This window comes from Flaviramulus sp., from assembly GCF_982512915.1.
The window spans coordinates 1-57,671 of record NZ_CEWOCJ010000006.1; the positions used below are offsets into that span (position 1 = coordinate 1).

Below are 57,671 nucleotides of genomic sequence, written 5' to 3' on the forward strand. Positions count from 1 at the left end.
ATGTTTATTTAAACTTAAAATAACTTTAAGTAAATATGATTTAATTTTAATAACGTAGCTTTGTGAAAAATAAATAGCAATTCTTCTCCTAAAAAAAATGCTATTTAATAACACAAATTTCCAGTATCTTAGGAAATAAATATGATTACAATTAATACATGACAAAAAAGAAAAAAGGAAACTCCAAAAATAAAGGAATTTCTAACCTAACAAATACCATCTTAAGTATTCTAAAAAAAGAAAGAAATCAAAGTTTTAACTACAAACAAATAGCTGCTAAACTTGGTGTTAATGATGCTAGTAGCAGAAATCAAATTATAAAAAAACTACGCGATTTACAAGGTAAGCAAGAAATTGAAGAAGTAGAACGTGGTAAATTTAAAGCTATCATTAATACAGAATATCACAAAGGTATTTTAGATTCCCAAGCTAGAGGTTCTGGTTATATCATTTGTGATGATTTTGAAGATGACATATACGTGGCATCCAATAATATAAATAAAGCTTTAAATGGAGATGAAGTAGAATTTTATGTTTACAAACGTAGGCATCGTGGTAAACTTGAAGGTGAAATAACTCAAGTTTTAAAAAGAGAAAAGAGTGAATATGTAGGCGTTATCCAAATACAAGAAAAAAAGAATTTTGCTTTTGTTGTTGTTGATAATACAAAAATGAATAAAGATATTTTTGTACCTATTAATAAAACTTTAAAAGCTGAAGATGGTGATAAAGTACTCGTAAAACTTGAAGATTGGCCAGAAAAAGCCGATTCTCCATATGGTAAAGTAATACAAGTTTTAGGGAAACCAGGCGATCATAATACGGAAATTCATTCCATATTAGCCGAATATGGTTTACCTAACGAATTTCCTGATGAAGTAGAAGATTTTGCTAATAAAATTGATACTGCTATTACTAATGAAGAAATAATTAAACGTCGTGATATGCGACAAACTTTAACTTTTACTATCGATCCAAAAGATGCTAAAGATTTTGATGATGCCTTATCTTTTAAAGTATTAGATAATGGTTTATTTGAAATAGGTATTCACATCGCAGATGTATCACATTATGTTCAAGAAGCGACTGTTTTAGATGATGAAGCTTATGAGCGTGCTACCTCAATTTATTTAGTAGATAGAGTAATACCAATGTTACCAGAAATATTATCAAACAATGCGTGTTCTTTAAGACCAAACGAAGAAAAATTAACTTTTTCTGCAGTGTTTGAAATAAATGAAAAAGCCGAGGTTAAAAATCAATGGTTTGGTAGAACAGTAACTTACAGTGATGCGCGTTTTGCTTATGAAGAAGCACAAACTATTATTGAGAGTAAAACGAATGTAATACCACAAGAGGTTTCTTTAACAGGCTTTGAGTATAAAACAGAACAAAATATTGCAGATGCTGTTTTAAAATTAGATGAATTAGCTAAAATAATGCGAAGAAGACGTATGAAAGAAGGTGCTATATCCTTTGATAAAGTTGAAGTTAAATTTAATTTAGATGAAGAAGCAAACCCAATAGGAGTGTATTTTAAAGTTAGTAAAGATGCCAATCATTTAATTGAAGAATTTATGCTACTAGCAAATAAAAAAGTAGCAGAATTTATTGGCAAACAAGCACCAAAAAAAACATTCATATATCGTATTCATGACGAGCCAGATGATAGTAAACTTGCAGCGTTACAAAATATTGTAGGCCGTTTTGGTTATAAACTAAACTTTAAAGACAGAAAAAGTACAACAGCTTCTTTAAATAATTTACTAAAAGAAGTTAATGGTAAAAAAGAGCAAAATTTAGTAGATACACTGGCTATTAGAAGTATGAGTAAAGCGGAGTACTCTACACAAAACATTGGACATTACGGTTTAGCATTCGATTATTATAGTCATTTTACATCACCAATACGTCGTTATCCAGATGTTATGGCACATCGTTTACTACAACATTACATAGACAATGGTAAATCAGTAAATGAAGAGTTTTACGAAGAAAAATGTAACCATTCAAGCAACATGGAAAACTTAGCAACAAAAGCTGAGAGAGATTCTATAAAATACATGCAAATCAAATTTATGGAAGATCATAAAGATGAAGCATTTGTTGGTGTAATATCTGGTGTAACTGATTGGGGAATTTATGTTGAAATAATTTCTAATAAATGTGAAGGAATGGTAAGTGTGAGAGATATGAAAGATGATCATTATGCTTTTGATCAAGATTTGTATGCTATGGTAGGGCGAAACTCAAAAATCATGTATCAACTTGGTGATGAGGTTATTGTAAAAGTTAAAAATACAGATTTAGTAAAAAAACACCTCGATTTTAATTTGATTGGAAAGCCAGAATAAAATTTTAAGGTTCGTATATCGTTTATGTACATTGAAAGTTGCGTGTTTGTGTGAGAGGATTTTTCTTCGGAAAATTAGAAGCTAGCAAACGAGCAACTAACTTTGGTTTAGTATAAAACTAACAATTTTCTATATAATGTGTTTTGTGTAGTTTTTTAACATCCAGGACAGCTTATTACTATTGGTTCAATTATTTCAATTAATTCAGATTTCTTTGGTTTTTTAGGTAATTTCCATCCATCTTTTTCTGACCAGTATTTTTTCCGTTTCTTAATGTTTTCAATTCTTTTTTTGCTTCGTGTTTCCAAAACGAATTAGGATATTCCTTAATCAAAAACTCATAATCTGATATTATCTGATTTGGTGAATTTGACAATTCTGATAGAACTATTTTTTCATAAACTTTAAAAGGTTTTATAAATTCAGAATTTACAGAGTCCAGACTATCCACTAATATTTTATTTTCGATATTAGTAATTCGGTTTTCTAATTCGCTCAATTTCTCAGTCTTGTTACAAGAAGTAACAAATAAGAAAATTAGAAATAATAAAATACTATTTTTCATTTATTGTTCATTTTTTTAAATTACACACATCAACTTTATATGAAATCGTTTTATCTACCGATGTTGAACTAAATTATGTTTTTTTCTGACTAAGTCAAGTTTATCTATTTTCATGTTTGTTTAATTAAGTGTAACTTTAAATTCATTTTAGATACCAATACTAAAAACTATATAATCATGATATTAACAACAACAAATTCAATTGAAGGCCATAAAATTGAAGCTTATTTAGGAATTGTAACAGGAGTTTCCAGTCTGTTAAAAACCTCTTTCTCTTTTAAAACGGAAAAAAATTTAAATATGATTTCTGGTATCATTAATAAAGCAAAAGAGGAAGCGTTTCAACTTTTAAAAATAAACGCTACTAAGTTAAATGCCAGTGCTGTTGTGGGTATTTCTTTAGATATGGAGACAGAAGGCGGAACTTATGTTTTTGTTTCTGTAACAGGTACAGCTGTAAAAATTAAATAAGAAAAACACAATAAATGATAATGTTTTACTAAAATTTTCAGCAATGGAATAATTCTTGATAATTTTACGTTAAACAATAAATAAATCAAACTCATGAAAACATTAGTTAAAATTCTTGTTCTATTTATCACCACAACAATAATCGCCCAAAATACCATAGAAAAAACTGTAGGTGAATTTACCGAGCTTAAAGTGTATGATTTAATCAATGTAGAATTAATAAAATCAAACGAAAATAAAGTTGTTATATCTGGAGAAAACAAAGAAGACGTTTTAATAAATAACAAAAACGGGACTTTAAAGATCAAAATGAAATTAGAAGAAGCTTTTGATGGAAGTAAAACAAAAGTGAAATTGTATTACACTACCGTTGATATTATTGATGTTAACGAAGGTGCTAAGGTAACCTCTGAAGACACTATTAAACAATTTGAAATTGACTTAAAAACCCAAGAAGGAGGTATTATAAAGGTGCCTGTAGATGTAAATTACACCAATATAAAAGCAGTAACTGGAGGTGTTATTGAAACATCTGGAACTTCAAAAACCCAAAATATATCTATATTAACAGGAGGTGTTTATAAAGGAGAATTATTAGACACTGAAAAAACAGAAGTTAACATTAAAGCAGCTGGAGAAGCTTATGTAAAAGCGTCAAAATTAGTTGATATTAAAATTAGAGTAGGAGGGGACGTTTTTGTTTACGGAAATCCAGAAACAGTTAACGAAAGTAAAGTTTTAGGAGGTCGTGTAAAAAGAATCGATTAATAAGAAATTTAATAAAAAGAGACACAAGCCTGCGTTTTCGCAGGTTTTTTTATTTATAACATCTAATAAAAAGCAGTAAAATATTTCTTTACTTTGTGTAAAGCTTCTTTTTTGATTATGATTGATGATATTTTTAGAGCGATTCCCTTTGGTATTATATTAGCCTTTACAATTGGTCCTGTTTTTTTTGTTTTACTTGAAACCAGTGCTACTAAAGGTTTTAAAAGTGCTTTAATTTTTGATGGCGGAGTTATACTGGCAGATATTGTTTTTATTTTAGTAGCGTTTTTTAGCACAAATAAACTTTTAGAAAAAATAAAAGATGATCCTAATTTTTTAATTTTTGGAGGTGTTTTACTCGTTACTTATGGTATTATATCATTTATAAAAACCTCAAATTCTTTTAGAGAAATAGTTAAAGAATATCACAGAATAGAAATTAAAAAAGGCTACGGAAAGCTTTTTTTAAAAGGCTTTTTATTAAACTTTATCAATATAGGAGTTTTATTAGGTTGGGTTGCTTTTATTGTTCTAGCAACTTCATTTACAAGTTCTAAAAACGGTGTAATTGTATTTTTAAGTACTATTTTAATCGTATATTTTTTAGTAGATTTAGTAAAAATAGTGATTGCTAAAAAACTTAAAAATAAATTGACACCTAGACTGATCTTTAAAACAAAAAAAATAATTGCTTTAGTTATTTTAGGTTTTGGTATTCTACTATTAGTTCAGGCTTTTTTCCCTAAAGAAAAGGAATTAATAAAAGAAAGATTAGAACAAATGAGTCCTATAAAAGAAAAGCTTTCAGAAGAATAACTGAAAGCTTTTTTGTTTTGAGGCGTCAAGCGGATTCGAACCGCTGTGGAAGGTTTTGCAGACCTCTGCCTAGCCACTCGGCCATGACGCCAATTATGCTGCAAATGTAAAAAAAATAAACACTTTATAATACTTAAAACTATTTTTTACGCTTCTCAGACATTTTTATTGTTACTTTGGTAACATCTCCACCAATTGGCGGGTTTAATTTACTTACCCAAACAGTAGCTTTTTTTACTAATAGGTCTTCATTAAAAATTCTACCTAAAATACGTTTAGCAACAGTTTCTAGAAGATGTGAAGCTATAGCCATTTCTTCTTTTATTATTCGGTTTAAAAACACATAATCCACAGTATCAGATAATTGATCTGTTTTTGATGATGTTTGTAAATTGGCTTCCACTTCCAAATCAACCCTGTAATCACTACCAATTTTTGCTTCTTCTTTTAAACAACCATGGTATGCAAATATCCGAATGTTTTCAACTTTTATAATACCCATTAGTTTGTAAATAAATCAAAAATATTACTTATTGCGCTCGTTTTTGCTTTATAAAATTCGGTATAAGTACAGTTAGTACACGTAACAGAGCTAAATTTTTTATTCTGAACATCAAAAATTTTAGACCATATTCCGCCCGTAGCTCTCATTTCACTTAAATTGTATTCTAAATTACCACATTTCGGACATTGGTAGTTTGTGTTTTTCATTTTTAATTAGGATTTGATTATACTTAATAATTATAAGTAATCAATTAATAATATTTGTTACGCTTATTAAACTTATTAAGCTAAAATAGCTTGAATTTACGTAATTTTGAAGCTTATTTAGTTGAAATAAATAACAAGCATGTCTGAAGAAAGAAAATCACTCAATTTTATTGAGCAAATAATAGAAGAAGATTTAGCAAACGGAATGTCTAAAAACGATTTGCGTTTTCGTTTTCCGCCTGAGCCTAATGGCTATTTACATATTGGCCACACCAAAGCTATTGGTATTAGTTTTGGTTTGGGCGAGTATTATAATGCACCAGTAAACCTTAGGTTTGATGATACTAATCCAGCAAAAGAAGAGCAGGAATATGTAGATGCTATTAAAGCAGATGTTGCTTGGTTGGGTTATAAATGGGATAAAGAATTATTTTCTTCAGATTATTTTCAACAACTTTATGATTGGGCTGTTATGCTCATTAAACAAGGTAAAGCCTACGTAGATTCCCAATCAAGTGAAGCTATGGCTGAACAAAAAGGCACACCAACACAACCAGGTATTGATGGACCTTTTAGAAATAGAACGATAGAAGAAAACTTGGATTTGTTCAACCGCATGAAAAACGGAGAATTTGATGAAGGTGAACATATTTTAAGAGCAAAAATAGATATGCAGCATCCTAATATGCTGATGCGGGATCCTATCATGTATCGTATTTTAAAAAAATACCATCACAGAACAGGAAATGATTGGTGTATATACCCAATGTATGATTGGACACATGGCGAAAGTGATTACTTAGAACAAATTTCACACTCCTTATGCTCTTTAGAGTTTAAGCCCCACAGAGAGCTTTATGATTGGTTTTTAGACCAACTCATAGATTCTGATAAATTACGTCCTAAGCAACGAGAATTTGCTCGTTTAAACTTAAGTTACACTATTATGAGTAAACGAAAGTTACTTAAATTAGTAGAAGATGGTATTGTAACTGGTTGGGACGATCCGCGGATGCCAACTATTTCTGGCTTACGCCGAAGAGGATATACCCCAAATTCACTTAGAAAATTTGTAGAAACGGTTGGTGTTGCCAAACGCGATAACGTAATTGATGTGTCGCTTTTAGAGTTTTGTATTCGTGAAGATTTAAACAGAACAGCGCCTCGTGTTATGGCTGTTTTAGATCCTGTAAAGGTAGTAATCATTAATTATCCTGAAGCAAAAGAAGCATGGCTAGAAGCAGAGAATAATCAAGAAGATGAAAATGCTGGATTTAGAAAAGTACCATTCTCACGAGAAATTTACATTGAAAAAGATGACTTTAAGGAGGAAGCGGGTAATAACTTTTTTAGATTAAAATTAGGCGGTGAGGTTAGACTCAAAAACGCTTACATTATAAAAGCTGAAAGTGTTGTTAAAGATGAGGTTGGAAATATTACAGAAATACATTGTACCTATTCTGACGATACAGAACGTAAAATCAAAGGAACGCTTCATTGGGTTTCTGTTAAACACGCTATAAAAGCAGAAGTTAGAGAATACGATCGTTTGTTTATGGATGAAGCTCCAGATAGCCATCAAGGCAAAGATTTTATGGAGTTTTTAAATCCAGATTCTCTTAAAGTTATTAGTGCATTTGTAGAGCCGAGTTTAAGTGATGCTAAAATAGGAGACAGATTTCAATTTCAACGTTTGGGCTATTTTAATGTTGATAACGATTCTAATTCTGATAAATTAGTATTTAACAAAACAGTTGGTTTAAGAGATTCTTGGGCTAAACAACAACCTAAACCTCAAGCATCAACTAAACTACAAAATAATCAACAACAACAATCTCAACGAAAAGCCATTGATATAATTCAACAACTAGGAAAAAAATACACCAATTTACCAGAAGCAAAGCAATTAAAAGCAAAAGCTGAAATTAAAGAGCTTGCTAAAGCTGTAAGTTTTGATGAGTTGGAACCTTTATTTAATACTGCTGCTAAAAAAGCAGGTACCCGTATTGCAGTAGCTATAACTCTAGGTGTTTTGTTAAAAAACGGCTTAGAAAAAAACAATTCAATAGAAGATTTTTTAGAAAAAGCAATTATAGATGATAATGAATTATTAGTTCTAGAAGCAAAAAATACGTTATAGTTTTTAGCTTAATGTATTATAAATTAAATACAAACAATTTTTTGTTTATATTTAATTAACAACTAAAACTATTATTATGGAATTTAATTTTATTGCCATCACAGTGGCAGCATTCGTACCGTTAATCGTCGGCTTTTTTTGGTATAACCCAAAAGTTTTTGGAAACCCCTGGATGCAAGCAGCAGGCATTACTGATGAGCAAATAAAAGCAGGTAACATGGCTAAAATATTTGGTCTTGCTTTTGTGTTTGCTTTTTTGCTAGCATTTATGCTTCCAACTGTAGTAAATCATCAAATGGGAGCCATGAGTTTAATGGGAGGAGATGTTGAAAAAGCGCTACCTTCCTATCATGCGTTTATGGATGATTACGGAAATGCTTTTAGAACCTTTAAACATGGTGTTTTACATGGTGTTTTAGTGGGTATATTTTTTGTGTTACCAATTTTAGGAACCAATGCTCTTTTTGAGCGCAAAAGCGCAAAATATATTTTTATTAATGTTGGATTTTGGATTGTAAGTCTTGCAATAATGGGAGGTATTATCTGCGGATGGCAATAATATTTTTTAACGTTTTAACATTTATAAAGACTGAAAATTGTAATTTTCAGTCTTTTTTATTTTTCAATTGATAAACTATAAAGTCTATACATCTTTTAAAGAACTACCTGATTGTTGGGATGCTTTTGTATTTCATGATGTGTTTTTACAATCAAATTATATTCAAGCATTGCAACAAGCTTCACCTAATAACATCCAATGGTTTTATTTAGGTGTTTTTGATGCTGATGTTTTAGTTGGTATTGCTATAATACAGCGTGTACAGTTGTATTTAAAAGATATGTTTAGGCAAACTAAAGTGTCTTGTGTTGAATCATTTTTTCAAGATTTGGTTTCAAAAGTATTAAAAGGAAATGTTTTAGTAGTTGGAAACTTAACACACACAGGTCAGCATGGGTTGTTTTTTAATCAAGATAAAATTTCCCAACCTCAATTTTTAGAGGCTATTCTTTCCGCTTTAAGCGATATTGAAAAAATGATTAAAACCAATCAAAATAAAAAGATAAGAGTAATTATGTTTAAGGATTATTTTGAAAATGATTCGATACATCTTCAGCAAACTATCTTTGACTCTCTGAAACTTCACAAGGTAACCGCACAACCTAATATGATGCTTTTTATAAGGCCAGAATGGGTTAATATCGATAATTATATTGAAAATTTAAACAAAAAATATCGCGACAGATATAAACGTGCTCGAAAAAAACTATCTGCATTACATACAGTAGAATTAAACATGGAAACTATACAAGCAGAATCAAAAACCTTGTACATGTTTTACAGAAATGTATCAAACAACGCCAAGTTTAATACGTTTTTGTTGCCTGAAAACCATTTTTATAGTTTGAAGTACCACCTTAAAGAAAACTTTAAAGTTTATGGGTATTATTTGAATGATAAATTGATTGGTTTTTACTCTTTAATTCTTAATAATGAAAACCTGGAAACTTATTTTTTAGGTTATGATGAAGCATATCAATACACCAATCAATTGTATTTAAATATGCTTTATGACATGTTGATGTTTGGCATTTATAATAGGTTTAAAACCGTAGTTTATGCAAGAACAGCAATGGAAATTAAAAGCTCAATAGGAGCAGAGGCAAAACCTATGTTGGTTTACATGAAACACACAACCCCTTTTTTAAACAGCATTTTAAAGCAGCTTTTTAAATTGATGAATCCAACGCAAGATTGGGAAGAGCGGCATCCATTTAAATAAAAAAACCTCTAAAATTAATTTAAAGGTTTTATGTTTTTGATCTGTTTAATTACTCTTTTTTCTTTTTTGCGTTTTTCATTGCCTCTCCAATTTGGTTACTTGCGGTAAAACTAGCCACCATATCGTTTAGCATATTGCTTCCTGCTTGAGGCGAATTAGGTAATAAAATTAAATTACTATTTGTTTCGCTACCAATAGCTTGTAACGTGTCGTAATGTTGGGTTACTACAATTAATGCCGATGCTTCTTGAGAGTTAATTCCAACACGGTTTAACACATCAACAGACTCTTCTAAGCCACGAGCAATTTCGCGTCTTTGGTCTGCAATACCTTGCCCTTGTAAACGTTTGCTTTCAGCTTCTGCTTTTGCTTTTTCAACAATTAAAATACGTGCGGCATCTCCTTCATATTGTGCAGCCGTTTTTTCTCTATCTGCAGCATTAATCCTGTTCATGGCTATTTTTACTTGAGGATCTGGGTCAATATCGGTAACTAGGGTTCTAATAATATCATAACCATATTCCATCATCGCATCGTTTAGTTCCGTTTTAACGGCAATGGCGATATCGTCTTTTTTCACAAATACGTCGTCTAGTTTCATTTTTGGTACTTCAGCACGAACCACATCAAAAACATAAGAAGTAATTTGCTCATGCGGATAATCTAGTTTGTAAAAAGCTTCATATACTTTTTCAGGGAGTACTTTATATTGTACAGATACTTTAAGTTTCACAAAAACATCGTCTAATGTTTTAGTTTCAATGATGACATCTAATTGTTGAATTTTTAAACTTAATCTTCCGGCAACTCTATCAATTAAAGGGATTTTTAATTGAAGTCCAGATTTTCGAATACTAATAAATTTACCAAAACGCTCAATGATGGCCGCAGTTTGTTGCTTAACCGTAAAAAAAGAAGAAATAAAAATAATTACTCCTAAAAAAATGATAACAGGAAAAAAGAAATTCATAATGTTTTATTTAAAATGGTTAAAAACTTAAGATACTAAATTTATGTTATATTTGGAAACTTACATCTATAAACAATGAAATTTAAGCAATCCTTTTTATTAGTAGCTATAAGCACATGTTTTGTTACAAAAAGCTTCTCTCAAAAAGGGAATTTTAGGATACAAAATGGTATTGGAATTACAGGTGCTATTACAAAATTTAATATTGCAACAAATAATTTCAATACTGTTGAAGGTGATGGTTTTTTAGGAGGTTTGTCTGCCATTGTTGACATCCCTTTAAGATGGTATAATGTGAGTTTTGGTATGCAGTTATCTGAAAATAATATTGACATTTCTGGACGTCCAACCGCAGTTAGCACCAATGAAACTTATATTAATTACAAAATGTTTGCTGCACAAGTAGCCATGTTAATGCATATTAAAGTAATTCCAGATTATTTTACTATTGATGTTGGACCCATGTTGCAATACAATGGCAAGTTAGAGCTTAAAGACAGAACCCAAGAAGGGTATTACGTAAATAATTATAGCAATTTAACCACACAGGATATTACTAACATTTCTCAGTTTAATTTAAATGGCGCTGTTGGTGCCTCCGTTGGGGTTAGAAATTTTAAGCTAAAAGCACAATATATTTATGGGTTTACCAACATCTTAAAAAAGTTAGAAAATCAAAATTTAGATACCTCTGGAGGTGATTCGCGTTTTAAAGGCAATCAAAATATGTTGGTTTTAGGAGCGATTGTTTCTTTTTAATGGTTGAAATTTATTTTGATGAAATTTAAGTTTTCTCTTATTATGGATTACAGTAGATACAATACATGGGGTCTTCTGTTGTTTTTTTATGTGGATACATTTCTTCCTTATTGAAATCGCATTTCGTGCAGTTATAAATATAACTTAAAGTAGAGTTGGAAGGTGAACCACATAAACTACATTTTAATCCTATTTTTATATCTTTAACTCCAAAATCCGGAATATTACATTGAGGGCAACATGAGTTTATTTTTTTAACAAGTTTTTTGGTTGCATTTTCTATTACTAACATTCTACTAGGGTTGTACATTGCTCTCATATCGGTTTCAACATAAACGTTATTGAATTTTTTATATAATAAATAAAACGCTTCTTTTAGTTGTTCCCAGTTTGTAATGTTTTTGATTTTCGAAGAATTAGTCCGTGGGTAGGGAAACACACTAAATTAGCAAAATCAATAAGGTCTTTTTCGTTTTCGATTTCTTTCCAATTGAAATTAGTTTCAATACTTAGTTCTCTAGCAATAATTTCAAGATTATTCTTTTTATCAATAAATATTAAAAACTCATCATCTGCATTTGCAAAAAATATTGATGGATGCGGACTGAAAGAACCTTCACTTGCCAAACCTAAATCGCAGTTATTTAACTTCATTGCCAAAAGGCATTTTTTCATAACGGTTGCTAAAGAATCAAGTTTCCTTTCAATTTCTCCAGAAAAGGTTCCTAATATATCTGTATCAAAAGTTTTATCTTTAAAACAGGTTACTCCCAAGCTTTTTTCAAGAATTGGCGCAATTACAATTTCTTTTTTGTGCTTAGTAGCTATGATTAATTTTCGACGGTTAAACATAAATTGACCATTTCTTTATTTTGTTTTATGCTTTTATAGCTATTTCCATGCCTTTAACCGTTTCGTTAAACCGGCCATTATCGAAAACTAAATTTCCATTTACAAAAGTTTGTTTGATTTCTGTCTGAAACGAAGTTCCTTCTAGTGGCGACCACTTACATTTGTATAAAAGATTGTCTTTAGCAACTGTCCACTTACTGTTTAAATCAACCAAAGTCAAGTCCGCATAATAACCTTCTCTGATGAATCCTCTATTTCTCATATTGTATAATACAGCTGGATTATGGCACATTTTCTCAACTATTTTCTCTAGCGTTATTAGACCTTGTTTGTAAAACTCTAACATACAATTCAGAGCGTGCTGAACCATTGGTGCGCCTGACATTGATTGAAAATAGGGTTTCTCCTTTTCTTCTAAAGTGTGTGGTGCATGGTCTGTAGTTATAATGTCTATCCTATCGTCAAGTAGAGCTTGTAATAAACCCTGTTTGTCTTGTTCTGTTTTTATGGCTGGATTCCACTTTATAAGCATGCCAAGTTGGTCATAATCTTTATCTGAAAACCATAAATGTTGTACAGAAACTTCGGTTGTTATTTTTTTCTCTTGTAAAGGAATGTCATTCTGAAATAGGTGAGTTTCCGCTTCGGTTGTTAAATGTAAAATATGAAGCCTTGCGTTGTGTTTTTGTGCTAAAGTAATAGCGCGTTTAGTCGCCTCATAACAACCTTCAGCACTTCTAATAATTGGATGAAATTTGGCAGGAATATTTTCTCCATACTTTTCTTTAAAATCATTTTCATTTGCTTCTATAATTTCTTCTTTCTCAGAATGAATAGCAATAATCGATTTGCAGTTAGCAAATAGTTTTTCCATTTTTTCTGGACTGTCAGCTAATAGATTTCCTTTTTTTGTAAAATATAAGCCGTCATCAGAAACTCCAATAAATTGACTAGTATCCAATTTTATTACGTCATCAATATTATCTCCATTAACACCGAGAAAAAAGGAGTAGTTTGCTAAAGATTTTTGTGAAGCAATTTCATTTTTTTCTCTTAAACTTTCAACGGTTAAAATATTTGGTACTGTATTTGGCATATCAATAAAAGAAGTCACACCACCTGATACAGCCGCTTTGCTTTCTGTATATAAATCTCCTTTATGGGTAAGTCCAGGATCTCTAAAATGTACCTGTCCATCTATAATTCCTGGAAATAGGTGTTTACCTGCTCCGTTAATTACTATGTAATGCGGTTTACTATCAATATTTCCAATTTGGTTAATTAGTCCATCTATTAAAAGCACATCAGCTACAAATGATTTCCCTTCGTTAACAATTGTAGAACTTTTAATTAAAATACTTTGATTCATTACCTATTTTTTGAAACTATCGTTTTTATCACATTGTCAATTAAGAATACGTATAAAGAGGTTAATTTTTAATATCTATGTCAAACGAATTTAGCTGATAATTTTTACAAAGCCAAGTAGTGTTTTTAAATTTATACCAATGTTTTAATCAAATTGTTAATACGTTTTATGGTTTCGTTTTTTCCAATCATAAACATTATATCAAAAACATCGGGTCCTTGTAAAGCGCCAACAAGCGCTAAACGCAATGGCATCATTACAGCTCCAAAACCAATATTACTCTTAGTTATCCAGCCTTTAATAGCCGTTTGTAGATTTTCTATGGTAACGTTTTCAATACTATCAATAATATTATTTACATCAGTTAAAACAGCTTTAGTGTTTTCTTTAAATGCTTTTTTGCATGCTTTTTCATCGTATGATGAAGGTGCCATAAAAAAGAAATGACTGAGGCCCCAAAAGTCTGAAACAAAAGTGGCACGTTCTTTAATCATTCCAATCACCATCGAGATATAGTTTACATCGATATCTAAAAGTTTAGGTTCCATATTTTTATAAGCTTCAGCTAATGCATCATCATTTTGTTCTTGCATATAATGGTGATTAAACCATTTAATTTTATCAGGATCAAAACGTGCTCCCGATTTATTAACACGCTCTAGCTCAAAACTATTTATAAGTGCATCTAGATTAAAAATTTCTTGTTCTGTGCCAGGGTTCCACCCTAAAAAAGCTAAAAAGTTAACCATAGCTTCTGGGAAATAACCAGCTTCTTTATAACCGCTTGATACCTCACCATCTGGTGCAAGCCATTCTAGAGGAAATACAGGAAATCCTAATTTATCACCATCACGTTTACTTAATTTTCCTTTACCTGTGGGTTTTAGTATAAGTGGTAAATGCGCAAATTCTGGAGTTTCCCAATCAAATGCTTTGTATAATTGATAGTGGAGGGCTAATGATGGCAACCATTCTTCACCACGAATTACATGCGTAATTTCCATCAAATGATCATCTACAATATTTGCTAAATGGTAAGTAGGCATACCATCACTTTTAAATAATACTTTATCATCTAAAATATTGGTATCTATTTTAATATCTCCACGAATGATATCTTTTAAATGTAACGTTTCGTCTTGTGGGCTTTTAAAACGGATTACATAATCTTCTCCAGCATCAATTTTTGTTTTCACTTCTTCTGCGCTAAGCGATAAAGAATTACTTAATTTTAAACGGTTATGCCAGTTATAGATAAATGTTTTTCCCTTTTCTTCGTGGTCTGTTCTATGAAAATCTAAAGCTTCAGCTGTATCAAAAGCATAGTAAGCATTTCCAGAAGCAATTAAATCATCAGCATATTTTTTATACAAATGCTTGCGCTCGCTTTGTCTGTAAGGGCCAAATTTTTCATTTTTTTCTGGGCCCTCATCAAAAGGAATTCCACTCCAATTCAAGGCATCAATAATATATTTTTCTGCACCTTCAACGTAACGGTTTTGGTCGGTATCTTCTATACGTAAAATAAAAGTACCTCGATGTTTTTTTGCAAATAAATAGTTAAATAACGCTGTACGCACACCACCTATATGTAAAGGACCTGTAGGACTAGGTGCAAAACGCACACGAATATTTTTTGTCATGTTTTTAGATTTGTGGCAAAGATAAATATTAAGATAGAAGACAGAAGCTTGTATGAAAAACTTTTTGTTTTTAAATATTCATATCTTTTGGAATCCTTTTATTCATTATTTTAAACCATAAAGGCGGAAAAAGCGATAATACCATTGAAGTGGGATACCCATAAGGCATTTGAGGACTCGTTTCATGGCAATTTAAAATCTGATACTTTTTATTTGTTTTATAATGATGATCACTATGGCGTGTTAATTCATATAAAATAATCCTGCCGATTACATGGTTTGAATTCCATGAGTGAATCTCTTTAACGCGCTCGTATCTCCCAGAGGTAGTTTTTAACCGAAGTAAGCCATAGTGCTCTATGTAATTTACAGTTTCAAGAAGGATAAACCCTGATATTGCAGAAAACATAGAAAAAACAAGTCCAGTTTTCCCAAAAAAAATGGTAACAAGTGTTAAGAATAGAATCTGTAAAAAAACATACCATAGCATATCATTTTTAAAAGAGGTTGTACTTAATTTATTTTGTAATAAAAGTGTTTTTTGAATTGTCCAAGCGCTTTTATATTGTCTGAAAACTGACGTAACCCAAAACGAATAGACACTTTGGTTGTATCTAGCAGTTGCAGGATCTTCTTTTGTTGCGGCATGTAAATGATGTCCGTAATTATGTTCAATATAAAAATGCATATATAGCGAAGGTAGCAATAAGGCTTTCCCTAAAAAACGCTCATTTGTAGTTTGTCGGTGACCCAACTCATGTGCAACATTAATACCGTTTACACCCAAAACAATCCCCATAGAAATGATTAGTCCAATAAACTCATACGTTTCTAATGCTTTTGTTGATGACGTTATTAAAGCCAAAAGAAGTAACCCATATACAATTGGAAAATTTAAATATAATAACCAATCAAACAGCTTTTTAAGCTTTAAAGACTCAGCCTTAGTTTCTGAAATATTATGGTTATCAATTGGTAGAATAATTTCTAATAAAGGAATTATAACAAATGCATAAAATGGTGTTAAAAATGAAAATATGTCTTGATATTGTAAACCGATAAAACACATTAAAGGAATGGAAAAAGAAGCTAAATATTTTAAATCTTTCATAACTAGCAACAATTTTATCGTCTAAGTGTCATATTAACTAAGTTTTGGTAAAGTTAGTAAATTGAAGTATAAAATAAAATTGTAGTTTAGTAAGTTAAATAACCTAAGTTGAGTAATTTCCAAAACATACAAAATAAATTAGAAGCGTTTATTAGAAGATTTTACACTAATGAATTACTTAAAGGCACCATTTTGTTTTTTTCTATTGGGCTACTTTATTTCTTATTTACTTTATTCGTTGAGCATATTTTATGGCTAAACACAACCGCTAGAAGTATTTTATTTTGGCTTTTTATTGCAGTAGAAATTAGCTTGTTGGTTAAGTTTATTATGTTCCCACTTGCTAAATTGTTTAAACTTCAAAAAGGGTTGAATTTTGAAGAGGCTTCAAAAATTATTGGAAATTATTTTCCTGAGGTAAATGATAAGTTATTGAATGTTCTTCAACTTAATAAAAATAAGTCTAAATCAGAATTATTACTTGCAAGTATTGATCAAAAATCAATTGAGCTCAAACCAATTCCCTTTAAATTAGTTATTAATTTTAAAAAGAACATTAGGTATTTAAAATACGCTGCTATACCTGTTTCAATTCTTTTTATCACTTTTTTAACAGGCAATTCTAATTGGTTTAGTAATAGTTACGAAAGGTTTGTTCATTACAAAACAGCTTATGAGCCACCAGCTCCTTTTGAGTTTTTTGTTGTTAATGATAATTTGAACGCCATTGAAAACAAAGATTTTAAATTGATTGTTAAAACAGCAGGAGAGTTGTTGCCTGAAAGCGCTCAAATAACTTATAATAATGAAACCTATTTTCTGCAACAAACAGCCATTGGCACATTTGAATATGTCTTTTCAAGACCTAAACAGCCTATAGTATTTAGGCTAAGCGCTAATGAAGTTAACTCTAAACCTTATACCATTAATGTTGTTGAAACCCCATTAATTCTTGGCTTTGATATGGTTTTAGAATATCCTAAACATACCAATAAAACTAATGAAGTTTTAAAAAGTACAGGGAATGCTTTAGTGCCAGAAGGTACCCGAGTTAAATGGCAAATTCAAACAAAATCTACCGACAATGTTTTTATATTTTCCGCAGATACATTGAGTTTTAATTCGAATAAACAAGATATTTTTGAAGCTTCAAAACAGTTTTTTAGTAATTATAATTATATACTTAGCTCGAGTAATAAACAGCTTAATAATTACGAAAATTTAGAATTTGCTATTGATGTGATAAAAGATCAATATCCAGAAATAGATTTAAAAGTAGAACAAGATAGTTTAGATTTACAAACGCTTTATTTTTATGGGCAATTAACAGATGATTATGGTTTTACTAAGCTTCAATTGGTTTATTATCCAGTTGATAATATTCAAAATAAATTGTTTAAAATCTTACCAATTTCCAAGTCTAATATCTCTGATTTTACTACAGTTTTTCCTAATAATTTAAATATACAACCAGGTATTCCTTACGAATTATATTTTCAAGTATTTGATAATGATTTTTTTCACAATTTCAAGAGCGTTAAAAGTAACATTTTTACTTACAGAAAGAGAACCAAAGATGAGGAGATTAAAAAGCAGCTTGCAGATCAAAATGAAACGATTAAAGATTTAAATAAATCTTTAGAAAAGTTTAATGAACAAGAAAAGAGTTTAGACGAAATAACTAAGACTCAGAAAGAAAAATCTACTTTAAACTTTAATGATAAAAAAAAGCTAGAGTCATTCCTTAACCGCCAAAAGCAACAAGATGAAATGATGAAGAATTTCAACAAAAAACTGAAAGATAATCTAGAGGATTTCCAAAAAGAATCAATTAAAGAAGATATTTTTAAAGAAGACTTAAAAGAACGATTAAAAGAAAACGAAGAAAAGCTTAAGCAAGACGAGAAGCTCTTAGAAGAACTAGAAAAGTTACAAGATAAAATTAATAATGAGGAACTAACCGAAAAGCTAGAAGATCTTGCTAAACAAAACAAGAACAAAAAAAGAAGTTTACAACAGTTATTAGAGCTTACAAAACGCTTTTACGTTGAAAAGAAACTAGATAAGTTGAAAGAGGATTTAATTAAGCTTTCAAATGACCAAGAAAAACTTTCAAATAAATCTGAAGAAGAGAATACTAAAGATAAGCAAGAAGCATTAAACAATGCTTTCGAAAATTTTAAAAAGGACATCGAACAATTAGAAAAAGATAGTAAAGAATTAAAAAAGCCTATTGATATTCCTAGAGATAAGTTAGATGAAAAAGAAGTAGTAACCGAACAAAAACAAGCTACCGATGCGCTTAATAAAAAGGAACAGGAAAAAGCTTTAGATAAAGAAAAAATTGAACCATCAGATTCTGATAATCAAAATTCAAAAAATGCTAAAAAGAGTCAAAAGAAAGCTGCTCAAAAAATGAGGCAAATGAGTCAGAAAATGCAAGGTGCTATGCAGTCTGCAAGTGGAGATCAAATGCAAGAAGATGTTGAAATGCTTAGACAAGTTTTAGACAACCTAGTTTTATTTTCGTTCGATCAAGAAATTTTAATGAATCAGTTTAAAAGTATTGAAGATGATAATAGCAAGTTTGCAAACTATTTAAACAAGCAAAACAATCTTCGAGAACATTTTGAACATGTTGACGATAGTCTTTTTGCTTTATCACTTCGAAATCCTAAACTCTCAGAAAAAGTAAATAAAGAAATAACAGATGTTTATTATAATATTGAAAAATCACTTACTTTATTATCTGATAATCAAGTCTATCAAGGTGTCTCTAGTCAACAATTTACTATAACTTCAGCTAATAATTTAGCCGATTTTCTTAGTGATGTACTAGATAACATGCAAGAAAATATGAGTATGTCAGCCGGCAAAGGCGGAGAAGGTGATATGCAAATGCCAGACATTATAATGAGTCAAGATGAACTTAATAAAATGATGGAAGAAGGCGTGAGGAAAAATCAACAAGGAAAACCTAAAGACGGTGAAGGAAAAGATGAGGGAGAAGGTGACAAAGAAGGTGATAATGGAAATAATGATAAGCAAGGTAAAAAAGGAGAAAAAAATAGAAGAAATGAGACCGATTCAGATGTTGAAGGTTACGGGATTAAGGAAGAATTAGACGGACTGCTTTATGAAATTTATCAGCAACAACAACAACTTCGTAATGCTTTACAAGAAAAACTATCTAAAGATGGCAAAACAAGTAATGGTGATGTTATGCTTAGACAAATGGAAGAGATTGAAATGGACTTATTAAATGAGGGCTTTACCAATCAAACACTTCAAAAAATGATTCAACTTAAGCATCAATTATTAAAGTTAGAAAATGCATCTTTTCAACAAGGAGAAGAAGATAAAAGAGAATCTGTAACTAATAATAATAGATTCTTTAATACTAATTTGTACCAAATACCTACTAACAAACAATATTTTAATACAACTGAAATTTTGAACAAACAAGCATTACCTTTGCAACAAGTTTATAAAAAGAAAGTTCAAGAATATTTTAAAAAGCAGAATGATTAGTTATAATTATGAAATTGACTTTTCTATTGACAACGAAGCTAGTTTAACTCAATGGATTGCTAATACTTTAGAATCAGAAAACTTTATTTTAGGCGATATCAATTATGTGTTCTGTGATGATGAATTTTTATTGAAATTAAACATCGAATATCTCAATCATGATACGTTAACCGATATTATTAGCTTTGATTATTCTATAGGAAAAATTGTACATGGAGAGATTTTTATTTCAGTTGAAAGGGTAAAAGATAATGCCATAGATTATGGTGTTTCTTTTGAAGAAGAATTAAACCGAGTTATTATTCATGGCATTTTACACTACTGTGGTTACAAAGATAAAACAGCCACTGAATCTGAGTTAATGAGGTCTACAGAAAATCACTATTTAAGTCAGTTATTTTAAAATCTAATAAATCAATTATATATTTGCACACCAGTTTTCTCTAAGTGTTCCACGTGGAACACGTTTAATGTTACAAAGTATAAGTTATGTTTAATGAAGTTTATGATGTCATTGTTGTAGGAGCTGGTCACGCTGGTAGTGAGGCTGCTGCTGCTGCTGCTAATATGGGTAGCAAAACTTTACTTGTAACCATGAATCTTCAAAACATTGCTCAAATGTCTTGTAATCCCGCTATGGGCGGTATTGCTAAAGGTCAAATTGTAAGAGAGATCGATGCTCTTGGTGGTTATTCAGGTATTGTTTCTGATACGTCTGCTATTCAGTTTAAAATGTTGAACAAGTCCAAGGGTCCAGCTATGTGGAGTCCTAGGGTTCAAAGTGATCGTATGCGTTTTGCTGAAGATTGGAGGTTGCTTTTAGAAAATACTCCTAATTTAGATTTCTATCAGGACATGGTTTCTGGTCTTTTGATTAAACAAAATAGAGTAATTGGTGTTAAAACATCTCTTGGAACTGATATTAAAGGAAAATCTGTTGTGTTAACTAATGGAACCTTTTTAAACGGGTTAATACATATTGGAGATAAAAATTTTGGTGGGGGAAGGGCAGGTGAAAGAGCTGCTACTGGAATTACTGAACAACTTGTCGGCATAGGTTTTGACTCAGGTAGGATGAAAACTGGAACTCCTCCTAGAGTTGATGGCAGAAGTTTAGATTATTCTAAAATGATTGAACAGCCCGGTGATGATAACCCTGAAAAATTCTCGTATTTAGATGTTACAAAACCTTTAGAATTACAAAGGTCTTGTTATATGACTTATACGAGTGAATTAGTTCATGATTTATTAAGAGAGGGTTTTGATAGGTCTCCTATGTTTAATGGCCGAATTAAAAGTTTAGGTCCTCGTTATTGCCCTTCTATTGAAGATAAAATAAATCGTTTTTCGGATAAAGATAAACACCAATTGTTTATTGAGCCTGAAGGCTGGAAAACTTGTGAGGTTTATGTAAATGGTTTTTCAACGTCTTTACCTGAAGATGTTCAGTTTAAAGCTCTCAGATCTGTAGTTGGTTTTGAAGATGTTAAATTTTTCAGACCTGGCTATGCGATAGAATATGATTATTTTCCACCAACACAGTTAAAGCATACCTTAGAAACTAAACTAGTAGATGGTTTATATTTTGCCGGTCAAATAAACGGTACTACTGGCTATGAAGAAGCTGCATCTCAGGGTTTAATGGCTGGTATTAATGCTAGTTTAAAAGTACAAGAAAAAGATCCCTTTATATTAAAAAGAGATGAAGCTTACATAGGAGTTTTAGTCGATGATTTAATCACAAAAGGTACTGATGAGCCATACAGAATGTTTACTTCAAGAGCAGAATATAGAACTTTGTTACGTCAAGATAATGCTGATTTAAGATTAACCCCAAAAGGTTTTGAGCTAGGTTTAGCCTCAGAAAAACGTCTTAAACGTATGGAGGAAAAGCACAATGCAGCTGAAAAGTTTGTAGAGTTCTTTGGAAGCACAAGTGTTAAACCAGAAGAAATTAACCCTATTTTAGAAGAAAAAGAATCTGCACTTGTCACTCAATCTGGTAAGCTTTTTAAGGTTTTTTCTAGGCCTAACATTGTTATGGATGATATTAGAAAAATTGAATCTGTTGAGAATTACATTCAGCAAAATGATTTAGATAGAGAGGTTATTGAACAAGCTGAAATTCAAGTTAAATATTCTGGATATATTAGCAAAGAAAAAAATAATGCTGATAAATTGACGCGTTTAGAGTACGTAAAGATTCCTTTAGACTTTGACTATTCTCAAATTAAATCCATGAGTTTTGAAGCGCGTGAAAAACTCAAGAAAATCCAACCAACAACAGTCTCTCAGGCATCTCGAATTAGTGGTGTCTCTCCAAATGATATTTCTGTTTTATTGGTTTATATGGGTAGATAATTTTAAACGTTCCACGTGGAACATCAAAATTTTTGAAAAATATTTGTGAATTCGTGGTAAAAGAGAACTCAAAATCACTTTACATTAAGGTTAAAGATTATTCCGTTTCGGGTGAATATTTTGAATTAATTACTAATTTAAAATATGGATTTTTAGAAACTACACCGCAACCTATTTTAGAAAAACTATCCGATTATTATCAAAGTGAAGATTACATTTCTCATACAGATTCAAAACGAAATCTTTTTGAAAAAGCTTATCATTTAGTTAGAAAAATTTCTTTAAAAAAGAAGTTGAATTTAATTAATAAGTATTCAAAAGATAGTAAAAATTTATTAGATATTGGATCTGGAACGGGAGATTTTTTACAAACAGCACAGCAGAACAATTGGAATGTTTCAGGAATTGAACCAAACGAACAAGCTAGAAATATTGCTAACATAAAAACAAATAATTCTGTTTTTAAAACAGAACAACTTACAAAACTTGAAGCATTTAGTTTTGACGTCATTACTCTTTGGCATGTTTTAGAGCATTTGCCAAATTTGCAACAACAGATAAAAGAAATAAAAAACAAATTGAAACCAAATGGTGTTTTAGTTGTTGCTGTACCAAATCATATGAGCTATGATGCAAAATATTATAAAAATTATTGGGCGGCTTATGATGCCCCAAGGCATCTTTGGCACTTTAATAAAGATTCAATAGCTAGGTTGTTTTTAAATGAATCGATGAAAGTTGTAAAAATTAAGCCTATGCTTTTTGATGCTTTTTATGTTAGTATGCTTTCAGAAAAATATAAGTCCGGTAAAATGAAATTTATTAAAGGTTTTTTGATTGGTTTGATTTCAAATTCAAAGGCAATGATATCTAAAGAACATTCTTCTCTAATTTATATCATCAAAAACAATTAATAATTGATTTAAAGCGCGTGTTTTGAAGATTTCAACATCGAATAGATAAATATTAGGTTTATTATTTAAAAGCTTTTAAATCGTTTCTAAACGCTTTGTTTTTAATAGTTAAAAATTATTGTTTTCGTTTTTTCTATAATATTTTACTATATGTTAATTTCAAAATAATTTCACTTTAAATTAGGTCTTACTTTATTACATTTGTTCCGCTTAAAAAACAAAATCAAACTAATAAACAAAAACAGATGAAAAGTATATTTTACGTAGCTTTAGTTATGTGCATTTTAACTTCTTGCGAAAAACCAAAAAAAATTGGTTTTGTTAATAACAGTACAGTTATTAATGATTATCAAGAGAAAAAAGATTTAGAGACTAAATATCAAGTAAAAGAGGAATCTTTTAGAAAAAGAGCTGATAGTATTGGTAGAGCATTTCAAATAGAAGTGCAATCTACTCAAAGCATTGCTCAAAAATCTTCTCAACAAAAAGCTCAAGAATTAATGGGTGGTTTGCAACAAAAACAACAATTATTACAACAACAAATGCAATTTGAACAACAAGAGTTAACTCAAGATTTTCAAAATGATATTGATTCCGTTATTGTTAAAGTTAAAGATTTTGTTAAAGACTATGGTATAACAAATGGCTATACTTATATTTTGGGAACAAGTGATGCAGCTTCAACGGTTATGTATGGTACCGATGAAAACGATTTAACTAAAACTATTTTAGATGCTCTAAATGCTAATTACAAAAAAGATTAATTAGAATTAAATAATATTAAAAAGCTGGCTTTATGCCAGCTTTTTTTATTCGATTTAAAGTTAAATAAACATTATTTTTGGTAGGTAGATTATTTTATGGAAACAAAAACTTTACAACGAATAGCTTTAAGCACTTACTTTTTTTTGTCTGGATTGTGCTTTGCTTCATGGGCATCAAGAATACCAACTATAAAAGATTTATTTACCTTAAATGATGCCCAATTAGGTTCTATTTTGCTCATTATGCCACTTAGTGCTTTATTCGGAACAGTTGCTTCAGGGTGGCTGGTTTCAAAGTTTGATAACAGAGATCCTTTAGTAATTTCATTTATATTTTTTGGATTATCATTACTTGGTATTTCATTTGTTGACACCACATTTTTATTGTTGATTTTATTAGCTATTTTTTCTATAAGCATGCGTGTTCTTAATATTGCGATGAACGCACAATCTATAACGCTTCAAAAGGGATTTAAAAACAATATTATAGGATCCTTTCATGGTATTTGGAGTATGGGAGGCGTTGTTGGAGTGTTGTTTTCTACTATTATGGTAAAAGCAGACATGACCATGAAAACGCACCTATTTATTATATCTGTTTTAACTATTTTAGGTTCAATCTTAGCTTATAAATATTCATTAACAAACGATAAGTCTCCAACAGGAAATAAATTGATTTTAGGAAAACCAGACACCTTTATTTTATATTTAGGACTTCTCATATTTTTTGCTGCAATTTGTGAAGGAGGTATGTTTGATTGGAGTGGTATTTATTTTAAAGAAGTCGTTAAAGAAGATGTGTTTACATATGGGTATTTGTTGTTTATGGTTTGTATGGCTATTTCTAGATTTTTTATAGATAAATTAATTGACAGAATAGGAATGCCAATTATGTATATTGTGAGTGGGATATTAATTTCTATAGGTTTATTATTAGCAGTTTTATTACCAGAATTTTGGACAGCTTTAATAGGTTTTTGTTTAATAGGTATTGGTGTATCTCCTATTTTTCCAATTACCTATATGTTGGCAGGAAAATCAGAAAAATACTCTCCAGGAATGGCAATTTCAATAATTGGAACGTATGCTATTGTGGGAATGTTTATTGGTCCACCGTTAATTGGTTATTTATCATATACCTTTGGTTTGCAAAAAGCATTTTTTATAATAATGTTTTGTGGTATTATGTTTATACCTATTTCTAAGTTATTTTTTAGAAGATTAAATAAGTGATTATAACGATTTTGATGTGTAAAAAGCCAAGGCTTTTGGCAGCAAAGTTATCTTAAAATCACCTGAACCAACGAGTTCACCATCAGCCTGTATTAATGGTAAATTATCAATATCAAACTCTATTTTTATACCCCTAGTTTTAAAACATTTAACTTTTTCAATTCTGTCAATTTTACCATTAAAAAGTGATATTATGTTTTTTATAATATCAATTGAATGAAAATTATTACCCATACTTATATCAAATAAACCATCAAAGGGACTCGGGTTGTTTGTAAGTTGCATGCCTCCACCGGAATATTTGCATAAACCAATAGTAATCATTAAAGTTTTTACCGAAAACTCATTTGTATTAATAGTTGCATTAAAGTTTTTAAAAGAAAACATACAAGCAATGGCTCCTATCAAATAGGATAAAGCTCCTAAATATTTATATTTATTAACGTAGCTAACAACATAGCCATCAAAACCAACACCCGCAGAATTGTTGAAAAAAACAGGAGAACCATTATAGTTTTGAAATTCAATTTTACCCAAATCCTGATTTGCTATAAAACCCTTTTTAATAATTTTTATTGAAGATTCTATGTGTTTTGGAATGTTGTGCGTTTTAATCCAATCATTTCCGGTACCTATTGGAATTATGCCAATCGTTATATCAGAAGGATTTGAAAAACTTTGATTAAAAATTCCATTAACAATATTGTGCAAAGTTCCATCTCCGCCAATACAAATAATATTTTTAAACCCATTTTTTATCGCCTTTTGAGCAAGTTCTTTACTATGTTTGTCGAACTCAGTGTAAGCAAACTCAAACTCAAAATTATATTGAGTTAATAAGGTTTTTATTTTAGGCCATTTTTTTTTAGCAGAACCATTTCCAGAAGTTGGATTAATAATTACATACCAATTTTGTATAGCGTTTTCCACTAATCAGGCTTTTTATGAAGAAGTCTTGTTAATTTTATTGATAAATCAGTCAAAATTATTTTAGCATTACCGTTACGCTCAATATGGTATATAGCGTCTTGAATATCATTGCTTATTTCCATGATGTTGTTTCCGTGCACATAAGGAGCAAAATTTTCTAGTTTAAACTTTTCTGTTTTAGGCTCAAAAAACACCAAATCTTTAGTGTTATAATTTAACAGTAAAGCCTGACGGAAAAAATCTAAACAAAAATTTAAAAATTGTTTTTGTGTCTCTCTTCCCGTTTTAGAAATATCATCACTCCATGAAATTAAATCATGAATAGCAGCTTTGTTTCCTTTTGCTTTGAAAGCGCTTCGTATCCAAAAAATAAACCACGTTTCAAACTGTATGTCTTCAGAATCCTGATAAACTAGATCGCAGGCTTTATTATAATTACCATTTGATTGATGAGCAATTTTTTTAGCAACAGCGGCTTCTAAATTATACTCATTAATTAAAGACGCTATTATAACTTGTTCTGCTAAAGGAGGAAAATGTAAAACTTGGCATCGAGAACGAATTGTATTTATAATCTGTTCTTCATCTTCAGCTATTAATATAAAAACAGTTTTATTAGGTGGTTCTTCAATAAGTTTAAGAAGTTTATTTGCAGCAGCAGTATTCATCTTTTCAGCCATCCAAATAAGCATCACTTTAAAACCACCTTCATAAGCTTTTAAAGAGAGTGATTTTACAATATCTTGAGCTTCATCTACACCAATTTGCCCCTGTTTATTATCAACATCAAGTATTTTGTACCAATCAAATAAATTTCCATAGGGCTGATCTTTTATAAGTTGGCGCCATTCTTCTAAATAATGACTTGAAACAGGATGACTTTTAGCTTTATCACTTGTTGTTACAGGAAAAGCAAAATGTAAATCAGGGTGCGAAAAGCTCTTAAACTTTAGGTTACAAGCTTCATTACCGTTAATATTTTCACCATTAGAGTTACTACATAAAATATATTGTGCATACGCAATAGCCATTGGCAAAGTGCCACTACCTTCAGGACCTACAAATAATTGAGCATGCGGAATCCTACCATTATCAACACTTTGTGTTAAATGATTTTTTATATGATTTTGACCTAAAATATTTTCAAAAAGCATATGACAAACCTACATAAATTTTTTGGTTTTGCTAAAAAGGAAGATTTAACTTCAATAAAAATTATTAAGTTGCGTCAAGAGTGTTCTTTAAAACTAAAATATATAAATAATTATAGTTTTTTTATAATTCTTTATAAGCTATATCGTTTTCGTTTAAAAACACGTTTTAAATAGCTTTTTAATTAGTTACATTTGTGTAACTAATAGTAAAATTATTACAATGAAGACTTTAAATGATTTTAATTTTGAAAATAAAAAAGCGATTATTCGAGTAGATTTTAACGTGCCTTTAAACGACGCTTTTGAAGTAACTGATGCAACAAGAATAGTATCAGCTAAACCAACTATCATAAAAATTTTAGAAGATGGTGGTAGTTGTATTTTAATGTCGCATTTAGGACGGCCAAAAGGTGTTCAAGATGAGTTTTCGTTAAAACATATTGTTAAAAAAGTTGAAGATGTTTTAGGCGTTGAAGTTAAATTTGTAGAAGCATGTGTTGGAGAAAAAGCAGAAGCTGCAGCTGCAAATTTACAACCAGGGCAAATTTTATTGTTAGAAAATTTACGTTTTCATAAAGAAGAAGAAGCTGGTGATGAGGCTTTTTCTAAACAACTTTCAAACCTAGGAGATATTTATGTAAATGATGCTTTTGGAACAGCTCATAGAGCACATGCCTCAACAACTATTGTTGCTCAATTTTTTGAGGGTAAAAAATGTTTTGGATATTTATTAGAGCAAGAAATACAGAGTATAGATAAAGTTATGAAAACTGGAGAAAAACCAGTTTTAGCGATTCTTGGAGGCGCTAAAGTGTCTTCAAAAATCACCATCATCGAAAATATTTTAGATGCCGTAGATCATTTAATTATAGGTGGTGGTATGGCATTTACATTTGTAAAAGCGCATGGAGGAAAAATAGGAAATTCTATTTGTGAGGATGATAAAATGCCGTTAGCCTTGGATATTTTAAAACAAGCTAAAGAAAAAGGTGTTCAAGTTCATATTCCTGTTGATACCATTGCTGCCGATGCTTTTAGTAATGATGCAAATACACAAATAGTTGATATTGATGCAATTCCAGATGGATGGGAAGGTGTAGATGCAGGGCCAAAATCTAGAGCTCAATTTCACGATGTAGTGATGCAATGCAAAACCATACTTTGGAATGGGCCACTCGGTGTTTTTGAAATGGAGAAGTTTGCTGGAGGAACCATAGAATTAGGAAACTCTATTGCTGAAGCTACAAAAAATGGAGCATTTTCTTTAGTTGGAGGAGGCGATTCTGTTGCTGCTGTGAAACAGTTTGGTTTTGAAGATAAAGTGAGTTATGTAAGTACCGGTGGTGGCGCTATGTTAGAAAGCTTAGAAGGCAAAATACTACCTGGAATTGCTGCTATTTTAGATTAGTTATAAAAAGTTTTTAAATTAAATTAAAAAATACGAATTTAGCCATAACATCGTTCAATACTAAATGAATGGATTTTATGGCTTTTCGATTTTTTGTGTTAGTATTATTTTTAAGTTTTGGAATTTCTTTTTCTCAAAACAAAGATTCTTTAACATCTCAAAGACTCTATAATAAAGACACTTTGATTGATGGAAAACTCCAAAGTATTAAAATTATTGAAGCTCAACTAGATAGCACTTCAATAAAAAATTTAGAAGACCACGAATTAGCTTCTAAATTAGACGAGAAATGGCTTGAAGAGCTTTATAATAGCACCCTATTTGATACTATTCATAAAAGTGTAACCGAGTTAAACTTTGATGAGGTTGATTATCCTGAGTTATCAACAGACACCCTGAAGGAAAGATTAAAAAGATTAGATGCAAAAACACCATTTAATGTAGCTTATAATCCTTCTCTTGAAAACGTTATTAAATCCTATTTAAAAAATCGTAGAAATACCCTTCAAAATTTAATGAGTTTAAGTGGGTTTTATTTCCCAATGTTTGAGAGAGAATTAGATAATCAAGACATACCTTTAGAAATAAAATATTTAGCTATTGTAGAGTCAGCTTTAAAACCTAGAGCTAAATCTAGAGTAGGCGCAACAGGTTTGTGGCAATTTATGTTTAGTACTGGTAAAATGTACGGATTAGATGTAAGCAGCTATGTTGATGAACGTAGCGATCCTATAAAATCTACGGTTGCTGCATCAAAATATCTGGCAAAACTTTATGAAATTTTTGGCGATTGGGATTTAGCTTTAGCTGCCTACAACTCTGGCCCTGGCAACGTTACAAAAGCCATTCGACGTTCTGGAGGTTACCAAAATTATTGGAATATTAGACATAATTTACCTAGAGAGACTGCGGGTTATTTGCCAGCATTTTTAGCTACTATGTATATTTTTGAGTATGCTGAAGAACATGGTTTTAAAAAAATAAAACCAGAATTTGCACTTTTTGAAACAGATACGATACGCGTTAAGCAAATGATAACTCTTGATCAAGTTTCCGAGGTAACAGGGACTTCAATTGAAGAACTTCAGTTTTTAAATCCTTCTTATAAATTAGATATTATTCCTTTTATCCAAGGGGAGAATTATGCGTTAAGACTTCCTAAAAGCGCTATTGGTAATTTTGTAAATAATGAAGATAAAATTTATGCTTTTGCTAAAGAAGAATTTGATAAACGAGAAAAACCGCTACCACAATTTTTCAATGCTAATGATAAAATAACTTATAGAGTAAAATCTGGAGATTATTTAGGTAGAATTTCCAGATTTTATGCGGTAAGGGTAAGCGATATTAAAAGATGGAATGGTTTACGCAGTAACGAGTTAAAAATAGGACAACGTTTAACAATTTATCCTAAAAACCCGAAAGCAGCAAATGTATCACAAGTTTCTATCGTTCAAACACAAACTAAGCCAATATCAGGAAACATAGAAACCTATATTGTTAAAAGCGGAGACTCTCTTTGGAGCATATCTCAAAAATTTCCCGGAGTTTCTGTTCAAAATATTAAAGATTGGAACGGTATTAGTGGTAGTAATTTGAAACCAGGAATGAAACTTAAAATATCAAAAGGTTAAATTCCATAAAACAATAAAAATAAACGTATGAAATATTTTATTCTTTCATTTTTATCATTAACACTTTTAACGGCTTGCGCAGACAAGAAAAAATCTAACGAGCGATACTTAGCTGATGCTTCAGGAGCCATAAATAATGTATCTGTAGTAGTTGATAATGAGTTATGGGACGGTAGTATTGGAGAGGCTATAAGAAACATTTTAGCTAAACCAATTTACGGTTTGCCTCAAGATGAACCTACATTTACGATTAGTCAAATTCCACCATCTGTTTTCTCTGGTTTTGTAACTAAAAACAGAACGGTTTTAAAAATAGAACCAAATAAAGAACCGGGTATTGAAATTTCTGAAAATGTTTACGCAAAACCTCAAAAAGTGATTGTAATTTCAGGTAAAACTAAAAATGAAATTATAGGTATTTTAGTTGAAAATGAATCAAAAATAATTGAAACATTTAGAAATCAAGAATTGGAAGAAAGGTTACGACAAATGTCTAAATCGCCTCACCAGTTTACTTCAATAAAAGAAAAACTGGGATTAACCATTCAATTTTCATCCATTTACAGAATCGCTAAAGAAGATGATAATTTTTTCTGGGTAAGAAAAGATATAACTACAGGAACAAATAATTTATTGATTTATGTATTACAGGGAAATGCGATAATAAGAAATGATAGCGTAATAAATCAAATAATAAAAATAAGAGACTCTATAGGCAAACAATATGTTGAAGGAGCTGTAGAGGGTTCATATATGGTAACTGAAAACGCTTATACACCTTTTCATGGAGAAAAGATTTTAGATAATAAATCTGCTCTAGAAACAAAAGGTATTTGGGATCTAAAAAATGGTTTTATGGGCGGGCCATTTATAAATTATGCTATTGAAGACAAAATAAACAATAGATGGGTTGTTATTGAAGGATTTGCATTTGCTCCTTCTGTTGAAAAAAGAAACTACATGTTAGAGCTTGAAGCTATTATTAAGTCTGTTAAAATTGATTAAAACATAGCATTACAAATAAAAAAAGACCAACGTTATTGTTGGTCTTTTTTTATTTGTAATGAAGCTAAAAGAATACTCTTATTTATCTTCTTTTTTATCTTCTTCTTTACTGGCATCTTTAAATTCTTTGATACCACTCCCAAGGCCACGCATTAATTCTGGTATTTTTTTACCTCCAAATAATAATAACACAACCACTACAATTAATGCTATTTGCCAAGGTCCAATTGCCAACGGTAATATATATAAACTCATAATATTAGTTTTAAAAAACAAAGTTAATAATTAAAGTTAAATAAAATCGTTTTATGCATAACTTTAGCAAAATGAGTTTAACTAGCGAATTATATATAATAAGTGCAGCAATATGTTTAATAAATTCTATTTATTTTTGTTTTAAATGAAAGATAAGAAGAATAAACCCAAAAAAATAAAAAAGAAATTACTTGATAAGTACCGTTTATTAATACTTAATGAACATACTTTTGAAGAACGCCTGTCATTTAAGCTTACTCGTTTAAATGTTTTTGTATTAGGCTCTTTATTAGCTATTTTTTTAATTTCATTAACTTATTTACTCATAGCGTTTACACCTCTTAGAGAGTATATTCCAGGATATTCTTCAACAGCTCTAAAAAAGCAGGCAATAGAGTTAAATTATAAAACAGATTCGTTACAAAAAGTTATTTCGATGAATGAGCTTTATTATGCGTCTATAAGAAAAGTATTAAAAGGCGATGTAAGTGCTGCTGATTTTAATAAAGATTCTATTATAGAAGCCGTTAAGTTAGAAGCCAACGAAGTAGATTTGAATCCAAGTGCTGAAGATTCATTATTAAGAGATAAGGTTGACAAAGAAGATAAATATAATTTGTTTGAGTCAGCTACATCTGCAACAAACTTTGTTTTATTTCCTCCTGTAAATGGCACAATTAGTGAAGATTATAATGCGAAAGAAAGGCACTATGCCGTAGATATTGTAGTGGCAAAAGATACACCAGTAAAATCAACAGCAGATGGTGTTGTAATTTTTTCTGAATGGACTGCAAATACAGGTTATGTAATTATTATAGAACATGGTTATGGGCTAATTTCAATTTACAAGCACAATGCATCTTTAACAAAAACACAAGGCGATTTAGTTAAAGCAGGAGAAGTTATTGCAACAGCTGGCAATACTGGCGAATTATCAACTGGACCCCATTTGCATTTTGAACTTTGGAACGATGGCTATCCAATTAATCCTAATAATTTTATAGATTTTAATAAATGATATCCCTTAAATCTGCTTTAGCAAAACCTTTTGCAAAATATATTTATAAAAAAATTCAAAAGTGGGCAAACAACCCTGTTGAAACTCAAGAAAAAGTTTTTCAAGATTTAATATCAAAAGCAACATCTACGGAGTTTGGCAAAGATCACGACTTTGTTAGTATAAACAATCATCAAGATTTTATAAAACGGGTTCCTGTAAAAGATTATGAAGCTTTAAAAACTTATGTTGATAAGGTAGTTGCAGGAGAAATGGATATACTTTGGAAAGGTAAACCTATTTATTTTGCAAAAACATCAGGAACTACCTCCGGATCAAAATATATTCCAATCACAAAAGAAAGTATGCCAAATCATGTTGAAGCCGCAAGAAATGCTATTTTATTGTACATCAACGAAACTGGTAAAAGTAAGTTTGTTGATGGTAAAATGATTTTTTTACAAGGAAGCCCAATTCTTAAAGAACAAAATGGAATTCAATTAGGTCGTTTATCGGGAATTGTGGCTCATTATGTTCCAAACTACTTACAAAAAAACAGATTACCTTCATGGGAAACCAATTGTATTGAAGATTGGGAAACTAAAGTTGATGCGATAGTTGAAGAAACACTTCCAGAAAATATGACGATTATTTCTGGGATACCTTCTTGGGTACAAATGTATTTTGAAAAAATACAACTAAAAACAGAAAAAAAGGTAGGCGATATTTTTAAAAATTTCAACCTTTTTATTTTTGGAGGTGTTAACTACGAGCCTTACCGAGCTAAATTCGAAAGTTTAATAGGAAGAAAAGTTGATAGTATAGAATTATATCCTGCAAGCGAAGGGTTTTTTGCTTTTCAAGACAAACAAAATGATAAGGGTATGTTACTTCAGTTAAACTCTGGGATATTTTATGAGTTTATTAAAGCAGATGATTTTTTTACTGAAAACCCAAAACGAATAACTATTAAAGATGTTGAGGTTGGCGTAAATTATGTAATGATTATTTCAACTAATGCAGGTTTATGGGCTTACAATATTGGAGATACTGTTGAGTTTACTTCAACAAAACCTTATAAACTTATAGTTTCTGGAAGGATTAAGCATTTTATTTCAGCTTTTGGAGAACATGTTATAGGAAAAGAAGTTGAACAAGCCATGCAAGAGGCTATTATAGATTCAGACGTTCGTGTTTCAGAGTTTACGGTGGCACCTCAAATAAACCCAAAAGAAGGGTTACCTTATCATGAATGGTTTATAGAGTTTGAAAATGAGCCAGAAGATATGTTCGCTTTAGCGAAAAAAATTGATGAATCACTTCAAAAACAGAATAGTTATTATTTTGATTTGATAAAAGGCAAGGTGTTACAACCTCTTAAAATAACGCAAGTAAAAAAAGGCGGGTTTCAAGATTACATGAAATCTATTGGTAAACTTGGAGGTCAAAACAAACTTCCTAGATTATCGAACGATAGAAAAATTGTAGAGGGTTTTCCAAAGTAAAATTACGTTTAATAGTACTATATTTGTATCGTCCAAATTAAACAATGAGTAACAAAAAGCAACATGCAAGAACAAGAGCTCAAGAAAGCTCGAATGCCATTGAGCGCATGTATATTACTATGCGTCATCTATTTAATAGAGGGTTTTACAAACCGATGGGTATTTCTGGTGAAACACTTAGGCAAGCTTTACTACTTTTAAGACCGGAGATTTATGGTTCTATTGGTGAAGAAAAAGCAGAACTTGAAGGGTTGCTTTATGTAATTGATAGACTCCCTGTTGGTATTGAAGAATGCACTTTTATTAATTTAACAAGTGATGAAGGCTACTCTAACTCGCATTTTAAACCCATAATTCCGGAAAAAAGAAGACGTAATTGTTACAGAATTGATGCTGAACAAATGAATATAGAGATTACCAGAGGACGCTCTGAAATCTATGATATTTTAACACATCTTACCTTTCTTTTTATTGAATCTCATAAAATAAGTAATCGTGTTATTATAAATGAAGAAGGGCAAACAACCCGAGATTGGATAAAACTTGAAAAAGCAGTTTTATTAAAAAAGAAACTCACACAAGAAGAACGCGAAGTAGCTATAACTCATACGGCTAATATTTTGGGTAGAACTTTTAATGAGTTGAGCAGCGTTTATAATGAGTTTGCAACAAATACCCAACCAGAAAGATTACTACATATTGTTTATTGGTTAGGGAAACTAGCCATAGAAGAACAAATTAATAATAATAAGAGAACAGTTACGTTTAGTCCTGTTTTAAGAGAACGAATAGGACATCATATCCATGGTGAGATATGGGCAGATACAATAAAAGAAGTACTTTTTAAAAATGATTTTCTAGATAGACCGTTGCATATTATTAGTGCTAATATGCATAGCGTTATGAACACCTTATTTTCTTCAAGTGCCTTAAAAACAAATACTGCCAAAAAAGATAGTTTTGAGGTGTATGAATCTTTAAGTAAAAAAGAAAATCAAGATCTCCGCAATATAGTTACTAATGAAGCGTTGCAAAAAGGGATGATTTATATAAAAGATGCTTCGGGTGTAAATATTGATGTTCAAATTTTTGACACGACTAAGCTAGATGTTTCTAAAATTGATATCAAAATATCTGATGAGGTTTTAAAAGAAAAAAAGCCGGTAATAATAGTTATGGATTATGCTTTTGGAGAGCAAGCCTATGAAACTATTGATGAGTTATTAAAACCATATAAAACAAAAGGGAGTAAAACTCATTTAAATGTACAATCGGTATCTATAATGGGTAAAGCAGGCATTTTAGAAGGAGGTAAAGGCGATATCATGATACCATCAGCCCATATTTTTGAGGGAACAGCTGATAATTATCCATTTAAAAACGAGCTTAAAAAACAACATTTAGAAGGTCAAGGAGTAGCAGTTTATGAGGGTTCTATGATTACTGTTTTAGGCACTTCATTACAAAACAAAGATATCTTAAAGTTTTTTTATAACTCTACCTGGCAAGTAATTGGTTTAGAGATGGAAGGTGCACATTATCAAAAAGCTATTCAGGCAGCATCAAAGGTAAGAGGTAGCATCAGCTCTAAAGTAAAAGTTAGATATGCATATTACGCCAGCGATAATCCTTTAGAAACAGGAGCAACATTAGCTTCAGGAGGGTTAGGAACTTCTGGAGTAAAACCAACTTATTTAATAACAAGAACCATATTAGAACAAATATTAAATTAAAATTATGAGTAAAGATTTACCACAACCACAACAATCTGAAGAAGTAGATTTAGGGCAGTTGTTTAAGATAATAGGAAACGCTTTCGATCGTTTTTTTAAATTTATAGGAGGTATTTTTAACAAGCTGTTTTTGGCTTTTGTATGGTTTGTTTTTTTTGTAAAAAAGCACATCATAAAATTGGCAATTGCCGGAGTTTTAGGTTTAGGATATGGCTTTTTTAAACAAATAAAAGGAGAGCCTATTTTTAAATCTACATCAGTTGTAAAACAAAATTATAATACAGGAGAAAATCTCTATAGAGCAATAAGTTATTATAATGAGTTAATTGCAGAAAAAGATCTATCTACTTTAGCTAAAGTTTTAGATATAGATCCTACAAAAGTTACCGCTATTAAAGAGTTTGAGGTAGAGCCTGTTGTTACAGAAAATGAAAAGCTTAAAAGTTTTGACAACTATATTAAAACGCTAGATTCAACTATAGCTTCTACTATTACTTTTGAGAAGTATCAAGAAAATGTTAAAGATTTTCAACATGCCAATCAACGTATTATAATAAAAGCAACAGAAAAAAATGTATTTGAAGAAGTTGTTTCAACCATAGTTAGTAAAATTGAGGATACGGAATATTTTGTCACAGAACAACAAAAGGATTTGGATGAGTTGACAAATCTAGAAAATTCTTTAAAAGAATCATTATCGGCTTCAAAAGATTTACAGGATGTTTATAAGAGAGTTTTAGAAGCTCCAATTGATAATAAAACGGGATCTCAAACAAGTATTAGTATTGACAATACTGAAGATAAAAGTAAGACAAAGGAGTTTGAATTATACACAAATGATATTAATCTTCGTAGAGAATTAGTTAGTATTCAGAGGCAAAAAGAAGAAAAGCAGTTTATTATAGAAATAGTATCTACTCAAGAAAACCAAGGAACTATTGATAACTCTAAAAGCCTTTTCAATATAGCTCTAGACGTTAAAATTTATTATGCTTTTATATTAATAATGGCAACGCTCATGGTATTGCTTGTAATTAATTTTATTAAGTTTTTAGAAACTTACAAAGAAAAAATATAACATGACAATTTTAATAACCGGTGGCGCAGGATTTATAGGTTCTCACGTAGTAAGATTATTTGTAAAAAAATATCCTAATTATAAAATCTATAATTTAGATTTGCTTACTTATGCAGGTAATTTAGAGAATTTAAAAGATATTCAGAATACTCCAAATTACACGTTTATCAAAGGAGACATTAATGATAGCGAATTTATAGATACGCTCTTTGAAGCCTACAAATTTGATACCGTGATTCACCTTGCTGCAGAATCTCATGTTGATAGATCCATTAAAGATCCAATGGCTTTTGTTAAAACAAATGTTTTTGGAACTGTAAACCTGCTTAATGCATCAAAAAAAATATGGGACAACAATTTTGAAAACAAACTGTTCTATCACATAAGTACGGATGAAGTATATGGGACTTTAGGAGATACAGGGTTATTTACAGAAACAACACCATACAGTCCAAATTCTCCTTATTCAGCATCCAAGGCAAGTTCTGATCATTTTGTTAGAGCGTATGGAGAGACTTACGGCCTTCCTTTTATAATTTCAAACTGCTCAAATAACTATGGGCAAAACCAATTTCCAGAAAAATTAATACCCTTATTTATTAATAATATAATTAATATGAAGCCACTTCCAGTTTATGGGGATGGTAATTACACAAGAGATTGGTTGTATGTAGTAGATCATGCCATTGCTATTGAGTTGTTGTTTTCCAAAGGAAAAAAAGGGGAAACCTACAATATTGGAGGTTTTAATGAGTGGAAAAATATTGATTTAGTAAAGGTTTTATGTAAACAAATGGACCTTAAATTAGGAAGAAAAGAAGGAGACTCAGAAAAATTAATAACTTATGTAAAAGATAGGCCAGGGCACGATTTACGATATGCCATTGATGCCTCTAAAATAAATAGAGAGCTAGGTTGGAAGCCTTCAGTAACCTTTGAGGAAGGGCTGTCTATAACTATAGATTGGTATTTAAGCAATAAAGAGTGGTTAAAAAATGTAACCTCAGGAGAATATCAAAATTATTATGAAAAACAGTACAAACAACACTAATTATAATATTCATTTTCAATATTTAATCCAATAAAATACATATGAAAGGAATTATACTAGCAGGAGGTTCTGGAACCCGGTTACACCCTTTAACCTTATCAGTAAGTAAGCAATTAATGCCTATTTATGATAAACCTATGATTTATTATCCTTTATCAACTTTAATGTATGCTGGTATAAGTGAAATTTTAATTATCTCAACACCTAAAGATTTGCCTTTATTTAAAGATCTATTAGGAGATGGCAAGAAATATGGTTGTAAATTTGAATATGCAGTACAAGAACATCCAAACGGATTAGCCGAGGCATTCCTAATTGGAGAAAATTTTATTGGCGATGATAAAGTTGCATTAATATTAGGTGATAATATTTTTTATGGCACGGGTTTAGCAGCACTTTTGCAAGCTAATAATAATCCAGAAGGCGGTATTATTTACGCTTACAGAGTGCATGATCCAGAGCGTTATGGTGTTGTTGAGTTTAACGGTGAAGGAAAGGCAATTTCAATAGAAGAGAAACCTGAGAATCCAAAATCAAATTATGCTGTGCCAGGCATTTATTTTTACGATAATTCTGTTGTGCAAATCGCTAAAAATATCCAACCAAGTCATAGAGGAGAATTGGAAATTACAGATGTTAATAGAGTGTATTTAGAAAAAGAAAAACTACATGTAAGTATTCTTGATAGAGGCACAGCTTGGTTAGATACTGGCACATTTCAATCTTTAATGCAAGCTTCACAATTTGTTGAGGTTATAGAAGAACGACAAGGTTTAAAAATAGGCGCTATAGAGGGAGCTGCTTTTGAAATGGGATTTATTAATAAAGAACAATTTAAAGCCTTGGCAGAACCCTTGCTTAAAAGTGGATATGGAAAAAATTTGTTAGGTCTTTTGAATAAAAATTAATGAAAGCAATAGAGACAAAATTAAAAGATTGTTTTGTAATCGAACCAAAAGTTTTTAATGACGAAAGAGGCTATTTTTTTGAAAGTTTTAATCAAAAAACTTTTAACGAATTAATAGGCAGTAAAATAAACTTTATTCAAGATAATGAGTCTTTCTCGACAAGAGGTGTATTAAGAGGCATACATTTTCAAACAGGAGACTATGCGCAAGCAAAATTAGTTAGAGTTATTAAAGGCAGCGTTTTAGATGTTGCAGTAGATTTAAGAAAAGATTCCAAAACATATGGCGAGTATCTTTCAATTGAATTGAATGAAGACAATAAAAGGCAACTTTTTGTTCCACGAGGGTTTGGTCATGGATTTATTGTTTTGAGTGAAACTGCTATTTTTTCTTATAAATGTGATAATTTTTATAACAAGGAAGCAGAAGGCGGTATTATTTATAATGATTTGGATTTAAACATCGATTGGAAATTATCTCCAAATCAATTTTTAATATCACCAAAAGATACCATATTACCAAAATTTAAAGACATCAGAGGATGAGAACAATTTTAATTACTGGTGGAAAAGGGCAACTAGCTTCTTGCATAAAAGATGTTGCAAAAAACTTGGTTGGCTTCAATTTTATTTATGTTGATTACGATGAGCTAGATATTACTAATGAGTTAGAAGTAATAAATTTTTTTAATAAAACAAAAATTGATTACTGTGTGAACTGTGCTGCTTATACGGCTGTTGATAAAGCAGAATATGATCAAACGTTAGCGAAGTCAGTTAATGAAATTGGCGCAAAAAATTTAGCCGAAGCTTGTAAAAAGAGTAACGCTATTCTAATTCAAATATCTACAGACTTTGTTTTTGATGGTACAAAGTCATCTCCTTATTTAGAATCAGATAAAACCAATCCTATAAGTGTATATGGTTTAACAAAATTACATGGAGAACATGCAGTTACCTCAACCTTACAAACGTATTTTGTATTAAGAACTTCTTGGTTATACTCAGAGCATGGCAATAATTTTTTAAAGACGATGCTGAGATTAGCCAAAGAAAGAGATGAACTTAACATTATTTTTGATCAAGTAGGCACACCTACTTATGCAGGAGATTTAGCAAAAGTTATTTTTATATTAATTACGACTAATAATGCATCCTTTGGGACTTACCATTACAGTAATGAAGGCGTTGCCGGATGGTATGATTTCTCTAAGGCTATTTTTGATATATCTGGATTAAAAGTAAAAATAAATCCTATTAAAACAGAAGCGTATAAAACAGATGCAGAAAGGCCAAAGTATAGTGTTTTAGATAAATCAAAAATTAAAAATACTCTAGAACTTGAAATTCCTTATTGGAGAGAAAGTTTAAAAAATGCTCTTTCAAACCTAGAAGAATTAAACAGTTAGTTACAGATTATTTAATAAATATAATTAAAATTTAAATGGATAAAATTGCAATTATTGGGTTAGGATATGTGGGTTTGCCTTTAGCAGTAGAGTTTGGTAAAAACAATTTTAATGTTATAGGTTTTGATATTAACGAAAAACGAATTAAAGAGTTAAATAAAGGACAAGATCACACATTAGAAGTTTCTGAGAAAGAACTTCAAAATATAGATAAAGTTCAGTTTTCTTCAAACCCAGATGTTTTAGAGCATGCAAATATTTATATTGTTACGGTACCTACCCCAATTGATAAATATATGCAACCAGATTTAAGTCCCATTATCTCTGCAAGTAAATTAATTTCAAAATATATCAAAAAAGGAGACCTTATTATATATGAATCAACTGTTTTTCCCGGATGTACAGAAGATGTCTGTGTTCCCTTACTAGAATCAATAAGTGGTTTAAAATTTAATAAAGATTTTTACTGTGGTTACTCACCAGAACGTATAAATCCTGGAGATAAAGAACGTAGAGTGCATAATATTGTGAAAGTAACCTCAGGAAGCACACCAGAAATTGCAGAAAAAGTAGATAATTTATATAAATCTATAGTTGTTGCCGGCACACACAAAGCATCCTCTATAAAAGTTGCAGAAGCCGCTAAGGTTATAGAAAATACTCAACGCGATTTAAACATCGCTTTTGTTAACGAACTCTCATTAATTTTTGATAAAATGGAAATTAATACCTTGGAGGTTTTAGAAGCCGCAGGAACAAAATGGAACTTTTTACCATTTAGACCAGGGCTTGTAGGAGGCCACTGTATAGGGGTAGATCCTTATTACTTAACCTATAAAGCACAAAGTTTAGGATATAACCCAGAAGTTATTTTAGCAGGTAGACGTATTAATGATAGTATGGGAAGCCAGGTGGTTAAAAAGTATATAAAAAGATTACTTTCTTTAAAAAAAGCGGGTAATAACTTTAAAACCTTGATACTAGGGTTTACATTTAAAGAGAACTGCCCAGATATAAGAAACACGAGAGTTATTGATATTTATAATGAATTAAAGGACTACGGTATAGAGGCCGATATTTATGACCCAATTGCCGATGTTAATGAAATAGAAGAAGAGTATCGCATAAAAGTAAAGGCTGAAGACATTAACAATTATAATGGTATAATAATAGCCGTAGGGCACGAAGAGTTTTTAAATTATGATTGGAAGTCTATTGTGAAGGGAAAAATAGTTTTTGATGTAAAAAACATATTAGAAAAAGGCTTAGCAACAGATAGCTTGTAAATTTAAAGCAAAGAGAATGAAGATAAAAAAACGCTTAGTTATTTTTATTTTAGGTTTTTTGATATCATGTAATAGTAAAAACAAATCTGAAGAAAAACAGGTTGAAGATAAATTGTTGCAATCACTGGTTAGAAAGGGTGTTGATAATAAAGATTTAAAAAACACTTTTTTAGTAATTCTTAATGTTTTGGCCAATAAAAACGACAACTTTCAATTGTTTTATACCGAAGATTATATGTTGTCATTTAATGAAGATCAATCAATTATAAAACTGATTTCAGGCGCTAATGACTATCAAAATATAGTTTTTACATTACCAAGCAATGTATTACCAGATAGACTTAGAATAGATGTGGGTAGTAACAGAAACCAAAAAGTAATTAAAATAAAATCGTTACTATTTCGATATAACGATAAAGAGGTTTTTATTCCTTCAGAACTCATATCAAAATTATTGGTTCCAAATGAGTTTGTTAATTATCGTTTAGGTGAGGACACTTATAATCTATTAACCTTAAATGTGGAGGATAAAACCATATACGATCCAGCCTTTACATGTTCACCTGAATTGGTTAGATTATTACTAGCAATAAAATAATAAAATTATGAACTCAAGAATTATTGAAAATAAAAAGGTTTTAGTTACTGGAGGTGCTGGCTTTATAGGTTCTAATCTAATAGACGTATTAATAAAACAGAATAATAACGTCGTTTGTCTAGATAATTTGGCTACTGGACATCTCAAAAACATACAGCGTCATTTAAGCCATCCTAACTTCAAATTTATTGAAGGCGATATTAGAGACATGGAAACCTGTTTAAAAGCTTGTAGTGGTGCAGATATAGTGCTCCATCAAGCTGCTTTAGGATCCGTACCAAGATCTATTAACAACCCAATGCTCACCAACGATGTTAATATTTCTGGATTTTTAAATATGCTTTGGGCCGTTAAAGAAAATAAAGTAAAGAGGTTTGTTTACGCTGCAAGTTCTTCAACTTACGGTGATCATCCTGGTTTACCAAAAAAAGAAGAATCCATTGGTAATCCCCTCTCACCTTATGCTGTAACTAAATATGTAAATGAGTTATATGCTCAGGTTTTTGCAACCACTTATGGTGTTGAAACCATAGGCTTAAGATATTTTAATGTATTTGGGCCAAAACAAGATCCTAATGGCGCCTATGCTGCCGTGATACCTAAGTTTATAAATTTATTTTTAAAAGGCGAATCGCCAACTATAAATGGTGATGGTTCTCATTCTAGAGATTTTACTTTTATTGATAATGTGGTTCAAATAAATCAATTGGCAGCCCTCACAAACAACGATAAAGCAATTAATAGTGTTTTTAATGTGGCCTGTGGAGATAATACAACCTTGAATCAATTAATACTAGCCATTAAATCAGGGTTAAATAAATTTGAATATAACACGGATATAGAAGTAAACTATGGGCCTGAGCGTGCTGGAGATGTAAAACACTCTTTAGCTTCAATTGATAAAGCATTGACCCTACTAGGATATAAACCAACCGTTAAGTTTAAAGAAGGTATTGAATTAACTTTAAATTATTTTTTAAATAATGAGGGATGAAGCAGGTAAGTCTTTTTTGGATAAATTAAAAACTAAATTCTTCTTAATTTTAATAGCTTTAGTTTTTGCGTTTCCTATACTTCCCAATGCCATTCAATCTATATCTATTATAGCGCTTATATGTTTATCCGTTACAAGTTTTTTAAAAAATAAAAAATTTAATCTAGATAGAAAACAAGTTGTTTTTTATACCCTAATAACATCATGGGCGTTTTTTTTGTGTCTAACAATTTTTTACTCTAAGGACACCATTTATGGTATAGCCACAGCGCAGCGTTACATAAATATAATAGCGATACCTTTAGTTTTGATTTTTTTTGTACCTAAAAATTTCATTAAAAAGGCTCATATTTTTTATTTGTCTTTTATTATATCCAATTTACTATTCGTTTTTATAATTTACTATAAAGCTATTATCGTCATAGAAACAACCTGTTTTCCAGAAATTTATTATGACAATTTTTTTAGTAAACTAAATTTTATTTTAAAAAAACCAAATCATATTATTTTCTCTTGTTTTGAAAACGAATCGAAGCATTCTTTTTTTATTCATAGAGTTTATAATTCAATGAATTTTTTGTTTTCAATACTTTTATTGATTGAGCTTATTTTTATGAATAAGTTTAAAAAAAATATAGGTTTTTATCTTTTATCAATAATAAGTTTTATCGTTTTTGGGTATTTAATATTCTACCAATTTTCTGTTGTAAATGTAGTTTTAGCGCTTGTACTAATCCCAACATTTATTATCACAAAAACACCAATAAATAAAGTCAAGAAATCAATATTTGTGTCAGTTATCTTTGTAGTTGTTTGTTTTGTAGTAATTAATTTAAACAAGACATCAAATAATGTTGCATCAAAATATTTAATTCCGGCCGTTAATATGGTTAAGAAAGTTTTTACTGGGAATAACTATGGTAGTATTGATGAGCGTTATGAAATTAATATTGCAAGTAAAAGTTTAATAGAAGACGCATTTTTATTTGGATATGGTATAGGAGATGTTCAATCTAAACTAAACGAATATTATTTTCTTAATAAAAATAATTCAGAAGCCTATGCAATAGCTTATAAGAATGAATTAAACACCCATAATAATTATGCTTTTTTGATGCTTTCAGGAGGTATAGTTGTAATTATTTTGTTTTTAATAAACGTTATATTTTCTTTTTCTAAGGGAATAAATTCCAAAGAATGGATATATGTATATTTTCTAATTATTATCTTGGTTAACCTAGCCTCGGAGAATATTTTATCTAGAATTCATGGCAATCTATTTTATGCTATTTTTAATGGCTTTTTTATAGCAAAAATGTTAAATACAAAAAACTACGAGTGAGTTTTAAAACAAAATATAAGCTAGAATTCAATTTTATTATTTATTTAATAGGAAAGGTCATTAGTGCAGGTGTGATGATAGGTTCTATACCATTGTTTATTAAATACTTTGGGATTCAAGAATATGGAGACTTTGTTTTATACTATACTACCTTTTTAATGCTTTTTGCTGGTTCCTCGGGTTGGATTGTGCAAGGAATACTCAGGTTTTACACTTTAGAAAAAAATAAAGAAAAAATTAGAAGTGAGATAAACCAAATGGTTTTAAACTCTTTTGTGATTTCTGCACTTATCTTGATAGGGGTTTTTAGCTATTATGATGCAGATATTACGCTATTAATAATTGCAGTTTGCAGTCTTTTTTTTAGTTTATTTTATACAAGTAAAATAACAATCGAACAGGCGCTGTTAAAATCAAAAAACTATATCATTACAGATATTATTAGGGTTTCGTTTTTTTTAATAGTTCCATTAAACTTAAAATATTTTATCCCATCTATTAGCGCAATACATACCTTGTTTTTAGGCGTATTGTTTAGTTACGTTTTAGGCAGTTTATGGCTATCTAAATTCAGAATTATTATTCCTACTATAAGGTTTAGAGGAAAAACGAGATGGCGTAAAATTTTTTTAAAATATGGATTGCCTTTAAGTTTATGGATGGTTTTTTCGCCAACTACCAATGGCGTTGATAGATATGTAATAGAATACAGTTTAGGCACCATTATGTTAGCAAAGTATACGGCGGTATTTGATATTATTTTTAAAGTTTTTTCTAGTATCGCTATTCCCTTTAACAATATTGTTCAACCCATGCTAATTCAAAATTACAACGAAAAAAATTATTCAGAATATAAAAAAACAGTAAATAAATCGTTGCTGTACCTTACGTTAATCTTTCTGGTTTTTATCTCGGGCGCCATTTTATTACAAGATTTTATTATATGTAAATACCTAGGTTTTTGTGAGCAATCTGCAATGCTTTCAAAATTAATAATTCCATTCGCATTTAGTAGTTATATTTGGCAAATAGCCATTTTGATTCAGAAAAATTTAGAAGTCTCGAATAAGACCATTGAAATGACTATTTACATGATAGTTGTTGTTATTGCTATAGTTATATTGGGAATTATTTTTGTTCCCTTGTACGGTTTAATAGCGTCTGCATATATTTCGGTATTCGCAGCTTGTGTTTATCTATTATTGATAATTTATGGAACAAAAAAACATTTTAAATTATGATTTTATATTTTATTTTTATTGCCCTTACAACAGTAATAGCATATATAAATAATAGTGTTTCAAAAAAGCTTTTTTATCCAGCAACTTACGTGTCCTTCCTCTGGGTTTTGTTTGTTACTATTCATTTACTGTATTTACTTTTTTCTGATAGAAAGCCATTTCCATTATCCTTTATTGTACTTTCTTATTTTTTTTTAGCACTACTGCTATTTTCTTTAGGAGGTTTAATAGCTAAAGGACTTCATAAAAACAATTTAAAAGCAGACGTTAAAACAGTTTTCTCTACTACTTTTTTAAATGTTATTTTAATAGTAAATATTTTCTCTTTGATTTTTTACTTCATTAAAATTAAAGAATTGACTGGCTATTATTTCAATCTTCTTTTATTTAGATACTACACTTCCGTGGAAGGGATCGATATTGGCTTCATTAAATATAGTTTAACATTTTCCATCTTTTCTTTGTTACTGGTTCTAATCGATTTTTATAATAAAGAACGAAAAACCTATTTCACCAGTTTTAGATTGTTTTTAATTTTTTTGTTGAGTTTCACTATATCTTTTTTATCTGCATCAAAGGGAGCGTTTCTGTTTTTATTAATAAGTACCTTAGGTGTTTACTCGGTTTACAGAAGAATTAATATCAAGTTAGTATTAAAAACCGTTGGTATTACACTAGCAGTTTTTTTAATAATGGGGAACTTATTAAAAAAATCTATCCCTAATGAGCATACTAGCAAAATTGAGTATACAGTGTTCGATAAGGTAGAATATTTATTGTATTCTTATGCAACTTTACCATTAAGTGCTTTTGATAAGTTTTTAAATGAGCCCTATAAAATTACCTATGGTGATATAGCTTTTAGGTTTCCAAAGGCAGTATTTTATAAAATAGGTTTAACAGATACACCTCCAAAGGATTTAGTTGAAAAATATGTGAAAGTACCAGATTTAGTTAATGTTTACACTGCCTATTACAAGTTAATTAAAGATTTTGGTATTATTTATTCTTTAACAGCGATGTTTCTTTTTGGATATTTACACACGTATTTTTTTATTCATTCAAAAAAATCATTTGGAAGCCTCATAGGATTCTCTATGTTGTTGTTTCCTTTAACTATGACTTTTTTTGAAGAAAATTATACATCGCTATTATCTACTTGGATACAGGTAATACTATTTGTTTATGCAACGAAATTTTTTATGAAATATAAATATGATTAATGAGACCCTAGGCATTGTAATAGTTAATTATAACTCTGCAGAGTTGTTAGAACAATGTGTAAGCGCTATTTTTAACAGTAATATCCAAAATTTATTATTAAAAGTAGTAATTGTTGATAATAATTCTAATGATGGTTCTTTTGAGTTAGATACGCCATACAATCAACAATTAATACTTATAAAAAACACAGATAATAAAGGTTTTGGTTACGCTTGTAACCAAGGTGTTGAAGTGTTAAAAAGCATGAAGTATCTTTTATTTTTAAATCCTGATACTCAAGTTGGATTGAATACTTTTACAGAAAGCATTACTTTCTTGAAGAGTAGTAGCGATGTTTCTATTTTAGGAACCATGCACAAGAATGAAATAGGAGAAATACAAACTAGTTGTTCATACACGCCTAAACCTATCCCTATGATTTGGGACATATTAGGCTTATCAAAAGTATTACCAAACGTTTTTAGACCAGCGACACTAATGATAAATTTTAATCATAAAGAATCTCGTTTTGTAGATCAGGTAATGGGCGCTTATATGTTAATGGAGAAAGATGTTTTTGATAAATTAAATGGTTTTGATAACCGGTTTTTTGTTTATTACGAAGATGCAGACTTCGCCCTTCGGGCAAAAAAAATAGGTTTTTTAAGTTACTATAACTCAACTATTGAAATTATGCATAGCGGTAGAGGCACAACAAAAAAAATTTTCCATATCACCTTATTTTACAATTTAAGAAGCAGGATACAGTTTGCATATAAACATTATGGTAAGTTCTGTGGTGCTTTAATATTATTTTTAACATTAACTCTAGAGCCAATAACAAGGGGTCTGTATAACTTAATTAAGAATCCTTCTGAGAACAAAAACACCTTTAAAGCTTTTAAATTATTATACAGGGATACTTTTAAATAATGAGAATACTTTTTTATCCAAAATATAACGAAAAAGGCGCTAGCAGTAGATATAGAGTCTATCAATATCTTGATTATTTTAAAGACTATAAGGTTGAAGTATATCCTTTTTTAGATGACAGATATATACCATCTCAGTCGTTCAAAAGTATTAAAGGTGTTTTTTATGTTGTATTTTGTTATTTCAGGAGAAGTTTAAATATGCTTCGAATTAAAAGAAGCGATTTGGTATTTCTTGAAAAAGAATTTATCCCTTATTTGCCTTTTAACACGTTTTTTTTTAAACTAGTTAAGATAAATTATATTGTTGATTATGATGATGCCATTTTTCATAATTATGATTTACATCCAAACAAGATTATTCGATTTCTATTAAAAGATAAAGTTTCAAAAGTTATAAAATTTTCTAAAACTGTAATTACGGGTAGTCCTTATTTAACATCCTATGCAAAAAAATATAATGTAAATGTAATTGAAATTCCTACTGCTATTAATTTACAAACTTATCAATCAGTGTTCCAAAAAGAAACAAATAACAATTTTGTAATTGGTTGGATAGGATCAAAAACCACGTCGGTTAATTTAATTAGTTTAATTCCTTCTTTCAAAGCTTTTAAGGAACTGCATAGTAATTTTGAAATAAGATGCATAGGTTTTGATAGGGATTTAGAGCATCATTTTAATGATTTACCCTTTCATGTACAAGATTGGAGCTCTGAGACAGAAGTGGAAGATATTAAAAATTTTACCGTTGGTATAATGCCGCTAGAGAATAATCCATTCAATAAAGGTAAATGTGCCTTCAAACTTATTCAATATATGGCTTGTGGAATTCCAACTATCTCTTCACCTTTAGAGGCGAATATTAAGGTTAATAGAGATAATAATAACTTATTTGCAAACACAGAAGAGGAATGGACAAATGCATTTATTAAAGTATTTGAAAACACAATAGATTTAAAGAAAACAGGAGAAGCAAATAAAGTAATAGTTGAGCATTATTATACAATACAGGCTAATAAAGACACCTATTTAGAAATTTTTTCCAGTATTATTGCAAATAAAATAAGATTTAAGTAAATAGTATGTGCGGTATATTAGGTACAATTAACATAGATAGATTAAGGAAAGAGAGTTATAAGAATCTTATGATTCATCGTGGTCCAGATGCACAATTGCATTTAGAAATTGATAACATCAATTTTTATCATTATAGGTTAGCTATACAAGATCTTTCAGATCAAGCCAATCAGCCCATGAATTATAATGAGTATACAATTATATTTAATGGCGAAATTTACAATCATCACGAATTAAGAAAAAAATTTAATCTCAAGTGCCATACCAGTTCAGATACAGAAACCATACTTCAGCTATATCACCTTTTAGGTGAAGAGATGTTAAATGAATTTGACGGAATGTTCGCAGTAGCGATTTATAACAAAAAAAAAGAAAAATTATTTTTGGCCAGAGACAGAGCCGGAGAAAAACCTTTATATTTTTTTAAAAAAGATAAAAAGTTTGCATTTGCCTCAGAATTAATCGCGTTAAACACCATTTTATCATTAGAAATCAATCATTCTGTAATTAATGATTATTTTTTTATTGGCAGCCAATTTCAAGCCAATACGGTTTATAAAAACGTTTTTGAGTTAAAAAATGGTACTTTTTTAACCATTGATTTAAAGTCTTTCGAGATTAGAGAAAACACTTGGTGGCATGTTATTGACGGCTTTAAAAAAAAGGCAGATCTTAGTTTTGAATCTGCAAAAGTAGAATTCTCTAAACTTTTTGATATTTCTATAAAAAGAAGGTTAGAATCCTCGGATTTAGAAGTAGGTACTTTTTTAAGTGGTGGTATTGATAGTGGACTTGTTACAGCATTTGCATCCAAGTATAACAAAAATATAAAAACATTTACGGTGGCTTTTGAAGGCGCTTATAATGAAGCACCTTTGGCAGAAAAAGTAGCTAAAAAATTTAATACAACACACACTAAAATTGACATAAATTTTTCGAATTTAAAAAACGACTTAGAAAAGATTATCATCAATTATGCAGAACCCTTCATGGATAGTTCTGCCATACCAAGTTATTACGTGTCGCAAGAGGCTAAAAAGCATGTCACGGTAATTTTAAATGGAGATGGTGCTGATGAATTGTTTGGAGGGTATAGAAGATATGTACCGTTTTCAAAATATGATTTTTTTCAGAATCCTCAATTTATTCAAGTTTTTAGCCGCATTATTTTAAAATTATTACCAAACGCCAACAATAAAAAGTCTTCTTATAATTATTTTCACAGATTGTTAAGTTTATCTTCACAAAATGGTATAAATACTTATTTATCTGCAACTGTAGATGTTTTTACGAACTTCGAAAAATATTTCCATAAGCAACCAGAACTTAGAGAAATAACATCTGTTTTTAATAGAATTAACAACGAGCTTGACTCTGGGTTAGATAAAATAATGTGCATGGATTTCTTAACACTTTTATTTGGAGATCTATTAGTTAAAATGGATATTGCCACAATGGCAAATTCTTTAGAGGGTAGAAGTCCTTTCTTATCTAAAGAACTTTTAGATTTTGGAATTTCATTAGATACGAAATATAAAATAAATGGAAAAATAACGAAGCATTTGTTGCGAAGTGTAGCTAAAGATATTTTGCCAATCGAAATTTTCTCTCAACCAAAAAGAGGTTTTGAAATACCTTTAAAAAACTGGATAAATAGCGATTTAAAAGATATTACTAATGACTACATCTATAGTAACAATGCTTTTTATAAAGATTTTGTAGACGAAAGATTCATAAAAAATTTATTGAGTAATAAGGTCAATGTATCTCAAGAAAAAAGAGCAAAAATGTTATATAATATTCTGTGTTTGGAAATTTGGTATAAAAATCACAAACAGAATTCTTTAATTACATCTAATTTGAATTAAATGAATGAGAGTATAATTATAGCATTAATTTTTCTAAACATTTATCTGGTTTTAAAAAAAATCAAACAACAAGATAAAGTATCACATAAGTATTTCTTAGCTGCTATTTTTTTGCTTCATTATATAGCTTTTATAGCGTACTACAAACTTAGTGTTGTTCAACAAAAAGATTCTTTTCTTTTTTATCAAAAAGCCCTAGAAGCTAACTCAATATTAGATTTTAAAATTTATGGGAGCCAATTAATGTCCATAATTTGCTACCCATTTAGCAAAGTAGGTGTCAATTATTTTGTGTTATCCTTAACATTTGCAACAATTGGCTTTTTAGGCTTTTTAAAATACTTCCAATTTTTAATTTCAAGATTAGATAAGAATTTTTATGGCAGCTTTATCGCTTTATTTTTACTAATACCGTCATTACATTTTTGGACTGCCGGATTAACAAAAGAGACGATTATTTTTTACTTAATGAGTATTATATTTGTTAGCACATTTAAAAATCATCGACCTACACTTTTAGTAGTTGTTTCTTTATTCATTGTATTTTTGATTAGGCCGTATTTGTTATTTATTTTAATTATTGCTTTTTCCATAGACTATTTTTTAAATTTTAAGGGCAGTTTAAAAGAAAAACGGATAACAATGTTTGTTGTGTCTTTTATTGCCATTTTGCTAACACCAATTTTATTAAACTTTTTAAAATTAACTGAATTTAATCTAGAGAGAATCAAATATAATTTCGCATCACTAGTAAAATATAGTCAAAATTTTGGAGGATCTTCTATAGATTTAAAAAATTCAACTTATTTAGAAAGACTGTTCTTGGTATTTTTCCGGCCATTATTTTATGATGCAAAAACCTTATTTCAATACTTTATTTCTTTTGAAAATCTCATAGCCTTTTTTCTTCTAATAAATTTCTTAAAAGATATCTTTATAAGAAAAGTAAAACTTAATGCAATGAAAAATGAACTATTTTTGCTTGTAACAGTAATTTTATTAATACTGTTTTATGGTATTTATATGTATAACCTAGGTCTTGCTTCAAGGATGAGGGTGATGTTTATTCCATATATGTTTATATTTTTGTTTGTAGTGTATTTTAAAAATCATAAAAATAGAAGTGAATAAAAAAAAACTTATAAGAGTTACTACTGTACCTCTATCATTTGATAAACTTTTAGGAGGTCAAATGAATTTTATGAATTCTCATTATGATGTTACAGCCGTATCTTCAGAAGAAGATTATTTAAAAGAGATAGGCATTAAGGAACAAGTAAAAACGCTTACATTAAGATTAACAAGAAAGATAACACCTTTACGTGATGTTATAGCTGTTTTTCGTCTATATCTTTTTTTAAAGAAAGAAAAACCATTTATTATTCATTCACATACACCTAAAGCTGGTATAGTGGCTATGTTGGCAGGGAAATTAGCAAATACGCCTAATAGACTTCATACCGTTGCAGGTTTACCATTATTGGAAGCAAGAGGTTTAAAACGAATACTTTTAAATAAAGTAGAAAAGCTGACATATGCTTGTGCTACAAATGTTTATCCCAATTCTAATCAACTTTTACGAATTATATTAGAGAATAATTTTCTGCCAAATGGAAAAGCAAAAGTAATAGGAAATGGTAGTTCTAATGGAATAGATACAACATTTTTTGATACAGCCCAAATAGCTGATCAAAAATTACTAGAACTAAAAAAAGAACTAAAAATATCAGATACTGATTTTGTGTTTATTTTCGTTGGCAGATTGGTGTCAGATAAGGGTATTAACGAATTAGTATCTAGTTTTTTAAAGCTTTACAGAAACAAATTACAATTTAAGCTACTTTTAGTGGGACCGTATGAAGATGAATTAGATCCATTACTTCCGAATACTAAAACTGAAATTAAACGTAATATAAATATAATTACTACAGGGTATATCAATGATGTTAGACCTTTTTTTGCCATTTCTGAAGCTTTAGTTTTTCCAAGTTATAGAGAAGGTTTTCCAAACGTAGTGATGCAGGCTGGAGCAATGGGGCTTCCCTCAATAGTTACCAATATTAATGGTTGTAATGAAATAATTATTCAAAATAAAAATGGTTTGATAATTGAAACTAAAAATGAAGAACAACTATATCTAGCTATGGAGAATTTAGCTTCAAATGTTAAACTTTTCAATAGCTTGAAATCTAACGCAAGAAGGTTAATTTTAGAGAGATTTGAGCAAAATTTTTTGTGGAATAAATTACTAGAAGAATACAAAAACCTTGAATAAAATAATGTATAGATTCTTTTTTAAGTATATAATTGATTTTGTAATTGCATTAATCGCATTGTTTTTTTTATTACCAATACTACTGTTAATTATTTTAATATTGAGTATTCAAAACAATGGCAATCCATTTTTCATTCAAAAAAGACCAGGTAAGGGAGGTGAAATATTTAAAGTCATCAAATTCAAAACCATGAATGATAGAAGAGACTTGAAAGGAGAATTACTTCCAGATTCTGAACGTTTAACGAAAATTGGAATTTTTATTAGAAAAACGTCACTAGATGAGATTCCTCAATTATTAAACGTATTAATGGGTAATATGAGTTTAATAGGACCCAGACCATTGTTACCAGAATATTTAGATTTTTATAATAAATCTCAAAAAAAAAGACATGATGTAAAACCTGGGATCACAGGTTGGGCACAAGTTAATGGAAGAAATGCAATAAGTTGGAAGAAAAAATTTGAATATGATGTTTGGTATGTAGAAAATATTAGTTTTATGCTTGACTTAAAAATTATATATAAAACGATAATAAAAGTTTTAAAATCAGAAGACATAAACACTGAAAATCAAGCTACTACAATAAAATTCACAGGTAATGAGTAAGATTTGTCTATTTGGAGCAAGCGGTCACGGAAAAGTGGTAAAAGACTTGGCTTTAAGTTTGAATACTGAGATAAAGATATTTGTTGATGATAATCCAAAAAGAGATCTATTACAAGATATTCCAGTAATCAAATATCAAGAAATTGAACACTATAAAAAGTATAAATTTATTATCAGTATTGGAGATAATACTATACGAAAAAGGATAAGTGAAAAATTAGAAAGCACTTTCGCAATGCTAATTCACAAAACCGCAATAATCTCATCTTCCGCAAAAATTTTAGAGGGTACAGTTGTTATGCCTGGAGCTATTATTAATGCTGAAACATCCATTGGTAAACACGTTATAATTAATACTGCAGTTATAATTGAACACGATTGTATAATAGATGATTTTGTTCATATTTCTCCCAACGCAACTATTACAGGAAATGTTTCTATTGGAGAAGGATCGCATATTGGCGCCGGTGCTATTATCATACCAAATATTTCAATAGGTAAATGGGTAACAATTGGAGCCGGTACCGTAGTTATTGAAAACGTACCTGACTTTGCTATTGTAGTAGGAAACCCAGGGAAAATAAAAAAATACAATAAATATTAACTATGAACTCAAAAATTTGGCTATCGTCTCCTCATATGGGAGGAAATGAATTAAAATATATTCAAGAAGCTTTTGATACTAATTGGATTGCACCTTTAGGGCCAAATGTTTCAGGGTTTGAAAACGATTTAAATTTTTTTTTAAATACAAACAAAGAAGTTGGAGCCTTAATTTCTGGCACATCAGCATTACATTTAGCTTTAATATTATCAGGAGTTGAATATGGCGATGAGGTTATTTGCCAAAGCATGACGTTTTCTGCTTCTGCAAACCCAATTCTTTATTTAGGTGCTAAACCCGTATTTATAGATAGCGAAAAAGATACCTGGAATATGTGCCCAAATTATCTAGAAGAAGCTATTCAAGAAAGAATTTCAAAAGGCACAAAGCCTAAAGCTATTATATTGGTTCACCTTTATGGGATGCCAGCTAAATTGGATGAGATAGTTGCCATTGCAAAAAAATATGAAATAGTATTAATTGAAGATGCTGCTGAGGCCTTAGGCTCTACTTACAAAGGACAAAAGTGTGGTACGTTTGGTAATTTTGCTGCTTTATCATTTAATGGAAATAAAATCATAACAACCTCTGGAGGGGGTGCAATAGTTTGTGATAATTTAGAAACTAAAAACAAAGCTATTTTCTTGGCAACACAAGCAAGAGATGATGCGCCACATTATCAACATTCAGAAATAGGGTATAATTATAGAATGAGCAATATTGTAGCTGGAATTGGAAGAGGACAAATGGAGGTTTTAGATAAACATATTGAACTCCGAAGAGAAATGAATAAGTTTTACATAGATCTTTTTAAAAATGTAAATGGTGTAACAGTTTTTCAAGAACCAGATTCAGATTATTTTTCTAATCATTGGCTAAGTTGCATAGTTATAGAAAGTGAAATAACTGGTTTTAATCGAGAAGATTTAAGATTAGAATTATTAAGCTATAATATTGAATCAAGACCTTTATGGAAACCTATGCATTTGCAACCAATATTTAGTAACTATCCTTTTTTTGGAAGCAATGTGTCGGAAAATCTTTTTGAAAAAGGATTATGTTTACCATCTGGATCTAATCTAACAAAGAATGATAAAGAGTTTATTACAAAAACAGTGTGTAATTATTTAAATCCTTAAATTTGTATCAATTAAGATTATATGATAAAGGATAGCCTTACGAAAATTAAAGAAATAATCAAGTTATTTTTACGGTATACGCCATTCAATTTTAGTTTTGAAAATATAGGATATATCCCTAGGTGGTTAGTTTTTTGGTTTGATTTACAAATAACAGCAATTGTCCTTGTTTTTGTTGGAATAATTACAAATGACTTTTCTCTTCTATTCTTAAACAAACAGTTTATCCCTTTGATTTTTATTGCTTTATCTAGCACTTCTGTCTGTTTTATTATTTTCAAAACATATGTAGGGTTAATAAGACACTCTAGTTACATTGATGCTGTAAAATTATTTTTTGCGTCTTTTTGTTCAGCCCTTTTTTTATTAATAATAAATTTTATATTCTTTAAAGTAAAAGGATATTTTTTGTTTGAACATTTATTTCTAATCTTATTTTCTTTAGGCCTTTTTGTGAGTTTATTTTTATTTAGAGGATTAGTAAAAGTTGTTTATACACAATACTTATCAAAAAACCCATCTAGTAATGAAAAAGTATTTGTTCTCGGAACTTCTCAAAATTCAATTTCAATTGCTGTAGCAATTGAAAATGAGTTTCCAAAAAGATTTAAAGTTGTTGGTTTTTTGGATAAGGATGAAAAAACAGCAAATAAAAGAATCTTTGGAATGCCCATATTAGTTCTAAAAAGAAAAGCGCATGTGTTAATAAGAGCAAACAATGCAACTGGGCTTATAGTTTTAGAAAATGATTTAAAAAATGAAGAGAATATTCAACATATTGAGGATTGTTTAGAACATAATCTAAAAATTTATAGAGCACCATCCATATCAGAATTAGATTTGAATGAAGGTATTAATAAAAGTATTCAAAACATTCAAATTGAAGATTTACTCGAGCGCAAACCAATCGAAATAAGTAACAATAAGATTTTAGGTTTAATTGAAGGTAAAACCATTTTTGTTACAGGAGGAGCTGGCTCAATAGGTTCTGAAATAGTAAATCAATTAGGTAAGTACAGTCCTAAAAGTCTCATAGTAATTGATCAAGCAGAGACCCCCCTACATAGTTTAACTCTTAAAGTTGAAAATAAATTTCCCGAATTGAATTTTATTCCAATAATATGTGACATTAGAAACAAGGAAAGGTTGGATTATTTATTTAAAACCCTTAAACCCGATATAATTTATCATTGTGCAGCTTATAAACACGTACCTATGATGGAGAAAAACCCCTCAGAATCGGTATCGGTTAATATTTTAGGAACAAAAATTTTAGCAGACTTAGCTGCCAAATTCGATGTAGAGCGTTTTATAATGATTTCAACCGATAAAGCAGTTAATCCTAGTAATGTTATGGGTGCTACAAAACGAGTTGCAGAGATGTATGTCCAATCACTACACAATTTCTTGAAAGATAGGTCAAGAACAAAATTTATTACTACAAGATTTGGAAATGTTTTAGGTTCTAATGGTTCTGTTGTTCCATTGTTTAAAAAGCAAATTCAAGAAGGAGGCCCAGTTACTATAACACACCCAGACATCATTAGATACTTTATGACGATACCTGAAGCATGTCAGTTAGTTATGGAGGCTAGTACTATGGGTTCAGGAGGAGAGATTTTTATTTTTGATATGGGTAAAGCTGTAAAAATTATAGATCTAGCAAGAAAAATGATTCTTTTGGCTGGCTTTATACCAGAAAAAGAAATTAAAATTAAAGCTATTGGGTTAAGGCCAGGAGAAAAACTTTATGAAGAGTTATTGAATGATAAATCTATAACGCTTCCTACTTATCACGATAAAATAATGATTGTTAAAGTAAATAATGATCAATTTGATTATATAGAAAAAGAAGTAGATCAAATTATTAAAGTTTCTAATAATAATGAATCAATAAAAATTGTAAAAAGAATAAAAAAACTTGTACCAGAGTATAAAAGTTTAAATTCCAGTTTTGAGAAATTAGATAACTGATTTTTATTTATTTATAAGTTTATTTTCAAGATTAATTCATTTTTACATAGATGAATTTAGAATTACTTTCATATTTTTACTCGTAATAAATATTTAGACATGAAAAAAATATTAATCACTGGAGCAGCAGGTTTTTTAGGATCGCATCTTTCAGATCGTTTTATAAAAGAAGGATACAAAGTTATCGGGATGGACAACTTCATTACTGGTGATAAGAAAAATATAAGTCATTTATTAGAACATCCAAATTTTGAGTTTATTAATCATGATGTTACAGAGTATATTGATATTTATGGAGATCTTGATTACATATTACATTTTGCTTCACCTGCTAGCCCTATTGATT

Annotated in this window: 51 protein-coding genes, 1 tRNA gene and 1 pseudogene (1 of these 53 running past the window's edge); 41 read left to right on the forward strand and 12 right to left on the reverse strand. The window is 29.9% G+C overall.

Annotation, left to right across the window (positions count from 1 at the left end):
* Positions 1-158 precede the first annotated feature (158 nt).
* A complete protein-coding gene (rnr, locus tag AC1XJX_RS05630) occupies positions 159-2,354 on the forward strand; it encodes a ribonuclease R (protein WP_482002992.1) in 2,196 nt (731 codons plus the stop codon).
* A gap of 199 nt (positions 2,355-2,553) precedes the next feature.
* Here the strand turns inward: rnr and AC1XJX_RS05635 are convergent, their stop codons facing one another.
* The gene (locus AC1XJX_RS05635; protein ID WP_482002993.1) at positions 2,554-2,919 is read right to left on the reverse strand and encodes a hypothetical protein; all 366 of its coding nucleotides are present in this window, start codon (positions 2,917-2,919) and stop codon (positions 2,554-2,556) included.
* A gap of 177 nt (positions 2,920-3,096) precedes the next feature.
* Between AC1XJX_RS05635 and AC1XJX_RS05640 the strand changes: the two genes are divergently transcribed.
* The 3 genes from AC1XJX_RS05640 to AC1XJX_RS05650 all read left to right on the forward strand — a co-directional run bounded on the left by AC1XJX_RS05640 (position 3,097) and on the right by AC1XJX_RS05650 (position 4,974).
* The gene (locus AC1XJX_RS05640) at positions 3,097-3,390 is read left to right on the forward strand and encodes a YbjQ family protein (RefSeq protein ID WP_482002994.1); all 294 of its coding nucleotides are present in this window, start codon (positions 3,097-3,099) and stop codon (positions 3,388-3,390) included.
* A 93-nt stretch (positions 3,391-3,483) separates the two neighbouring features.
* Positions 3,484-4,158: a head GIN domain-containing protein gene (locus AC1XJX_RS05645; RefSeq protein ID WP_482002995.1), complete on the forward strand. Its 675-nt coding sequence runs from the start codon at positions 3,484-3,486 to the stop codon at positions 4,156-4,158.
* Between the two features lie 117 nt (positions 4,159-4,275).
* Positions 4,276-4,974 (forward strand): LysE family translocator, encoded by a 699-nt coding sequence (locus tag AC1XJX_RS05650; protein WP_482002996.1) that lies wholly within the window; start codon positions 4,276-4,278, stop codon positions 4,972-4,974.
* Positions 4,975-4,994: 20 nt separating this feature from the next.
* On the opposite strand, the gene AC1XJX_RS05655 is transcribed toward AC1XJX_RS05650, so the two are convergent.
* From AC1XJX_RS05655 to AC1XJX_RS05665, 3 genes are all read right to left on the reverse strand, one after another.
* Positions 4,995-5,065: transfer RNA gene (locus AC1XJX_RS05655), tRNA-Cys, on the reverse strand.
* A 48-nt stretch (positions 5,066-5,113) separates the two neighbouring features.
* Positions 5,114-5,476: a dihydroneopterin aldolase gene (gene folB, locus AC1XJX_RS05660; RefSeq protein WP_482002997.1), complete on the reverse strand. Its 363-nt coding sequence runs from the start codon at positions 5,474-5,476 to the stop codon at positions 5,114-5,116.
* The gene (locus AC1XJX_RS05665) at positions 5,476-5,685 is read right to left on the reverse strand and encodes a zinc ribbon domain-containing protein (RefSeq protein WP_482002998.1); all 210 of its coding nucleotides are present in this window, start codon (positions 5,683-5,685) and stop codon (positions 5,476-5,478) included. The genes folB and AC1XJX_RS05665 overlap by 1 nt, the downstream gene beginning before the upstream one ends.
* Before the next feature lie 139 nt (positions 5,686-5,824).
* Between AC1XJX_RS05665 and AC1XJX_RS05670 the strand changes: the two genes are divergently transcribed.
* The 3 genes from AC1XJX_RS05670 (at position 5,825) to AC1XJX_RS05680 (ending at position 9,606) form a co-directional block, all read left to right on the forward strand.
* Entirely contained in the window at positions 5,825-7,825 is a 2,001-nt protein-coding gene (locus tag AC1XJX_RS05670) for a glutamine--tRNA ligase/YqeY domain fusion protein (protein WP_482002999.1), read from the forward strand.
* 76 nt (positions 7,826-7,901) lie between these two features.
* Complete coding sequence (locus AC1XJX_RS05675; RefSeq protein WP_482003000.1) at positions 7,902-8,384, forward strand: DUF1761 domain-containing protein; 483 nt, start codon at positions 7,902-7,904, stop codon at positions 8,382-8,384.
* Between the two features lie 67 nt (positions 8,385-8,451).
* Positions 8,452-9,606, forward strand: coding sequence for a GNAT family N-acetyltransferase (locus AC1XJX_RS05680; RefSeq protein ID WP_482003001.1), 1,155 nt, complete (start codon positions 8,452-8,454; stop codon positions 9,604-9,606).
* Positions 9,607-9,655: 49 nt separating this feature from the next.
* Here AC1XJX_RS05680 and AC1XJX_RS05685 read toward each other — a convergent pair whose 3' ends face one another.
* Positions 9,656-10,576, reverse strand: coding sequence for an SPFH domain-containing protein (locus tag AC1XJX_RS05685; protein WP_482003002.1), 921 nt, complete (start codon positions 10,574-10,576; stop codon positions 9,656-9,658).
* A 75-nt stretch (positions 10,577-10,651) separates the two neighbouring features.
* Here AC1XJX_RS05685 and AC1XJX_RS05690 point away from each other — a divergent pair, with 75 nt between their 5' ends.
* Positions 10,652-11,335, forward strand: a complete 684-nt coding sequence (locus AC1XJX_RS05690) for a hypothetical protein (RefSeq protein ID WP_482003003.1) — start codon at positions 10,652-10,654, stop codon at positions 11,333-11,335.
* 40 nt (positions 11,336-11,375) lie between these two features.
* Here AC1XJX_RS05690 and AC1XJX_RS05695 read toward each other — a convergent pair.
* The 4 genes and pseudogenes from AC1XJX_RS05695 to AC1XJX_RS05710 form a co-directional block, all read right to left on the reverse strand.
* A pseudogene (locus tag AC1XJX_RS05695) lies at positions 11,376-12,187 on the reverse strand (DUF6671 family protein).
* Between the two features lie 25 nt (positions 12,188-12,212).
* The gene (locus AC1XJX_RS05700; RefSeq protein WP_482003004.1) at positions 12,213-13,556 is read right to left on the reverse strand and encodes a dihydroorotase; all 1,344 of its coding nucleotides are present in this window, start codon (positions 13,554-13,556) and stop codon (positions 12,213-12,215) included.
* A 131-nt stretch (positions 13,557-13,687) separates the two neighbouring features.
* Positions 13,688-15,199 (reverse strand): glutamate--tRNA ligase, encoded by a 1,512-nt coding sequence (gene gltX / locus AC1XJX_RS05705; protein ID WP_482003005.1) that lies wholly within the window; start codon positions 15,197-15,199, stop codon positions 13,688-13,690.
* A gap of 70 nt (positions 15,200-15,269) precedes the next feature.
* Positions 15,270-16,310, reverse strand: a complete 1,041-nt coding sequence (locus AC1XJX_RS05710) for an alkane 1-monooxygenase (protein WP_482003006.1) — start codon at positions 16,308-16,310, stop codon at positions 15,270-15,272.
* Between the two features lie 108 nt (positions 16,311-16,418).
* Here AC1XJX_RS05710 and AC1XJX_RS05715 point away from each other — a divergent pair, with 108 nt between their 5' ends.
* The 6 genes from AC1XJX_RS05715 (at position 16,419) to AC1XJX_RS05740 (ending at position 25,113) form a co-directional block, all read left to right on the forward strand.
* The gene (locus tag AC1XJX_RS05715; RefSeq protein ID WP_482003007.1) at positions 16,419-19,841 is read left to right on the forward strand and encodes a hypothetical protein; all 3,423 of its coding nucleotides are present in this window, start codon (positions 16,419-16,421) and stop codon (positions 19,839-19,841) included.
* The gene (ybeY, locus tag AC1XJX_RS05720; RefSeq protein ID WP_482003008.1) at positions 19,834-20,244 is read left to right on the forward strand and encodes an rRNA maturation RNase YbeY; all 411 of its coding nucleotides are present in this window, start codon (positions 19,834-19,836) and stop codon (positions 20,242-20,244) included. The genes AC1XJX_RS05715 and ybeY overlap by 8 nt, the downstream gene beginning before the upstream one ends.
* 86 nt (positions 20,245-20,330) lie before the next feature.
* Positions 20,331-22,202: a tRNA uridine-5-carboxymethylaminomethyl(34) synthesis enzyme MnmG gene (gene mnmG, locus AC1XJX_RS05725; protein ID WP_482003009.1), complete on the forward strand. Its 1,872-nt coding sequence runs from the start codon at positions 20,331-20,333 to the stop codon at positions 22,200-22,202.
* 32 nt (positions 22,203-22,234) lie between these two features.
* Positions 22,235-23,116, forward strand: a complete 882-nt coding sequence (locus AC1XJX_RS05730; protein ID WP_482003010.1) for a class I SAM-dependent methyltransferase — start codon at positions 22,235-22,237, stop codon at positions 23,114-23,116.
* A gap of 245 nt (positions 23,117-23,361) precedes the next feature.
* Complete coding sequence (locus AC1XJX_RS05735; RefSeq protein ID WP_482003011.1) at positions 23,362-23,880, forward strand: OmpH/Skp family outer membrane protein; 519 nt, start codon at positions 23,362-23,364, stop codon at positions 23,878-23,880.
* A 96-nt stretch (positions 23,881-23,976) separates the two neighbouring features.
* Positions 23,977-25,113 carry an MFS transporter gene (locus tag AC1XJX_RS05740; RefSeq protein WP_482003012.1) on the forward strand — a complete coding sequence of 379 codons (1,137 nt, stop codon included), beginning with the start codon at positions 23,977-23,979 and terminating at the stop codon, positions 25,111-25,113.
* On the opposite strand, the gene AC1XJX_RS05745 is transcribed toward AC1XJX_RS05740, so the two are convergent.
* The gene (locus tag AC1XJX_RS05745) at positions 25,114-26,043 is read right to left on the reverse strand and encodes a diacylglycerol/lipid kinase family protein (protein WP_482003013.1); all 930 of its coding nucleotides are present in this window, start codon (positions 26,041-26,043) and stop codon (positions 25,114-25,116) included.
* A complete protein-coding gene (locus tag AC1XJX_RS05750) occupies positions 26,043-27,197 on the reverse strand; it encodes a DNA polymerase III subunit (RefSeq protein ID WP_482003014.1) in 1,155 nt (384 codons plus the stop codon). Before AC1XJX_RS05750 ends, AC1XJX_RS05745 begins: the two co-directional genes overlap by 1 nt.
* Positions 27,198-27,417: 220 nt before the next feature.
* On the opposite strand from AC1XJX_RS05750, the gene AC1XJX_RS05755 reads away from it, so the two are divergent.
* The 3 genes from AC1XJX_RS05755 (at position 27,418) to AC1XJX_RS05765 (ending at position 31,244) form a co-directional block, all read left to right on the forward strand.
* Positions 27,418-28,605 (forward strand): phosphoglycerate kinase, encoded by a 1,188-nt coding sequence (locus AC1XJX_RS05755; protein ID WP_482003015.1) that lies wholly within the window; start codon positions 27,418-27,420, stop codon positions 28,603-28,605.
* 77 nt (positions 28,606-28,682) lie between these two features.
* Positions 28,683-30,239 (forward strand): LysM peptidoglycan-binding domain-containing protein, encoded by a 1,557-nt coding sequence (locus AC1XJX_RS05760; RefSeq protein WP_482003016.1) that lies wholly within the window; start codon positions 28,683-28,685, stop codon positions 30,237-30,239.
* Positions 30,240-30,266: 27 nt separating this feature from the next.
* Positions 30,267-31,244: a DUF4837 family protein gene (locus AC1XJX_RS05765; protein WP_482003017.1), complete on the forward strand. Its 978-nt coding sequence runs from the start codon at positions 30,267-30,269 to the stop codon at positions 31,242-31,244.
* 78 nt (positions 31,245-31,322) lie between these two features.
* Here AC1XJX_RS05765 and tatA read toward each other — a convergent pair whose 3' ends face one another.
* Positions 31,323-31,499: a twin-arginine translocase TatA/TatE family subunit gene (gene tatA, locus AC1XJX_RS05770; RefSeq protein ID WP_482003018.1), complete on the reverse strand. Its 177-nt coding sequence runs from the start codon at positions 31,497-31,499 to the stop codon at positions 31,323-31,325.
* A gap of 145 nt (positions 31,500-31,644) precedes the next feature.
* Here tatA and AC1XJX_RS05775 point away from each other — a divergent pair, with 145 nt between their 5' ends.
* From AC1XJX_RS05775 to AC1XJX_RS05890, 24 genes are all read left to right on the forward strand, one after another.
* Positions 31,645-32,517: a M23 family metallopeptidase gene (locus AC1XJX_RS05775; protein ID WP_482003019.1), complete on the forward strand. Its 873-nt coding sequence runs from the start codon at positions 31,645-31,647 to the stop codon at positions 32,515-32,517.
* Positions 32,514-34,001, forward strand: coding sequence for a GH3 auxin-responsive promoter family protein (locus tag AC1XJX_RS05780; protein WP_482003020.1), 1,488 nt, complete (start codon positions 32,514-32,516; stop codon positions 33,999-34,001). The genes AC1XJX_RS05775 and AC1XJX_RS05780 overlap by 4 nt, the downstream gene beginning before the upstream one ends.
* 44 nt (positions 34,002-34,045) lie before the next feature.
* Positions 34,046-35,734: a DUF6909 family protein gene (locus AC1XJX_RS05785; RefSeq protein WP_482003021.1), complete on the forward strand. Its 1,689-nt coding sequence runs from the start codon at positions 34,046-34,048 to the stop codon at positions 35,732-35,734.
* Positions 35,735-35,738: 4 nt separating this feature from the next.
* Positions 35,739-36,812 (forward strand): hypothetical protein, encoded by a 1,074-nt coding sequence (locus AC1XJX_RS05790; protein ID WP_482003022.1) that lies wholly within the window; start codon positions 35,739-35,741, stop codon positions 36,810-36,812.
* Between the two features lies 1 nt (position 36,813).
* A complete protein-coding gene (gene rfbB, locus AC1XJX_RS05795; protein WP_482003023.1) occupies positions 36,814-37,863 on the forward strand; it encodes a dTDP-glucose 4,6-dehydratase in 1,050 nt (349 codons plus the stop codon).
* A gap of 41 nt (positions 37,864-37,904) precedes the next feature.
* Positions 37,905-38,771 carry a glucose-1-phosphate thymidylyltransferase RfbA gene (gene rfbA / locus AC1XJX_RS05800; RefSeq protein ID WP_482003024.1) on the forward strand — a complete coding sequence of 289 codons (867 nt, stop codon included), beginning with the start codon at positions 37,905-37,907 and terminating at the stop codon, positions 38,769-38,771.
* A complete protein-coding gene (rfbC, locus tag AC1XJX_RS05805; RefSeq protein WP_482003025.1) occupies positions 38,771-39,316 on the forward strand; it encodes a dTDP-4-dehydrorhamnose 3,5-epimerase in 546 nt (181 codons plus the stop codon). The genes rfbA and rfbC overlap by 1 nt, the downstream gene beginning before the upstream one ends.
* Positions 39,313-40,179 carry a dTDP-4-dehydrorhamnose reductase gene (gene rfbD, locus AC1XJX_RS05810; RefSeq protein WP_482003026.1) on the forward strand — a complete coding sequence of 289 codons (867 nt, stop codon included), beginning with the start codon at positions 39,313-39,315 and terminating at the stop codon, positions 40,177-40,179. Before rfbC ends, rfbD begins: the two co-directional genes overlap by 4 nt.
* Positions 40,180-40,214: 35 nt before the next feature.
* On the forward strand, positions 40,215-41,465 hold the full coding sequence (locus tag AC1XJX_RS05815; protein ID WP_482003027.1) for a nucleotide sugar dehydrogenase: 1,251 nt from the start codon (positions 40,215-40,217) through the stop codon (positions 41,463-41,465).
* A gap of 16 nt (positions 41,466-41,481) precedes the next feature.
* Entirely contained in the window at positions 41,482-42,063 is a 582-nt protein-coding gene (locus AC1XJX_RS05820) for a hypothetical protein (RefSeq protein ID WP_482003028.1), read from the forward strand.
* A 7-nt stretch (positions 42,064-42,070) separates the two neighbouring features.
* Complete coding sequence (locus AC1XJX_RS05825; protein WP_482003029.1) at positions 42,071-43,057, forward strand: SDR family oxidoreductase; 987 nt, start codon at positions 42,071-42,073, stop codon at positions 43,055-43,057.
* Between the two features lie 613 nt (positions 43,058-43,670).
* A complete protein-coding gene (locus tag AC1XJX_RS05830; RefSeq protein ID WP_482003030.1) occupies positions 43,671-44,399 on the forward strand; it encodes an O-antigen ligase family protein in 729 nt (242 codons plus the stop codon).
* Positions 44,396-45,640, forward strand: a complete 1,245-nt coding sequence (locus AC1XJX_RS05835) for a lipopolysaccharide biosynthesis protein (protein WP_482003031.1) — start codon at positions 44,396-44,398, stop codon at positions 45,638-45,640. Before AC1XJX_RS05830 ends, AC1XJX_RS05835 begins: the two co-directional genes overlap by 4 nt.
* A complete protein-coding gene (locus AC1XJX_RS05840; RefSeq protein WP_482003032.1) occupies positions 45,637-46,863 on the forward strand; it encodes an O-antigen polymerase in 1,227 nt (408 codons plus the stop codon). The genes AC1XJX_RS05835 and AC1XJX_RS05840 overlap by 4 nt, the downstream gene beginning before the upstream one ends.
* Positions 46,856-47,776, forward strand: coding sequence for a glycosyltransferase family 2 protein (locus AC1XJX_RS05845; RefSeq protein WP_482003033.1), 921 nt, complete (start codon positions 46,856-46,858; stop codon positions 47,774-47,776). The genes AC1XJX_RS05840 and AC1XJX_RS05845 overlap by 8 nt, the downstream gene beginning before the upstream one ends.
* A complete protein-coding gene (locus tag AC1XJX_RS05850; protein ID WP_482003034.1) occupies positions 47,776-48,855 on the forward strand; it encodes a glycosyltransferase family protein in 1,080 nt (359 codons plus the stop codon). The genes AC1XJX_RS05845 and AC1XJX_RS05850 overlap by 1 nt, the downstream gene beginning before the upstream one ends.
* A 5-nt stretch (positions 48,856-48,860) precedes the next feature.
* Entirely contained in the window at positions 48,861-50,723 is a 1,863-nt protein-coding gene (asnB, locus tag AC1XJX_RS05855) for an asparagine synthase (glutamine-hydrolyzing) (protein ID WP_482003035.1), read from the forward strand.
* Complete coding sequence (locus AC1XJX_RS05860) at positions 50,724-51,854, forward strand: hypothetical protein (RefSeq protein WP_482003036.1); 1,131 nt, start codon at positions 50,724-50,726, stop codon at positions 51,852-51,854.
* Entirely contained in the window at positions 51,847-52,998 is a 1,152-nt protein-coding gene (locus AC1XJX_RS05865; protein ID WP_482003037.1) for a glycosyltransferase family 4 protein, read from the forward strand. Before AC1XJX_RS05860 ends, AC1XJX_RS05865 begins: the two co-directional genes overlap by 8 nt.
* A 4-nt stretch (positions 52,999-53,002) precedes the next feature.
* Entirely contained in the window at positions 53,003-53,608 is a 606-nt protein-coding gene (locus tag AC1XJX_RS05870) for a sugar transferase (RefSeq protein WP_482003038.1), read from the forward strand.
* The gene (locus AC1XJX_RS05875; protein ID WP_482003039.1) at positions 53,601-54,212 is read left to right on the forward strand and encodes an acetyltransferase; all 612 of its coding nucleotides are present in this window, start codon (positions 53,601-53,603) and stop codon (positions 54,210-54,212) included. Before AC1XJX_RS05870 ends, AC1XJX_RS05875 begins: the two co-directional genes overlap by 8 nt.
* Before the next feature lie 2 nt (positions 54,213-54,214).
* Positions 54,215-55,351 carry a DegT/DnrJ/EryC1/StrS family aminotransferase gene (locus tag AC1XJX_RS05880; protein WP_482003040.1) on the forward strand — a complete coding sequence of 379 codons (1,137 nt, stop codon included), beginning with the start codon at positions 54,215-54,217 and terminating at the stop codon, positions 55,349-55,351.
* Between the two features lie 21 nt (positions 55,352-55,372).
* On the forward strand, positions 55,373-57,325 hold the full coding sequence (locus AC1XJX_RS05885; protein ID WP_482003041.1) for a polysaccharide biosynthesis protein: 1,953 nt from the start codon (positions 55,373-55,375) through the stop codon (positions 57,323-57,325).
* Between the two features lie 99 nt (positions 57,326-57,424).
* Positions 57,425-57,671, forward strand: partial view of a UDP-glucuronic acid decarboxylase family protein gene (locus AC1XJX_RS05890; RefSeq protein ID WP_482003042.1) — the start only. It continues 740 nt past the right edge of the window; 247 of the gene's 987 nt are visible here — the first part of the coding sequence; the start codon lies at positions 57,425-57,427; its stop codon lies beyond the right edge, outside the window.

Coding starts and splice junctions, on each gene's coding strand:
- rnr (WP_482002992.1), top strand. CDS start 159: ATGACAAAAAAGAAAAAAGGAAACTCCAAAAATAAAGGAATTTCTAAC.
- AC1XJX_RS05635 (WP_482002993.1), bottom strand. CDS start 2,919: ATGAAAAATAGTATTTTATTATTTCTAATTTTCTTATTTGTTACTTCT.
- AC1XJX_RS05640 (WP_482002994.1), top strand. CDS start 3,097: ATGATATTAACAACAACAAATTCAATTGAAGGCCATAAAATTGAAGCT.
- AC1XJX_RS05645 (WP_482002995.1), top strand. CDS start 3,484: ATGAAAACATTAGTTAAAATTCTTGTTCTATTTATCACCACAACAATA.
- AC1XJX_RS05650 (WP_482002996.1), top strand. CDS start 4,276: ATGATTGATGATATTTTTAGAGCGATTCCCTTTGGTATTATATTAGCC.
- folB (WP_482002997.1), bottom strand. CDS start 5,476: ATGGGTATTATAAAAGTTGAAAACATTCGGATATTTGCATACCATGGT.
- AC1XJX_RS05665 (WP_482002998.1), bottom strand. CDS start 5,685: ATGAAAAACACAAACTACCAATGTCCGAAATGTGGTAATTTAGAATAC.
- AC1XJX_RS05670 (WP_482002999.1), top strand. CDS start 5,825: ATGTCTGAAGAAAGAAAATCACTCAATTTTATTGAGCAAATAATAGAA.
- AC1XJX_RS05675 (WP_482003000.1), top strand. CDS start 7,902: ATGGAATTTAATTTTATTGCCATCACAGTGGCAGCATTCGTACCGTTA.
- AC1XJX_RS05685 (WP_482003002.1), bottom strand. CDS start 10,576: ATGAATTTCTTTTTTCCTGTTATCATTTTTTTAGGAGTAATTATTTTT.
- AC1XJX_RS05690 (WP_482003003.1), top strand. CDS start 10,652: ATGAAATTTAAGCAATCCTTTTTATTAGTAGCTATAAGCACATGTTTT.
- AC1XJX_RS05700 (WP_482003004.1), bottom strand. CDS start 13,556: ATGAATCAAAGTATTTTAATTAAAAGTTCTACAATTGTTAACGAAGGG.
- gltX (WP_482003005.1), bottom strand. CDS start 15,199: ATGACAAAAAATATTCGTGTGCGTTTTGCACCTAGTCCTACAGGTCCT.
- AC1XJX_RS05710 (WP_482003006.1), bottom strand. CDS start 16,310: ATGAAAGATTTAAAATATTTAGCTTCTTTTTCCATTCCTTTAATGTGT.
- ybeY (WP_482003008.1), top strand. CDS start 19,834: ATGATTAGTTATAATTATGAAATTGACTTTTCTATTGACAACGAAGCT.
- mnmG (WP_482003009.1), top strand. CDS start 20,331: ATGTTTAATGAAGTTTATGATGTCATTGTTGTAGGAGCTGGTCACGCT.
- AC1XJX_RS05735 (WP_482003011.1), top strand. CDS start 23,362: ATGAAAAGTATATTTTACGTAGCTTTAGTTATGTGCATTTTAACTTCT.
- AC1XJX_RS05740 (WP_482003012.1), top strand. CDS start 23,977: ATGGAAACAAAAACTTTACAACGAATAGCTTTAAGCACTTACTTTTTT.
- AC1XJX_RS05750 (WP_482003014.1), bottom strand. CDS start 27,197: ATGCTTTTTGAAAATATTTTAGGTCAAAATCATATAAAAAATCATTTA.
- AC1XJX_RS05755 (WP_482003015.1), top strand. CDS start 27,418: ATGAAGACTTTAAATGATTTTAATTTTGAAAATAAAAAAGCGATTATT.
- AC1XJX_RS05760 (WP_482003016.1), top strand. CDS start 28,683: ATGGCTTTTCGATTTTTTGTGTTAGTATTATTTTTAAGTTTTGGAATT.
- AC1XJX_RS05765 (WP_482003017.1), top strand. CDS start 30,267: ATGAAATATTTTATTCTTTCATTTTTATCATTAACACTTTTAACGGCT.
- tatA (WP_482003018.1), bottom strand. CDS start 31,499: ATGAGTTTATATATATTACCGTTGGCAATTGGACCTTGGCAAATAGCA.
- AC1XJX_RS05775 (WP_482003019.1), top strand. CDS start 31,645: ATGAAAGATAAGAAGAATAAACCCAAAAAAATAAAAAAGAAATTACTT.
- AC1XJX_RS05780 (WP_482003020.1), top strand. CDS start 32,514: ATGATATCCCTTAAATCTGCTTTAGCAAAACCTTTTGCAAAATATATT.
- AC1XJX_RS05785 (WP_482003021.1), top strand. CDS start 34,046: ATGAGTAACAAAAAGCAACATGCAAGAACAAGAGCTCAAGAAAGCTCG.
- AC1XJX_RS05790 (WP_482003022.1), top strand. CDS start 35,739: ATGAGTAAAGATTTACCACAACCACAACAATCTGAAGAAGTAGATTTA.
- rfbB (WP_482003023.1), top strand. CDS start 36,814: ATGACAATTTTAATAACCGGTGGCGCAGGATTTATAGGTTCTCACGTA.
- rfbA (WP_482003024.1), top strand. CDS start 37,905: ATGAAAGGAATTATACTAGCAGGAGGTTCTGGAACCCGGTTACACCCT.
- rfbC (WP_482003025.1), top strand. CDS start 38,771: ATGAAAGCAATAGAGACAAAATTAAAAGATTGTTTTGTAATCGAACCA.
- rfbD (WP_482003026.1), top strand. CDS start 39,313: ATGAGAACAATTTTAATTACTGGTGGAAAAGGGCAACTAGCTTCTTGC.
- AC1XJX_RS05815 (WP_482003027.1), top strand. CDS start 40,215: ATGGATAAAATTGCAATTATTGGGTTAGGATATGTGGGTTTGCCTTTA.
- AC1XJX_RS05820 (WP_482003028.1), top strand. CDS start 41,482: ATGAAGATAAAAAAACGCTTAGTTATTTTTATTTTAGGTTTTTTGATA.
- AC1XJX_RS05825 (WP_482003029.1), top strand. CDS start 42,071: ATGAACTCAAGAATTATTGAAAATAAAAAGGTTTTAGTTACTGGAGGT.
- AC1XJX_RS05830 (WP_482003030.1), top strand. CDS start 43,671: ATGAATAAGTTTAAAAAAAATATAGGTTTTTATCTTTTATCAATAATA.
- AC1XJX_RS05840 (WP_482003032.1), top strand. CDS start 45,637: ATGATTTTATATTTTATTTTTATTGCCCTTACAACAGTAATAGCATAT.
- AC1XJX_RS05845 (WP_482003033.1), top strand. CDS start 46,856: ATGATTAATGAGACCCTAGGCATTGTAATAGTTAATTATAACTCTGCA.
- AC1XJX_RS05850 (WP_482003034.1), top strand. CDS start 47,776: ATGAGAATACTTTTTTATCCAAAATATAACGAAAAAGGCGCTAGCAGT.
- asnB (WP_482003035.1), top strand. CDS start 48,861: ATGTGCGGTATATTAGGTACAATTAACATAGATAGATTAAGGAAAGAG.
- AC1XJX_RS05860 (WP_482003036.1), top strand. CDS start 50,724: ATGAATGAGAGTATAATTATAGCATTAATTTTTCTAAACATTTATCTG.
- AC1XJX_RS05870 (WP_482003038.1), top strand. CDS start 53,003: ATGTATAGATTCTTTTTTAAGTATATAATTGATTTTGTAATTGCATTA.
- AC1XJX_RS05875 (WP_482003039.1), top strand. CDS start 53,601: ATGAGTAAGATTTGTCTATTTGGAGCAAGCGGTCACGGAAAAGTGGTA.
- AC1XJX_RS05880 (WP_482003040.1), top strand. CDS start 54,215: ATGAACTCAAAAATTTGGCTATCGTCTCCTCATATGGGAGGAAATGAA.
- AC1XJX_RS05885 (WP_482003041.1), top strand. CDS start 55,373: ATGATAAAGGATAGCCTTACGAAAATTAAAGAAATAATCAAGTTATTT.